At 37.9% G+C, this 57,671-nt stretch carries 45 protein-coding genes, 1 tRNA gene and 3 pseudogenes (2 of these 49 running past the window's edge); 18 read left to right on the top strand and 31 right to left on the bottom strand.

The genetic code is table 11. The annotated features are described in order from the left end of the window. Together ACYU0V_RS04435 and ACYU0V_RS04430 are read right to left on the bottom strand one after the other, a co-directional pair. A protein-coding gene (locus ACYU0V_RS04435) for an amino acid permease (protein WP_014207418.1) crosses the window boundary here: on the bottom strand, positions 1-500 show its beginning. Its footprint begins 907 nt before the window's first position; 500 of the gene's 1,407 nt are visible here — the first part of the coding sequence; its start codon is at positions 498-500; the stop codon falls past the left edge of the window. Between the two features lie 312 nt (positions 501-812). Beyond that, complete coding sequence (locus tag ACYU0V_RS04430) at positions 813-2,306, bottom strand: alanine/glycine:cation symporter family protein (RefSeq protein WP_049069154.1); 1,494 nt, start codon at positions 2,304-2,306, stop codon at positions 813-815. A 342-nt stretch (positions 2,307-2,648) separates the two neighbouring features. Between ACYU0V_RS04430 and radA the strand changes: the two genes are divergently transcribed. Both radA and ACYU0V_RS04420 read left to right on the top strand, forming a co-directional pair. Next, the gene (gene radA / locus ACYU0V_RS04425) at positions 2,649-4,037 is read left to right on the top strand and encodes a DNA repair protein RadA (RefSeq protein ID WP_005073053.1); all 1,389 of its coding nucleotides are present in this window, start codon (positions 2,649-2,651) and stop codon (positions 4,035-4,037) included. Positions 4,038-4,119: 82 nt separating this feature from the next. After that, complete coding sequence (locus ACYU0V_RS04420) at positions 4,120-5,091, top strand: Tim44 domain-containing protein (RefSeq protein ID WP_416659301.1); 972 nt, start codon at positions 4,120-4,122, stop codon at positions 5,089-5,091. Between the two features lie 58 nt (positions 5,092-5,149). Here the strand turns inward: ACYU0V_RS04420 and epmA are convergent, their stop codons facing one another. The 5 genes from epmA to ACYU0V_RS04395 form a co-directional block, all read right to left on the bottom strand. Continuing rightward, the gene (gene epmA / locus ACYU0V_RS04415; protein WP_461849203.1) at positions 5,150-6,124 is read right to left on the bottom strand and encodes an EF-P lysine aminoacylase EpmA; all 975 of its coding nucleotides are present in this window, start codon (positions 6,122-6,124) and stop codon (positions 5,150-5,152) included. Then, a complete protein-coding gene (locus ACYU0V_RS04410; RefSeq protein ID WP_461849201.1) occupies positions 6,121-7,188 on the bottom strand; it encodes a 4-phosphoerythronate dehydrogenase in 1,068 nt (355 codons plus the stop codon). The genes epmA and ACYU0V_RS04410 overlap by 4 nt, the downstream gene beginning before the upstream one ends. A 104-nt stretch (positions 7,189-7,292) precedes the next feature. After that, positions 7,293-7,685: a YkvA family protein gene (locus tag ACYU0V_RS04405; RefSeq protein ID WP_002118768.1), complete on the bottom strand. Its 393-nt coding sequence runs from the start codon at positions 7,683-7,685 to the stop codon at positions 7,293-7,295. 119 nt (positions 7,686-7,804) lie between these two features. Further along, complete coding sequence (gene fdhD / locus ACYU0V_RS04400) at positions 7,805-8,596, bottom strand: formate dehydrogenase accessory sulfurtransferase FdhD (protein WP_270906258.1); 792 nt, start codon at positions 8,594-8,596, stop codon at positions 7,805-7,807. Between the two features lie 78 nt (positions 8,597-8,674). Next, positions 8,675-11,083 (bottom strand): FdhF/YdeP family oxidoreductase, encoded by a 2,409-nt coding sequence (locus tag ACYU0V_RS04395; RefSeq protein ID WP_461849198.1) that lies wholly within the window; start codon positions 11,081-11,083, stop codon positions 8,675-8,677. A gap of 399 nt (positions 11,084-11,482) precedes the next feature. Between ACYU0V_RS04395 and ACYU0V_RS04390 the strand changes: the two are divergent. Continuing rightward, positions 11,483-12,640 (top strand): annotated as a pseudogene (locus tag ACYU0V_RS04390) (glycerate kinase). Here ACYU0V_RS04390 and ACYU0V_RS04385 read toward each other — a convergent pair. Then, on the bottom strand, positions 12,637-13,203 hold the full coding sequence (locus tag ACYU0V_RS04385; protein ID WP_130120342.1) for a TetR/AcrR family transcriptional regulator: 567 nt from the start codon (positions 13,201-13,203) through the stop codon (positions 12,637-12,639). The pseudogene ACYU0V_RS04390 and the gene ACYU0V_RS04385 sit on opposite strands and share 4 nt — an antisense overlap. Positions 13,204-13,325: 122 nt before the next feature. Here ACYU0V_RS04385 and ACYU0V_RS04380 point away from each other — a divergent pair, with 122 nt between their 5' ends. Next, complete coding sequence (locus ACYU0V_RS04380; protein ID WP_461849196.1) at positions 13,326-14,108, top strand: SDR family NAD(P)-dependent oxidoreductase; 783 nt, start codon at positions 13,326-13,328, stop codon at positions 14,106-14,108. Between the two features lie 37 nt (positions 14,109-14,145). Beyond that, the gene (locus tag ACYU0V_RS04375) at positions 14,146-14,751 is read left to right on the top strand and encodes a nitroreductase family protein (protein ID WP_461849194.1); all 606 of its coding nucleotides are present in this window, start codon (positions 14,146-14,148) and stop codon (positions 14,749-14,751) included. A 100-nt stretch (positions 14,752-14,851) separates the two neighbouring features. Here the strand turns inward: ACYU0V_RS04375 and ACYU0V_RS04370 are convergent, their stop codons facing one another. The 3 genes from ACYU0V_RS04370 to ACYU0V_RS04360 form a co-directional block, all read right to left on the bottom strand. Beyond that, positions 14,852-15,406 (bottom strand): TetR/AcrR family transcriptional regulator, encoded by a 555-nt coding sequence (locus tag ACYU0V_RS04370; protein ID WP_461849192.1) that lies wholly within the window; start codon positions 15,404-15,406, stop codon positions 14,852-14,854. 665 nt (positions 15,407-16,071) lie between these two features. Then, on the bottom strand, positions 16,072-16,497 hold the full coding sequence (locus ACYU0V_RS04365) for a hypothetical protein (RefSeq protein ID WP_060464887.1): 426 nt from the start codon (positions 16,495-16,497) through the stop codon (positions 16,072-16,074). A 48-nt stretch (positions 16,498-16,545) separates the two neighbouring features. Further along, on the bottom strand, positions 16,546-17,331 hold the full coding sequence (locus ACYU0V_RS04360) for a hypothetical protein (RefSeq protein ID WP_461849190.1): 786 nt from the start codon (positions 17,329-17,331) through the stop codon (positions 16,546-16,548). Positions 17,332-17,585: 254 nt separating this feature from the next. Between ACYU0V_RS04360 and ACYU0V_RS04355 the strand changes: the two genes are divergently transcribed. Together ACYU0V_RS04355 and ACYU0V_RS04350 are read left to right on the top strand one after the other, a co-directional pair. Further along, on the top strand, positions 17,586-18,104 hold the full coding sequence (locus ACYU0V_RS04355) for an SRPBCC domain-containing protein (RefSeq protein ID WP_461849188.1): 519 nt from the start codon (positions 17,586-17,588) through the stop codon (positions 18,102-18,104). Positions 18,105-18,125: 21 nt separating this feature from the next. Further along, the gene (locus ACYU0V_RS04350; protein WP_461849186.1) at positions 18,126-18,548 is read left to right on the top strand and encodes a MerR family transcriptional regulator; all 423 of its coding nucleotides are present in this window, start codon (positions 18,126-18,128) and stop codon (positions 18,546-18,548) included. Between the two features lie 93 nt (positions 18,549-18,641). Here the strand turns inward: ACYU0V_RS04350 and ACYU0V_RS04345 are convergent, their stop codons facing one another. Both ACYU0V_RS04345 and ACYU0V_RS04340 read right to left on the bottom strand, forming a co-directional pair. After that, on the bottom strand, positions 18,642-18,956 hold the full coding sequence (locus ACYU0V_RS04345) for a hypothetical protein (protein WP_347746628.1): 315 nt from the start codon (positions 18,954-18,956) through the stop codon (positions 18,642-18,644). A 3-nt stretch (positions 18,957-18,959) separates the two neighbouring features. Next, a complete protein-coding gene (locus ACYU0V_RS04340) occupies positions 18,960-19,373 on the bottom strand; it encodes a hypothetical protein (protein WP_347746629.1) in 414 nt (137 codons plus the stop codon). A 51-nt stretch (positions 19,374-19,424) separates the two neighbouring features. On the opposite strand from ACYU0V_RS04340, the gene ACYU0V_RS04335 reads away from it, so the two are divergent. The 3 genes from ACYU0V_RS04335 to ACYU0V_RS04325 are packed head-to-tail and all read left to right on the top strand — an operon-like array spanning position 19,425 to position 20,879. Beyond that, the gene (locus ACYU0V_RS04335) at positions 19,425-19,790 is read left to right on the top strand and encodes a hypothetical protein (protein ID WP_461849183.1); all 366 of its coding nucleotides are present in this window, start codon (positions 19,425-19,427) and stop codon (positions 19,788-19,790) included. Between the two features lie 26 nt (positions 19,791-19,816). Next, positions 19,817-20,092, top strand: a complete 276-nt coding sequence (locus ACYU0V_RS04330; RefSeq protein WP_461849182.1) for a hypothetical protein — start codon at positions 19,817-19,819, stop codon at positions 20,090-20,092. A 43-nt stretch (positions 20,093-20,135) separates the two neighbouring features. Then, positions 20,136-20,879: a TSUP family transporter gene (locus ACYU0V_RS04325; protein WP_461849903.1), complete on the top strand. Its 744-nt coding sequence runs from the start codon at positions 20,136-20,138 to the stop codon at positions 20,877-20,879. Positions 20,880-21,040: 161 nt separating this feature from the next. Here ACYU0V_RS04325 and ACYU0V_RS04320 read toward each other — a convergent pair whose 3' ends face one another. The 5 genes and pseudogenes from ACYU0V_RS04320 to ACYU0V_RS04300 form a co-directional block, all read right to left on the bottom strand. Further along, entirely contained in the window at positions 21,041-21,913 is an 873-nt protein-coding gene (locus ACYU0V_RS04320; RefSeq protein ID WP_347746635.1) for a MetQ/NlpA family ABC transporter substrate-binding protein, read from the bottom strand. 896 nt (positions 21,914-22,809) lie between these two features. Continuing rightward, positions 22,810-23,007 carry a hypothetical protein gene (locus ACYU0V_RS04315; protein WP_045125872.1) on the bottom strand — a complete coding sequence of 66 codons (198 nt, stop codon included), beginning with the start codon at positions 23,005-23,007 and terminating at the stop codon, positions 22,810-22,812. 5 nt (positions 23,008-23,012) lie between these two features. Then, positions 23,013-30,029, bottom strand: a complete 7,017-nt coding sequence (locus ACYU0V_RS04310) for a toxin C-terminal domain-containing protein (protein ID WP_461849179.1) — start codon at positions 30,027-30,029, stop codon at positions 23,013-23,015. A 599-nt stretch (positions 30,030-30,628) separates the two neighbouring features. Then, positions 30,629-32,940: pseudogene (locus ACYU0V_RS04305) on the bottom strand (non-ribosomal peptide synthetase); the annotation flags it as partial. Between the two features lie 277 nt (positions 32,941-33,217). Next, complete coding sequence (locus tag ACYU0V_RS04300) at positions 33,218-34,120, bottom strand: LysR family transcriptional regulator (RefSeq protein ID WP_347745595.1); 903 nt, start codon at positions 34,118-34,120, stop codon at positions 33,218-33,220. A gap of 107 nt (positions 34,121-34,227) precedes the next feature. Here ACYU0V_RS04300 and ACYU0V_RS04295 point away from each other — a divergent pair, with 107 nt between their 5' ends. Both ACYU0V_RS04295 and ACYU0V_RS04290 read left to right on the top strand, forming a co-directional pair. Further along, a complete protein-coding gene (locus tag ACYU0V_RS04295; RefSeq protein WP_461849176.1) occupies positions 34,228-34,551 on the top strand; it encodes a nuclear transport factor 2 family protein in 324 nt (107 codons plus the stop codon). Then, a complete protein-coding gene (locus ACYU0V_RS04290; RefSeq protein WP_461849174.1) occupies positions 34,551-35,333 on the top strand; it encodes an SDR family oxidoreductase in 783 nt (260 codons plus the stop codon). The genes ACYU0V_RS04295 and ACYU0V_RS04290 overlap by 1 nt, the downstream gene beginning before the upstream one ends. A gap of 105 nt (positions 35,334-35,438) precedes the next feature. On the opposite strand, the gene ACYU0V_RS04285 is transcribed toward ACYU0V_RS04290, so the two are convergent. Both ACYU0V_RS04285 and greB read right to left on the bottom strand, forming a co-directional pair. Beyond that, positions 35,439-35,528, bottom strand: a tRNA-Ser gene (locus tag ACYU0V_RS04285). Between the two features lie 89 nt (positions 35,529-35,617). Continuing rightward, on the bottom strand, positions 35,618-36,112 hold the full coding sequence (gene greB / locus ACYU0V_RS04280; RefSeq protein WP_002118865.1) for a transcription elongation factor GreB: 495 nt from the start codon (positions 36,110-36,112) through the stop codon (positions 35,618-35,620). Between the two features lie 372 nt (positions 36,113-36,484). On the opposite strand from greB, the gene ACYU0V_RS04275 reads away from it, so the two are divergent. Next, positions 36,485-37,597, top strand: coding sequence for an MltF family protein (locus ACYU0V_RS04275; RefSeq protein ID WP_032057444.1), 1,113 nt, complete (start codon positions 36,485-36,487; stop codon positions 37,595-37,597). A gap of 90 nt (positions 37,598-37,687) precedes the next feature. Here ACYU0V_RS04275 and ACYU0V_RS04270 read toward each other — a convergent pair whose 3' ends face one another. Then, on the bottom strand, positions 37,688-38,071 hold the full coding sequence (locus ACYU0V_RS04270; protein ID WP_002118641.1) for an SCP2 sterol-binding domain-containing protein: 384 nt from the start codon (positions 38,069-38,071) through the stop codon (positions 37,688-37,690). Between the two features lie 204 nt (positions 38,072-38,275). Further along, positions 38,276-39,181, bottom strand: coding sequence for a tRNA 2-thiocytidine(32) synthetase TtcA (gene ttcA, locus ACYU0V_RS04265; protein WP_002118895.1), 906 nt, complete (start codon positions 39,179-39,181; stop codon positions 38,276-38,278). A gap of 504 nt (positions 39,182-39,685) precedes the next feature. Here ttcA and ACYU0V_RS04260 point away from each other — a divergent pair. Together ACYU0V_RS04260 and htpX are read left to right on the top strand one after the other, a co-directional pair. After that, positions 39,686-40,361 (top strand): annotated as a pseudogene (locus tag ACYU0V_RS04260) (lytic transglycosylase domain-containing protein); the annotation flags it as partial. Between the two features lie 438 nt (positions 40,362-40,799). Then, complete coding sequence (htpX, locus tag ACYU0V_RS04255) at positions 40,800-41,705, top strand: protease HtpX (protein ID WP_017399628.1); 906 nt, start codon at positions 40,800-40,802, stop codon at positions 41,703-41,705. 48 nt (positions 41,706-41,753) lie between these two features. On the opposite strand, the gene ACYU0V_RS04250 is transcribed toward htpX, so the two are convergent. Next, positions 41,754-42,329: a DUF4112 domain-containing protein gene (locus tag ACYU0V_RS04250; protein ID WP_017480518.1), complete on the bottom strand. Its 576-nt coding sequence runs from the start codon at positions 42,327-42,329 to the stop codon at positions 41,754-41,756. A 72-nt stretch (positions 42,330-42,401) separates the two neighbouring features. Then, positions 42,402-45,497 carry a multidrug efflux RND transporter permease subunit gene (locus ACYU0V_RS04245; protein WP_461849170.1) on the bottom strand — a complete coding sequence of 1,032 codons (3,096 nt, stop codon included), beginning with the start codon at positions 45,495-45,497 and terminating at the stop codon, positions 42,402-42,404. A 263-nt stretch (positions 45,498-45,760) separates the two neighbouring features. Here ACYU0V_RS04245 and ACYU0V_RS04240 point away from each other — a divergent pair, with 263 nt between their 5' ends. Next, positions 45,761-46,903: a glycerophosphodiester phosphodiesterase gene (locus ACYU0V_RS04240; protein ID WP_322976257.1), complete on the top strand. Its 1,143-nt coding sequence runs from the start codon at positions 45,761-45,763 to the stop codon at positions 46,901-46,903. Between the two features lie 46 nt (positions 46,904-46,949). On the opposite strand, the gene ACYU0V_RS04235 is transcribed toward ACYU0V_RS04240, so the two are convergent. Beyond that, positions 46,950-47,912, bottom strand: coding sequence for an MBL fold metallo-hydrolase (locus ACYU0V_RS04235; RefSeq protein ID WP_322976256.1), 963 nt, complete (start codon positions 47,910-47,912; stop codon positions 46,950-46,952). 106 nt (positions 47,913-48,018) lie between these two features. Here ACYU0V_RS04235 and ACYU0V_RS04230 point away from each other — a divergent pair, with 106 nt between their 5' ends. Further along, the gene (locus ACYU0V_RS04230) at positions 48,019-48,393 is read left to right on the top strand and encodes a diacylglycerol kinase (protein ID WP_322976255.1); all 375 of its coding nucleotides are present in this window, start codon (positions 48,019-48,021) and stop codon (positions 48,391-48,393) included. Between the two features lie 172 nt (positions 48,394-48,565). Here ACYU0V_RS04230 and groL read toward each other — a convergent pair whose 3' ends face one another. The 4 genes from groL to ACYU0V_RS04210 form a co-directional block, all read right to left on the bottom strand. Next, a complete protein-coding gene (gene groL / locus ACYU0V_RS04225) occupies positions 48,566-50,200 on the bottom strand; it encodes a chaperonin GroEL (protein ID WP_002120607.1) in 1,635 nt (544 codons plus the stop codon). Positions 50,201-50,258: 58 nt separating this feature from the next. Then, positions 50,259-50,549 (bottom strand): co-chaperone GroES, encoded by a 291-nt coding sequence (locus ACYU0V_RS04220; protein ID WP_002120604.1) that lies wholly within the window; start codon positions 50,547-50,549, stop codon positions 50,259-50,261. A 185-nt stretch (positions 50,550-50,734) separates the two neighbouring features. Continuing rightward, positions 50,735-51,493: a metallophosphoesterase family protein gene (locus ACYU0V_RS04215; RefSeq protein ID WP_461849165.1), complete on the bottom strand. Its 759-nt coding sequence runs from the start codon at positions 51,491-51,493 to the stop codon at positions 50,735-50,737. Then, positions 51,474-52,412, bottom strand: a complete 939-nt coding sequence (locus ACYU0V_RS04210) for a diacylglycerol/lipid kinase family protein (protein WP_290014419.1) — start codon at positions 52,410-52,412, stop codon at positions 51,474-51,476. The genes ACYU0V_RS04215 and ACYU0V_RS04210 overlap by 20 nt, the downstream gene beginning before the upstream one ends. Positions 52,413-52,803: 391 nt before the next feature. Here ACYU0V_RS04210 and ACYU0V_RS04205 point away from each other — a divergent pair, with 391 nt between their 5' ends. Beyond that, positions 52,804-54,636 (top strand): phosphoenolpyruvate carboxykinase (GTP), encoded by a 1,833-nt coding sequence (locus tag ACYU0V_RS04205; protein ID WP_290014416.1) that lies wholly within the window; start codon positions 52,804-52,806, stop codon positions 54,634-54,636. A 41-nt stretch (positions 54,637-54,677) separates the two neighbouring features. On the opposite strand, the gene glpD is transcribed toward ACYU0V_RS04205, so the two are convergent. Both glpD and glpK read right to left on the bottom strand, forming a co-directional pair. Beyond that, positions 54,678-56,195: a glycerol-3-phosphate dehydrogenase gene (gene glpD, locus ACYU0V_RS04200; RefSeq protein WP_461849162.1), complete on the bottom strand. Its 1,518-nt coding sequence runs from the start codon at positions 56,193-56,195 to the stop codon at positions 54,678-54,680. Positions 56,196-56,349: 154 nt separating this feature from the next. After that, positions 56,350-57,671, bottom strand: partial view of a glycerol kinase GlpK gene (glpK, locus tag ACYU0V_RS04195; protein WP_461849160.1) — the 3' portion only. It continues 187 nt past the right edge of the window; only the last 1,322 of its 1,509 coding nucleotides appear in the window; the start codon falls outside the window, past its right edge — the gene reads right to left on this strand; it ends in the stop codon at positions 56,350-56,352.

Raw genomic sequence — 57,671 nt, 5'->3', positions numbered from 1 at the left:
AGCGCAAACCAGAACTCTAACTCACCAAACAAGCGAACTGTTAACAGGTTTAAACCCATAATAAATACAATCGCGGCAACACTGATCATTGCCCCTTCGACAGGCGAGAAAGGTAGACCATTATTGAAGAATTGTAAGTAGTAGATAATTGCAGAAAGGTCAGCGATACCAATCGTGATCCAACATAACCAGTATGTCCACCCTACAAAATAACCTGCCCATGGACCGATTAAGTCTGTTGTGAAGTCAATAAATGATTTATAGGCAAGGTTTGAAAGAAGTAATTCGCCAAGCGCACGCATGACAAAAAACACCATCACACCAATAATCAAATAAATGAATAAGATTGATGGACCAGCAAGGCTAATTGTTTTGCCTGATCCCATAAATAATCCGGTACCAATTGCACCACCAATCGCGATTAGTTGTAAATGCCGATTGGAGAGGCTTCGATGGAGCTCACCTTGTTCATGAGGCTCGCTCAGATTTTGATTCGACATTTTATAAATACACTCCAGTAATTTTTTAGTCCGTTAGCTAAATTCAAATCAAAAAGACGATATCGCACCATTTGCAGGTATCTTTTAAATGTATATTTTTTGACAACTTTTCAGCTAACCAATTTGTCTGTATTGCTGATGATTCCAAGCTACATACAATTAAATCCGATAATACGCACAAGCCTTTTGCAATACAACGGACTCTCAAGTCAACTTTTGCCGTACTTGTTTAACTTCCGCATATATAAAAAGACTACCTGTAAGGTAGTCTTTTCGATTAAGGATCAGGAAATAAATTTATATTTTGAAAATTTACTTTTGCTTATTCTTCAGTTTTTCTTCCCAGAATGTCGCATTTTTAATTCCTAATTTCACAGGGTCAAATGTGTACTCTTTTACTCCAGCTTTTTGCTGTGCTTCATAATCTTTCAGCGCTTTAATCGTTGGCTTCCATACAAAATATGTCACGATAATACCAACGATATTAATCCACGCCATTAAGCCCACACCGATATCACCAATTCCCCATATATAGCCAGTTGCACTTAATACTCCATAAGACACAGATAGAATAATAAAGCACTTCGTCACAAACAATAATGATGGAGATTTTGTAATATAACTTAGATAAGTAATGTTAGTTTCAGCAATATAGTAATACGCAACAATCGTTGTGAAGGCAAAGAAGAACACAGCTAAGGCAACAAAAATTTGGCCAAAATTACCAAACATTGTACTTACTGCCATTTGAGTAAATGCAGGAGAGCCAATTTCAACAGTAGCCCCAACATTCTGTACAATAAATTGGCCTGCTTCTAATGTACCTTGTACGTTATACATACCTGTAATTAAAATCATGAATGCTGTTGCAGAGCAGACGAATAATGTATCGACATAAATCGAGAATGCCTGCACAAAACCTTGTTGAGCCGGATGTTGAACTTCCGCTGCGGCAGCTGCGTGTGGCCCTGTTCCTTGCCCCGCCTCATTTGAATAAACACCACGTTTTACCCCCCAACCGATCGCTGCACCAAGACCCGCCATAGGAGAAAAAGCATCTTCAAAAATTAATTTGATTACTCCAGGTAATTCATGAATATTCGCAATAACAATCACAACAGCCATTAGAATATAACCAGCTGCCATAAAAGGAACAACGAATTCAGCAAAGCGTGCAATCCGTTTAATTCCACCAAAAATAATGATGGCGAGTAAACCCACAATCACTACAAGTGCTACAAGTTTAAATAAACCAATATCACCAAAAATAATTGCCCCTTCGCCTGTAATCTGGGTAAATGCCTTACCTACCGCATTTGCTTGAATGCCTGGTAAAAACAAACCACAGGCTACAATTGCTGAAATTGCAAATAAAACCCCTAACCAACGCTGACCTAAACCTCTATCAAAATAAAATGCTGGGCCACCGCGATATTGTCCTTGATACTCAACTTTATAGATTTGACCTAAAGTTGATTCTACATATGCCGTGCTCGCTCCTAAAAATGCAACCAACCACATCCAAAAGACAGCACCTGGTCCACCAAAACCAATTGCTGCCGCCACCCCTGCAATATTACCGACCCCAACTCGACCTGATAATGAAACGGCTAAAGCCTGAAAAGATGAAATCCCTTGTTCAGAAGAAGTACCTTTTATTAATAGTCTGGCCATTTCCTTCATTTGACGTACTTGAACAAACCTTGTCAAAATAGAAAAAAATAAACCCGCGCCTAAGCACAGGTAAATAAGTCCTTTACTCCAGATTATGCTATTTATCCAATCAACAATTTCTGCTGCACTCATAGATATCAACCTTTTGTATTTTTAAAATACAATACTCATATTATTTTGTTCGTTTTTCACTTCAGCAATATCTATGCCATATCAATAATAAACAGTTAGATACATACCTCAGTAAAAACACCTTCCTTGGGGATAGCTTAGATTTTTTATATCCACTGAAAACAAACTCTATCTGACTTGTAAAAATCCTATATCGTGTTATTTTTGGTGTCTTTCCCTTATTAGTTCCTTAGAAGCTCCCTTCAAACTCCTCATTATCTTTTATGAAAATTTTTGGAAATAAGAATGAAGAACTTCCTAAGAACTATATTTATATAATATCGAGCAAAATTTCAATTTTTTATGAGCAAAGTCAAAACTGTTTACCGTTGCGAGCAATGTGGTGCCGATCATCTTAAATGGGCTGGTCAGTGCTCAGAGTGTGGTGAATGGAATTCTCTGACTGAAGTTAAACTTGAGCCAACTACTGCTCACCGGGCACGCCCTAAAATTGGGGGCTATGCGGGTCAAGTTGCTAACATTACAACGCTAAATAAAGTTTCAGTTTCGCATGAAACCCGTTTACCTACAGGTATTAGCGAATTTGACCGAGTGCTTGGCGGCGGTTTGGTGACCGGTTCTGTGGTGCTGATTGGTGGTGACCCCGGTATTGGTAAATCAACCATTCTTTTGCAAACTGCGACCCATATGGCAAGCGCAAAAAGCTCTGCACTTTATATTACGGGTGAAGAATCTTTATCTCAGGTAGCGCTTCGTGCGCAACGTCTTGACCTGCCAACTGACCAATTAAAAGTCATGGCTGAAACCTGTGTAGAACGCATTTGTGAGGTTTTAGAACAAGAAAAACCTGTAGTCGCTATTCTAGATTCGATTCAAACACTTTATACAGAAACCCTCCAGTCAGCTCCGGGTGGTGTTTCACAAATTCGTGAATCTGCTGCTTTATTAACCCGTTATGCAAAAAATAGTGGCACAGCGCTATTCATTGTTGGCCATGTGACCAAAGAAGGTGCACTGGCAGGTCCGCGTGTTTTAGAGCATATGGTGGACTGCGTACTTTACTTTGAAGGTCAATCAGACTCTCGCTATCGCATGATTCGTGCTGTTAAAAACCGTTTTGGCGCCGTCAATGAGCTTGGCGTATTTGGCATGACTGATAAAGGCTTACGTGAAGTTGCTAACCCTTCTGCCATTTTCTTAAGTCGTTATGATGAAGCGATTCCCGGTTCAATTGTCATGATTAGCCGTGAAGGAACTCGCCCTCTTTTGGTCGAAGTGCAAGCTTTAGTTGATGATGCTCAAGGACAACCACGCCGTGTTGCACTTGGTCTGGAACAAAACCGTTTGAACATGCTGCTTGCTGTAATGCATCGTCATGGCGGCGTGCAAACCACTGGACAAGATGTATACGTCAACATTGTAGGTGGCTTAAAAATTACCGAAACAGGTTCTGATTTGGCTGTCTTATTAGCCTGTGCTTCAAGTTTACGTACTAAAGCATTACCTCAACAACTTGCAGTTTTTGGTGAAGTTGGTCTCTCAGGTGAAATTCGTCCTGTTCCTAATGGTCAAGAGCGCTTAAAAGAAGCAGCAAAACATGGCTTTAAATATGTCATTTTACCAAGAGGAAACGCCCCTCAAAAGGCAATTCCGGGCGTACAAGTCATTGCTGTTGCTCGATTGCATGAAGCCTTGACCGAAGCCATGCAACTCAGCGATGAATTGACATAAAAAAACATACTTTTAAGGTTGAAATTTAAGGTAAATACCTGCATAAATACTATTGTAAATTAACTTTAAACAGGAATTTCCTATGGAAGTACACCAGCGTGGCTTGATTACCGGTATTTTAATGGCTGCTTTAGCAATTTCGCCTCTTGCTGAAGCTAAACGTGCAGGTGGTGGTAAAAGCCACGGTATGGCACGATCTACCACTTCAAGCCAGTCTTATCAACAACCTCGTCAAGTGACTCCAGTTCAACAAACTACTACAGCGCCTCAGAAATCTGGTCCAGGCGTTGGTTCAATGGTTGCAGCTGGTGTGGCTGGTGCTGCCGTAGGTGCTGTTGCAGCAAATGCTTTAGCTGATGACAAACCCACATCTACTGAACAACAAGCAACACAGGCGCAAGCACAAGAAGAGAAAAAAGGTGGTATTCCAAGTTGGATTTGGGTATTACTTGCAGCAGCTCTAGCTTTCTTTGTATTCCGTAAATTGGGATCAAAAAAAAAATTAGCAGCTAATAATCCCTACGCACCAAATAATGGCGGTCAAAACCCATTTAGCCGTTCTGCTGCACCACAAGCAACTCCACGCAATGCTGGCGATAATACAAATATCTTTGGTCAATCTGTGGGTGGCGGTGCAGCAACGCAAGCGCCTTTTGGCGGTGTTACAACGAGCAATGGCAATCAACTTCCAGATGGTAGTGAACCTGCTGCGTTCTTACGTATTGCACGTCAACGTTTTAATCACATCCAATCGATGAATACTGCAAGTAACATTGAAGAAATTCGCCGTTACTTAACACCAGAACTTTATAGTTCTATGTATAACGACATCATGGCAAACCAAGATCAAGACGTTGCTGAATTTAGTAACTTGAATGCGATGGTTGTAGATAGTGCGACTGAAAATGGTCAATACGTAGTAAGCGTACGTTTCACTGGTACAGTAAGTGAAGACCTAAACAGCTTGCCACAACCGTTTACCGAAATCTGGCACTTTGTTAAACCTGCTGGCTCTCAGCAAGACTGGGTTGTTGCAGGTATTCAACAAGCTTAAGCTAAATAAATCCTAAATAAAAAAGCCACAATATTGTGGCTTTTTTATTTGTCAGCGTTTAAGCAATTTCTGCTGGAAAGGTCACTACTTTTTCAATTTTGACCTGATCCATTGCAACCATGAGTAAACGGTCTACACCTAAAGCGATACCTGAGCATTCCGGCATATGAGGCAACGCTGCTAATAGATGTTCATCTAAAGGCATAACATGAAGCCCCTGCTTAGCCCGCTCTGCATTATCTGCTTCAAAGCGTGAACGTAACACATCTGCATCGAGCAATTCATCGTAGGCATTAGCGAGCTCTAAGCCTTCAATATAAACCTCGAAACGCGCCGCGACCTCTTCCCCATCTTCATCTACTTTCACTTTTGCCAAAGAGGCCATTTCTGGTGGAAAGTCAGTTAAAAAAACTGGAGCATCAAAACCTAAACTTGGTTCAACAAAATGAGAAAATAACAAATCCATATAAGCTAGGCGATCATCGCCCAAGTCGAGATTTAACCCCACACGATTTGCCGTATCTTTGAGTTGTTTCAAAGTTGCCTGCAAAGGGTTAATATCTAAACGGTCTTGAAAGGCATGTTTATAACTTAGAATAAACGGACGAACTTCGCCAAAACGATGCTGCAAACAGGTTTGTAATAAGTCTGCTGTTTCATGCATCAACGCTTTTAAGTCCAGACCCGGACGATACCATTCAAGCATGGTAAATTCACTATTGTGTTTACGCCCGTGCTCATCATCTCGAAAAACTTTACAAATTTGATAAATCGGCCCACTACCACTCGCCAATAAACGCTTCATGGCAAACTCTGGTGAAGTCTGTAAATATTGCGTTTTCAATTTGCCATTAATATGACGCAAAGCCTGAACCGAAGCTAAATGTACATCGGTGACACCTGCTTGTGAAACGATTGGTGTTTCGACTTCCATAACATCACGTTCCGCAAAAAACTGACGGATTTGGCTATAGAGCTTGGCACGTGCTTTTAAGGCCTCAATTGAACAAGTAGGTTGATAACTTAAACTCATGCCTGTGGTCCCCCATGTGCTGCCCATTCACGACGCAGCGGATAATTTTTACGTAATAAATCAAATGCTTTTTGCTCTACTTTTCCGTCTTTAATACAGGCACGAATATTGGCATCATCTTGAGCAATATCATAAATTTGAGATAGTTTTTGCTTTAATACAGCTTTTAAATCATGTCCCGAAAAATAGTCTTCGCATGCAGGTAGCTGAGTTTCAAAACACTTATTAATGTCGTATCCAAATTTTTGGCAAAACGCTTCATAAATCATTTGTGTACCGCGAGCTTTTCCTTCAAGGCTATAACCAGCAATATGCGGTGTTGCTAAAGCCAACATGTCTATAAGTTCTTCTGATATGACTGGTTCATGCTCAAATACATCAAGCACCACTTTACGCTGGGTACGTTGAATGTCTTCCATTAAAGCGGCTTCTTTCACGACTGGACCACGTGCACTATTAATTAAAATTGTGTCAGGTTGAAGCGCTGCGAAAGCTTTTTCATCAAACAAATGATATGTAGGATGTTCACCGTTTTTGGTCAGCGGCACATGAATTGAAATTGCGTTGGCTTGTTGCAACAAAGTTTCTAAGCTTACATTTTCAATTGTGTCTAGTTTCACATATGGGTCAAAGCCAATTACATTCCAACCAAGTAACTGAGCCATATAGACCAAACGCTTACCGACGTTGCCAAGGCCAACAATACCTAGGGTAAATTTTTCTTGTTGTTCTAAAAGGTTTGCATCTAAATGAAGTAAAGCAGTAATGACATATTCAGCAACCGCTTGGGCATTACAACCAGCCGCATTTGCCCATGTAATTCCTTGTTTTTCTAACGCCGCAATATCTAAATGATCGGTCCCGATTGTGGCACTGCCCACATATTTTAATGCTGTGTTTTCAATTAAACCTGCGTTAACCGCAGTAACCGAACGGACTAACAATGCTTGAGCATCTTTTACATCTGCATGGGTTAAAGTACGCCCTGCTTTGTGTTGAATATCGCCAAACTCTGAAAAAAAGTAATCGGTAAACGCCAAATTTTCATCTGCGACGATTTTCATTGTCTGCAACCCATAGCTTATAAAAACGTTATTATCCTTTGAGTTGTGGCAAAGTACAATGTTAAGGCTATTAAATTAGTACAGGGTTTCAAGACTCAGTTTAGTTACAACCCACCACCAAAATAAAAGTAAGCCATGACCGCGAGTGTGAGCCAAATTAAAATAATGAGTACGGCAACCAAATAGTTTTTTGGTCGTTTTTCATGTTCATCCAGCCATTCTTCAGCTTGTTGTTCTGCATCGAAAATGACTTGTTGAGGCGTAAAACGAACTGCTAACCAAATGAGCATTGGTAAAATGATGGCATCATCAATAAAGCCCAAAATAGGAATAAAATCTGGAATTAAGTCGATGGGGCTAAAAGCATAAGCCACAGCCACCACAGCAATAATTTTGGGTAACCACGGCATTTGAGGATGCCTTGAGGCAAACCAAAGCATAATAATTTGCTTCTTTAGACCTTTTGCCCATTCTTTTATTGATTGTAACCAAGACATTTGGACAGACTCTGAACCTTTAGAGTTTTATAATAATCCATAAAACCTATCCTTAGCTTAAAAGCCAAAGAAATGTCAGATGAGCTTTATTTTAGGTTCATCATCTTGAACAATATATTTTAAATTTCCGTATATAAAACAAATCTGTCTCCCCTACAAAAACTCGCCAAAGTCAGGCCAGATTGTTTGGCTAACTGAATGGCCATACTGGTCGGTGCTGAAATTGAAGCCAGTAGACTTATATTCAGCTGAGCACATTTTCGTATCAGTTCATAACTTGCCCGACTGGTCATCACCACAAAACCTAAACTGGTGTCGTAGTTTTCTTGCGCTAAATAACCGAGTAATTTGTCTAGGGCATTATGGCGGCCAACATCTTCAAATAAAGCGACGATGTGCCCATCAACCACCCATGCTGCCGCATGTGCGCCACCCGTTAAAGCGGTAATTTCTTGTTGGGCTTTTAAATGGGAAATAGCACTCGGAATTTGCTCAAGCCATATTTTTGATGCATGCGTTGTAATTTTAGGAACGTCTAACTGAAACTGCTCTAAACTCTCAATTCCACACAAACCACACCCTGTACGACCGACCATCATACGGCGATGTTCCTTTAAGGCAGCAAATGCTCTCGATGAAATAGTCATTTCTACCGTAATGCCCAGTTCATTTTGATGTACATCAAGTGCATATAGTTCTTTTAAGCTTGTTAAAATTCCTTCCGAGAGACTAAATCCTTTAGCAAATAAATCAACATCGGTCGGTGTCGCCATCATCACCGCATGCGAAATGCCGTTATACACCAAGGCAATTGGGTACTCTTGCACAATATGATCTAAAACATTTTCAGAGTCGGTTTTGTTAAACCGCTGTACTGGTAATGTTTCAACCCCATAAGAATGTGGTGTCAAAATTATTTCCTTTATTTCAAAATGGCGCTTGTTTAGAGCGCCATTTGTTTGGATGACATTTTTTAATATTGCCTTTGATTAAAGGTTGCTTACTTTCTTATCGGCATCTTCAGGGCCTACTGCGGTTGCCAAGTTAAAATGCTCTGGCGCATTTCCGGGATGCAAAATCACAGGAACGCTTTTTGAAGCAGGAATCTTGGCATATTTATCATGACTACTTAATGCCACCAAAGGATTAGTTTCCGGATAGTAAGCGGCTAAACTGCCTCGCGGAATGTTGTACGGCACAATACGGAAACTATGCACGATACGTTTCACACCGTCCGAGAAAACACTTTCAATATCGACCCATTGGTTTGCTTCGAAACCAGCTTCATCAATATCAGCTTGGTTCATAAATAACACACGGCGCTGACCGAACACCCCACGATAGCGGTCATCTAGACCATATAGAGTAGTGTTGTATTGATCATGAGAACGCGTGGTCATTAAGGTATAAACTTTACTGTCGGTATATGCCGCAGCGTACTGATTTTCCTTATCGGCATACACCTCACTCAGCGGTGTAATCATAAACTGCGCTTTACCACTTTTTGTATTCCAGATGTGCTGATTGGCTGGATGCTCTAGATGAAAACCGCCCGGTTTATAGACGCGTAAATTAAAGTCATGGAACTCATCAAAGACATCGGCAATTGAGTCACGAATACGGTCATAGCTTTCGATATACCATTTCCATTTAATCTGACTATCTGGAAGCACTGCTTCGGCCATTCGGGCGACGATATCTGGTTCAGACAAAATATTGTCAGAAATTGGAGCGTTACGCCCTGCTGACAAATGAATATTACTCATTGAATCTTCGACTGAAATTGCCTGCGGCCCATGAAGCTGCTCATCAATTTCGGTACGCCCTAAACACGGCAAAATAAGTGCGTCTTTACCACACACCAAATGGCTACGGTTTAACTTGGTTGCAACATGAACAGTTAAATTACACTTTCTAAGTGCTTCTTGGGTATACGGCGTATCTGGCGTTGCAACTGCAAAGTTCCCACCTAAACCAATAAAGACTTTGACCTCGCCTTCAGCCATGGCTTTAATGGTTTCAACGACACCATGTCCATTTTTTCTCGGTGATTTAATACCAAACACGCGGTCAATGTTGTCGAGTAATTTAGGGCTAGGCAGTTCATTAATGCCCATGGTTCGGTCGCCTTGCACATTACTATGCCCGCGAACTGGACAAAGCCCTGCACCCGGACGACCAATTTGACCACGAGCCAATAATAAATTGGCTAACATGTGTACGTTAGCTGTGCCGTGACGGTGTTGCGTGATACCCATACCCCAACAGAAAATTGAACGCTCGGATTCTAAAAAGAGTTTGGCGAGTTTTTCTAAATGTTCAGGCGATAGGCCTGAGTGTTTATAAAGATCTGCCCATTCAGTTCTTTCAACCTCAGCAATCATTTCATCAAAACCAACGGTATTCACCGCAATAAATTTTCGGTCAAAAATACTTGGTTTACCTGAGGCAAGTGCTTTTTTATCCCACTCATTTAAGTGTTTTAACATACCCAACATCAGTGCATAGTCCCCCCCAATTTTAGGTTGGAAGTAATAGCGACTAATTGGTGTACTGCCGTTAGTCATCATTTCAAGCGGTGCTTGCGGGTCTTGGAAACGCTCAAGACCTCTTTCTTTAATTGGGTTAATCGCAATAATGTTACCGCCGCGTTTAGATACTTCACGTAAAGTACCTAACATACGTGGATGGTTGGTGCCGGGGTTATGACCAAAACTAAAAATTGCATCGGCTACGTCAAAGTCTTCTAGAGTGACTGTACCCTTTCCTAAACCAATCGAGTCAAGTAAGCCAACACTTGTGGTTTCATGACACATGTTCGAGCAGTCTGGAAAGTTATTTGTACCAAAGCTTCGCACAAACAATTGATATAAAAATGCTGCTTCGTTACTGGCACGGCCAGAGGTATAAAATGCCGCTTGGTCTGGGTTGTCTAGCGCGTGTAAATGTTGAGCAATGAGTTTAAATGCATCGTCCCATGAAATAGGCACATATTTATCGGTTGCAGCATCATAGCGAACTGGGTCTGTTAAGCGGCCTAAGTCTTCGAGGAAAAAGTCACTTTGTTCTGATAACCAACTGACGGTATGCCCTGCGAAATATTCAGGAGTCACTGTTTTACTGGTTGCTTCAAAGGCAACTGCTTTTGCACCATTTTCACAGAAGTTAAAGGCATGAGCATCTTTCTTTTCTGGCCATGCACAGCCAGGACAGTCAAACCCTGTAGGCTGGTTAATGTTGAGTAAGGTAATTGAACCTTTACCTAAAATATCTTGTCGCTTTAAGTTTCGAGCAACACTAAGGAGTGCACCCCACCCGCCAGCAGGATGAGTGTATGGCTCAATTCGCGCAAAACCGTTATTTTCCTGTATGTGCTTTTGTTCTTCTGAATTATCCACTTTGTCATCCTCTTAATTCTTCTTAGGCATTCAACAAATCTAATAGAACCACAATTTAATTATGCTTATATTAAGAATCGCTGCTGTCTAGCTTATGGGTAGAGTCCGCTTGGTATGTTATTCACCATATTTTAAAAAGCTGGCTCAACTGTTCTTATAATATGTGCCATATTTTTTACAATTACAATAATTCAAGCCAACCACGCTATTTATAGAAAAATATATAAAACAATGAGTTAAAAAGATAGAAACTCCGCCTTTTACAGATCAAAACATTATTAGTTTTCATTCTTAACAGAAGAGAAACTTTTTAAAATTGATGCTTACATGTCTTTATGTATGGTTTTTTTGGATTAAGCAGTATAAAACAATTAAAAATCTATCTACATTAGAGCACTTATGAAGGTTGTGATCGCTCCTGACTCATTTAAAGACAGCTTATCTGCTTTAAACGTAGCTCAGGCCATTGCCAAAGGATGGCAAGAAGTTTTTCCTCATGCAGAAACGATTTTATGCCCGATGGCAGATGGTGGGGAAGGAACTATTGAAGCAGTGTTAGAGGTCTGTGAAGGTGAATGGCGTGAAAAAACTGTAGTCGGGCCATTAGGTCAGCCTGTTCAAGCCAAATGGGGATGGTTAGAAAAACAAAAAATCGCCATCATTGAAATGGCTCAAGCGAGCGGCATACAGCTAGTCCCGCCGTCAGAGCGTGATGCTTGCCATAGCACAACGTTTGGAACAGGTCAGCTCATTCTGGATGCTTTAGACGCAGGTGCAAAAGACATTATTTTAACTGTGGGCGGTAGTGCGACCAACGATGGCGGCACAGGATTACTAAGTGCTTTAGGTGCTGTTTTGCTCGATGTCAACCAAAAGATTTTACCTGCAGGTGGCATCGCTCTAGGCAACCTATCAAAAATTGATTTAACACATTTCGACTCACGTATTCAGCACACGCGGTTTTTACTAGCTGCCGATGTGAGCAATCCACTTTGCGGTCCAAACGGCGCATCTCATATTTTTGGCCCACAAAAAGGGGCTTCTCCTGCTCAAGTACGACTACTTGATGCAGCCCTTGCCCATTTTGCCGATGTTTCTCTTAAGCTTTTAGGTTTCGACAAACGAGAGGAAGCAGGTTCTGGTGCTGCTGGCGGTTTGGGCTTTGCAGCCAAAAGTTATTTAAATGCCGACTTTAAAGCTGGAGTTAAGGTTGTGGCTGAACTGAATCAGCTTGAGTATAAAATTTCTAACGCAGATTGGGTGATTACAGGTGAAGGTAAATTTGACTAGCAAACCTTAAGCGGTAAAACCGTTTTTGGGGTAAGCCAAATTGCAAAAGCTCATGGCATCCCTGTCATTGTGATTGCAGGAACTTTAGGCCAAGGCTATCAAGCACTTTATGAGCACGGCGTTACGGCTGCTTTTTCACTAACAAATGGTCCCATCACATTAGAACAAGCCTGCGAACATGCAGCCAAACTTATTTATGAGAGAACAGTGGATATTGCGAGGTTAATTCAGTTTAGCCAAACCAGCTTAAATGATAAAAAAGCCTAATCGGCTAACTTTAAAAGACTCTCTCTACAGCTTTCCAAGATTTCATCGCTAAGGTTTGATTGGTCTGGGCATGCGCGAGACAAGGCAATTGCCCCCACAGATTGAGCAAGAATATTGATGGCTTGCTTTCTCAACTCTTCTGTTTCTAAAGAAACTTGTTTTGCTCGTTCATTCATAATGAACTGAATAAGTTGCTCAATGCCCTCTTCAAATTCGACTTTTACTTCGTCTGGTTGTCTTGCAGCATCACAAGATAACGCTGTTAAGGTACATCCCAAATCTCGATTGTCTCGATGAGTGCGGGACACATAAAGCTGAATAAATTGAATTAAGTTTAAACCTTCTATTCTTTTTAAAACCTGCTCAAGCCCATGTTTAACAGTAATTGAGACAAGGTCTGTTTTCGAGCTGAAATGTTTATAAAACCCACCATGGGTAAAGCCTGCGCTAGACATTAATTCAGCAATGCCGACACCGTCGTAGCCTTTGCTACGAAACAGTTGAGTCGCCTTCTCGACAATTTTTTCTCGGTTTTCTTTTACCTGAGTTTTACTGACTTTCATGTTGGCCTACCCACTTTTACTCACCCTATTCGTCACAATTATACATTGATTATGGTTGACATCAAAACTTGCATATTTTAGATTATAGTCATCATCTAAAAATTAAAGCGTGGAGACATCGCATGTCAGCTCAATCGAAAGTACTTATTACAGGAGCTTCGTCAGGAATTGGTTCTGTCTATGCAGACCGATTTGCTCAACGTGGCCATAACTTAATCTTGGTTGCACGAGACACCAACCGCTTAGATAAAATCTCAAAAGATCTTCAAGAAAAATACGGCGTACAAGTCGAGTTCATTCAAGCCGATCTATCAAACGATCAAGACATCAGTAAAATTGAAGATGTACTCAAAAACGAAGCTGATATTGAAATTCTGGTAAATAACGCTGGGATTGCATTAAACGGAAACTTTTTAACTCAAGATATTAAAGATATTGAAAAACTTCTGACTTTAAATATGACTGCGGTTGTTCGTTTGTCTCATGCAATTTCGCAATCACTTATACATAAAGGTAAAGGTGCCATTATTAATTTAGGCTCTGTGCTTGGATTAGCTCCTGAATTAGGTTCTACCATCTATGGCGCAAGTAAATCTTTCATCCAATTTTTTAGCCAAGGCTTATATTTAGAATTAAAAGATCATGGCGTGCACGTTCAAGCCGTATTGCCTTCTGCTACTAAAACCGAAATTTGGGAACGTTCAGGCATCGACTTAAGCCAAGTTCCACCATTAATGGATGTCAATGATTTGGTTGATGCGGCTCTGATTGGTTTTGATCGTAAAGAAACGATTACAATTCCTGTGCTGAAAGACGAAAATCAATGGAATAATTTTGAAAAATCACGTATCACATTACTACCAAACTTTTCTTCGGCTGATGTAGCCCAACGTTATAAAAACTAACGAGTACCGCTACCCAACTCTTAAGTAGGAAAATCTTATGAATGTTATTGATGCCATCCGTAACCGCCGCGCAGTTAAACGCTTCGACCCTGCTTTTCAACTTTCTGAAGATAACAAAAAGCAGTTATTACAAGAAGTTTTAGCCAATGCGCCAAGCGCTTTTAACTTACAACATTGGCGTCCAGTCATCATTGAAGATACTGAGTTAAGACAAAAAATTCGCACCATTGCTTGGGATCAACCACAAGTTACAGAGTCATCATTACTGATTGTGTTGTGTGCAAAAGTAAATACATGGGAAGTTGATGCTAAGCGTGTATGGGATGGAGCCTCTCCGGAAGTTCAGAATATTATGGCTGGCGCAATTGACCAATATTACCGTGACCGTCCACAAACCCAGCGTGACGAAGTGATGCGTAGTGCGGGTATTTTTGCTCAAACTTTAATGTTACTTGCTCAAGAGCATGGTTTAGACAGTTGTCCTATGGATGGTTTTGACTTTGATGCGATGGCAAAGCTCATTAACTTACCTGAAGATCACGTAGTGTGTTTAATGATTGCAGTTGGTAAGTCAGCATCTCAGCCTTACCCACGTGTAGGCAAACTTCCTTACGACGATGTAATTATTCAAAATACATTCTAAGTTTTTAGTCAGATTTTAGGCTTTCATACTATTTGTTCTTTTTTTATAAATAGATGGAAGCCTTTAATTTGGCATGCATTTTAAAAGCGGACTTTGAATCCTATTTAAACTGCTTCAAAAAACATTCTAATATCATCTCTCTATTCCCTACTTGACCCGTGCTTAAAAGCTGAATAATGGTTCCCTCAATCATATATAAAAATAATTTGGCGTCCTGAAAGGAAACATCTTTTTTTAGTTTTATTAACTGACTATAGATTTCATTAAGCAACCATGTTCTATATCTCATTGCGGTGATATAGGCTTTTGGATAGGACAGTTTGATTTCAAAAATTGCTTTAAATAATAGATAGTAAAGCCCCTCCAAATCGGTGTGTAAGACATAAAGTTTCTTAAGTTTATCCACCACACTTGTTTGAGTGGTGTACTCAACCATTGAAACTACTTTTTCTTTTAAACGTTCTTTTTGCACGATCAAACAGATTTCAATAAATCGCTCTTTAGAGTGAAAGTAATGATAAAAAGTCGCTTTTGGAATTTGAGACTCTTTCACGATTCTGTCGACTCCAACCGTATGAAATCCGTGGTGGTGAAACAGATCGATCGATTTATTTACGACTTGTATGGCACGTGGGGAGATCACTAAATTTGGCATAGTTTTACCATTATAAAAATTATTGTTGTATGTAAACGAGACACTTATTTGGGAGAAAAAAGGCATAGCAAAGCCGTTAAGACTGTGTTTTGCACATCTCAAGTTTTATTGTTGATTAAGTTTTTGGTCGCGACGAATTAAAGCCTGAAAGCGCTAATCGCTATCAAGCTGCTTATAAATTTAAGTCGTGTCGATATAGACTTTGGCAAAGGCTGCCAAGAAATTAAGAATGTGCAAAGCCAACTCCTTTTTATTGGGAGTTCTGCCAGACATGAATAGGAATTATGGTGGCAGAACGAGAAAGGGTTAGCAGACTAGTATTATCTCAAACTAGCACACCCGAAGGTGTCCCTCTCCCGTCCTACCGCAACGGGAAAGGAACGAGTAGTTCACCACACAAGACTATTCCTCAGAAGGAAAAACTCTGATGCGGGAGATAATACACGGTCTGCTAAAACCGGCTGGCAATGTGGCCAGCAGGCAAAGAATAGTGCCCTGTCCTTTTACAGTCAAGCACACAAAATGACATTTTTTTTAATTTAGATCATTAAAAAGTAAGGATAAATAATGAGTGAGTTATTGTTTAAGTGGGGTTTATAAAGGGAAAATAAAACAGCCTTAAGAGGCTGTTTTATTTGAGCTAGAAAGACTTCGTATAAGCTCCATTAGGTTAATTTTAAATAGTTTTCATAACTCGTTGTCTCTAAAACGTGTAATTTACTTATTTCTAGTTTTTTCATAATATCTGGGATCAAAGATCTATTAGCTAAAAAGAGCTGATCAGTCCTATCAAATCCACCTTGTAGCCTTATTCTTCCATTTTGAACATACATATCCATTAATCGATGTTCTCTTAGACTTTGTATAACAGTGGTTTTATATTCATCAAAATCTATTTTTTTATTATCTTTAAAAGAATACTCATCAAAAAGTTGATAGTAAAAGTTTAAGAATTTTTCTTCGCCATTTAAATATTCATCCAAGCTATTATTTTTCAATGAGATGTCGTAGCAAATGATATTCGATTGATCAGCTTCTACTTCTGAAAGCCAATGATCAAAAATAGAAATAGAAATGACCGTGTCCCACATAAATTTACTCAAATTACTAGAATTTTATAATGATACATTAAGAGCTTTTCAGTAAGGTTGAAACCAAGGTTTCTTTGGCGCAGCCCCAGTATATGCGGGACTAACTTTAATTGGCCCCTGACCTTTTCCACATTCTTGAACACCCCACTCACTCGGACGAAAACGTGCATTAGCTCCATCGGGTTCAGGTTTACCAAATTCTTTTGCAATATCATAATGAATGGATGGAATTTCAAACAGTACGATGTCCCCACGAGAACAAGCGATTGTAGGATGCTTTGTATCGTGAACCCATTTACCATAACCATTTTCCTCATTAGGATCAAAGCGCATGACTGGACCCACATGCTGATCCCACGCCAATTCCATTCGAGGAGGTTCCATCGCAGTTACCCACATTCCTGCGACTTGTACAGGATGAGGGAAACGTACAGCCTGTAATCCTCGTAAATTCAAGGGTAATTGTGGCTCACCGTTGTCAAAAGCATCGTAACGACTGATTAAGCTCCCTTTGGGAATCAGCAGTTCTCCATATTGGGCATCTTGAGATAAAACGAAATGGCTGCGACTTTCTTTATAATGTTGCTCAAGTGCGAACTCATACTTTACCGATGCAATCATATAAAATAGATAAACAGCCCACAGATCACATATCAATGCCAACAGCGTAATGAATAATGTCTTTCGAGAAAAAAACCTAACAGGCTTTTCAGCCGTCTTTAGCCAAAAGAGTATTACTTTCACCAACAAGCCTAGTGTTAATACAATTCCAATCAATGGAATAATAAATAACAGAAAAATTGCGAAAAAAGAGAATGGCTGTACTGGTATCATAATTTTTAAATCTTTAACTTCATATATTTCAAAGGTGGGCTGCTAAGAAAATTATATATCCGTATAAAAAAATAGGTGTTGCTATTTAATACTTATATTACAAATACAAAAATTACTATCCTCTTTCTAGCTTTTACAAAAGAGATTCTCATTAGATACAACCTAATTTAACGTGCAGGTAAAAATTTACTTGAGCTTAGAGTAAGCTCCAACCTTAGAATCATTATAGTATTTAGTAACAAAGGTACTATTTAATGAAATTAATTTTCACTTTGGTTGTATTTTCTGTGTTCATTCTTTTATTTCATCACAAAAGAATTGAAACAAAGATTATTATAAATCAACCAATAGATCATGTTTGGCAAACGTTCACATGCACTTCATCGTATCCGAAATGGAATATGTTATTTGGTATTGATAGATTCCCCACCCATGTAGGTCAACAAATTAGTGTAGATTTATACAATAAAAATAGAAAAGTGCAATTTACAATGCAGCCAGTAATAAAAAAACTGGATAAATATCACTTAGAATGGGAAGGAAAACTCTATATAAATGGATTATTTAATGGTCGACATCAATTTATTTTCAATAAAATTGATACCAATACAACTCAATTAATTCAAGCAGAAGATTTTAATGGACTACTTGTACCTATATTAAATTACTTTGTTATTCAACCTACAAAGTTAAATTTTGATAAAATGAATAGATCCTTCAAAAAACATATTGAAGGTCAGAACTTAAATAATAATACCTGTAAAATATCTTAGTTAAAAAGTAAGGGGCACTGAATGAATATTAGTCAAATTTCAAAAAAATACGGACTATCATTAGATACTTTACGTTTTTATGAAAAATGTGGAGTATTAGTTCCCGAACGATTAACAAATGGCTATAGAAGCTATCAAGAAATACATGAACAAAAAATTAAATTAATTATATGTTTGAAAAATACTGGATTTACGCTAGAAGAGATCAAACAACTCATTGAACTTGGAACAAAACCTCCTTCTGAAGAATGTAATATTATCTCCAACCAATTGATTGATAAAAAAATAGAAATGATTAATCAGCAAATTAAGTTGTTAGTATATGGAAAAGATACTCTCCAAGATGTTAAAAAATATATTAAAGATAATTCTTTTGTTAAAAATCAGGGCATTATTCAAGATATGATTGAAAACTTGTATAAGCTTTTAAGAAAGCAAACTTAAAAATACTCTTAAATTTTTTCATTTTATATGTAGACTTATCTCTATCGATAGTCAATCTATCTCGTATAAGATGTATTGTTTATTTGAGTAAGACTATAGCGTTTTGTACTTTTTAAAAACCATGTAAAAAGTAAATAAAACACTTATCCAAAACAAATAATCAATAAAAAAGTTGAGGAAAACAAACTGATCCATGCCAATTAAAATAAATACAGGATCGATGCTTATACTTCCAGCCGGAGAAGTTTCACCATCTATTAAGAACTGAAAAGGGAATCCCCCAGCTATGACTTCGATTTTTTCAAGCTTATCTACGACTATACGGTCAACTAAGATATATTTTTGATAGAGTAAAGATATATAAGTCAAAATAATTGCTAAGCAATTAAAATATAATATTTTTTTCATGAATTATTCTTTAGTTTTTAAGTTAATTAAAAAAAGCCAATAACATACACCAGGAAATAGAGCCATAAGAATAGTCCAAACATTAGTGTACATCTTCCACCAATCTTTAAAAACTTCTCCTGTATGCCACCATCCCCAAAGAATGAAAAAAGGCATTGCAATAATTAGAGAACTCACACAAATAGTTAGCAAATTAAGAACACTATAACGATTTAAAAAGACTGAAAACATAAAGCTAAAAGGCACAGTCAAAATACAATAGATTAGGTAAACAAGACAATGCCCTATAAAAACTACGAAAATCGAATATAGGCTGTATTCATGATTTATTATTACAAACATCAATGCCGTGAAAAAAAGTAATGGTAAAGGTGAAAGTAACAAAGCTTTTATTATTTTTTCTTTTGAGTATTTCATTAACTTAACATACTTATTTATTCAATAAGTATGTTACCACTAGAGAGGGTCTTGGAAATAGCTATAAAAAACATTAGTGTTGTTAAAAACTCAAAAAGCGGTGGAACTACAAAAATTGAAAATGAGAATCCTGATAAAAGTTCACATTCAGGTATAGAATTAACTGCACATACCGAAGCTCCCTATCACACTGTTACTAAAGTCGTTGATAACCATTCACCAGCTCCTTCCTCTTTAATTTTAACAGCAAAATGGAATCCCTTAAACGAACCTACTAGTTTAATCCCTATATCAAGAATATTACGTCAATTAACTCTTGAAGAGACAATGGCTTTAACAACAGAAAGTTTTAAATTTACAAGAAGTAAAACATTTAATGAGGGTCAGGATCTGGAGGAGAAAATGTTTCTATTTTAGAAGTAGATAAATATGATTATATAGCCATGAAATATAATTTATATAGATTCACTCCAAATGAGAATGCCTCTTTAAAAATTAAAAATGCTTTTTATAAGTTTGAGTCTATTATTCGACAAGCTAGTATTGTTGATCCCATTCATTTAAACTCTCATACAGTTTTAATTATTAATAATAGTTTATGCTTACATTGTCGAGATATTATTAAAGATAACCGAAGAACATTAGTTCGTTTATTTGGTTATAGAAAAAATCTTGATTATATTGTAGTACAAAAAAATCCGCTTATTGTTAAAGGCTAATAAATTGAATTTTGAAATCCTACTTATCTTAGGCTTAGTGGCTATGGTAGCTGGATTTATTGATGCTATTGCAGGTGGTGGTGGCTTAATCACTCTACCTGCATTGCTCTTATCAGGCGTCCCTCCTGTATCTGCAATAGCAACCAATAAATTGCAAGCTGCCTCGGCAACTCTTTCGGCAACTATTAGTTTCGCAAGAAAAGGACTAATCGAATGGCGTAAAGCAATGCCTATTGCTTGTATGTCTTTTTTAGGAGGTACACTAGGGGCACTTTCAGTTACGCTCATGCCTAAAAAGGTACTCTTAACTATCGTTCCAATACTTTTGATTTTAGTAGCCTTATATTTTATTTTTTCACCCAAACTAAGTGATGTAGATAAAAAACCACTTATTCCTTACTTCCTATTTGCACTTCTAGTTGCACCATTATTGGGGTTCTATGATGGGTTTTTTGGTCCTGGAGTTGGTTCATTCTTCATCGTTGCATTTGTAATATTATTAGGTTTTAAGCTGGTAAGTGCCTTATCATATACCAAGTTAGCAAATGTAGCTTGCAACCTAGGTTCTTTATCTATTTTCATCATCAAAGGGTATGTCATTTTTCCAATAGCTCTAGTGATGGCTGGTGGAGCTTTTATAGGTGCTTCGATTGGTGCAAAATTTGCGGTAAGGTTTGGATCAAGAGTGATCAAGCCCTTATTAATACTGATAAGCTTATGTATGGCTCTAAAATTATTATGGGACCCTAAAAATCCAATTTTTATATATTTTAGCCATTTCTTTTAATTAATTTATTATTTTATTTACACTTCAATAGTGTGATTTCCAGTGGCTCTTAAATCTATTAAGAGTCTACTAATCTGAAACAAAATATATGTTATATAAAAAGCTAAGCCACGATTACCGTGGCTTAGCTTTTAAACATAATTTTAAATTAAAAAAATTACTTATTTGACATCTTCAAATTCAGAAACAGGTTTGTTCACTTCAACTTTTGTTCCACCGAATTTTTCGCTTACAAACTTTTGAACTTTAGGTAAGTGGTAAAGTTCACCAAGTTTGGTATAGATCGGATCATTCTTCTTCGCTTCAGCCACACCTAACAAATTCACATAAAGCTTTGTAGACTGGTCAATAGGTTCACGGAAGATAGAATCTTTCATTACATTTAAGCCCCCCTCAAGTGCCAATGTATTACCCAATACAATTGCATCTACATCGTCTTTAACACGGACTGCTGTAGTCATTTGAATTGGTTTTAATTGCAAATTTTTAGGGTTCTCAGCAATATCATTAGTCGTCCCTTTTACAGGATCAAAGTTCGGCTTAAGTTTAATCAGATTTGCAGATTGCAATAAAGTTAATGCACGTGCTTCATTAGCAGTATCGTTTGGAATCGCGATGGTCGCACCTTGTGGGAACTCTTCAACAGATTTAACTTTATTTGCATAAATACCCATTGGCTCTAGGTAGGTTGTCGCGACAGCAGCAACTTTGGCCTTATTTGAAGCATTATAAGCTGCCAAATAGTTAAAGGACTGGAACGCATTTACATCTTGTTCACCATTTGCGACTGATGTATTAAGCACAACATAGTCAGTCAGATTGGTCACTTCGAGTTTAATACCAGCTTCTTTAGTTTCAGGAAGCGTCGCAACATATTTCCACACGTCAGTATCCGAACCTGTTGAAACCAGTTTAATTGTTCGAACTACCTCAGTTTTGTTCTCAGCTGTATTTTCAGTTTGCGCAGGTTGTTTACTACATGCAGACAGTGTGAGAACAGATGCGCCGAACAGGACACTAAATAATTTTTTCATAAATACATCCTAAAATAGGAAATGCTTACTCTACAAAAGAAAGACATTCCCAACCATTGGGTCAAAATGCAATATTTGGCTGGAAATAATTTCCAGATATATAAGGGTTTAGAAACCTGAATTCAGCCTTATTTTTTCCTTGATCTTGCTTGCTGAACAATAGAATCACGTTTTGAATCAGTCTCTAAATATTGGATCATCATATATCAATAAGTGAATATTCTACAAATAACTTGTTCGATTTTGATATATAGACGTGCTCTTGGTAAGGCACTGATAATAAAAAACATATTATATAAATAAAATAGTTTTGATTAAAATATGTACTTATTTGATTTATATGAAATTTTCAGGATTTGTTAGCAATATTTAAGCTAACTATGACGCTAATTTAATGTTCACACAAGGCTGTAAGAAATCCTATTATAAATAATCAATGTGAAAAGAAGTGATTAAACAGCTATGAGAGGAGATTTACCTTTCATGGGCTAATAAACCGTAAAAATATTTAGAGAATTGAGCAGATGCATATAACAAAAAATTTCAAGCTATTGCTCAACAAGCATTTGTTATATGTAAGTATGAGGTTCTATAAGGTTTATATATAGAAAAATATAGCTAGGATGCAATAGATTATTATACAAAATCATATCTGATAAGAATTATAAAATAAAGCGTAAACTTTTTTATTAAAGTTTTTAATACATTATACAGCTTAATAATTATTATTTTCATATAATTAATCAACAAAATGTATTGTTTAATATAAATAAGATACCTCCTATTTTCATAGGGGGTATCTTATTTATTAAAGCTAATATCAAAAAATTCAACCATAACTTCCTAAACTCATAGAAAGTTTAGTTTAAGAGCATGAAAATTTTATATTACTCTCGCTAATCTTCACAATTCATTAATACACATTTTCCATCTATTTTTGCTACTAAGCTTATTGGTTTTGATGAGTCCCCTCCGTCTAAAGACAACTCTACAAACAAATCTTTATTTTCAAAAGATTGAAGTTCTAATATTAATTGTTGGATTGTTTTCCCATTTGAAATCCAGTTTGTCTTGCTTAAATCATTTTTACCCATAAGAGTTAGTCTCCAATCCTGTTTAAATTTATATCATAAGTACCTAAACGTGTCTCACGAGAGGCCAACTTTTCTACAGATTTTGCCATTTTCCATGCTCCCCCATTATGTCCATCAATATCTGGAGTAATATAATATTTACCTTTTTTATAAACTGCTTGACCGTGAGAAAATTCATTTGTTTTCTGAAATCCTAATTTTTTGGCTGCCTTTGTAGCTGCTTGCGTAGTTTCAAATATACAATTTGCATTATGTACCCATACATTCGCACCACCTGCAAAATAAGTATGATAGCCCTCAACCTCAAGGTTATAAGTCGTTTCTACTCGATCTGTTTCTGTAATAGAAACAACTTTATGAATCTGATTATTCGCATCTAGAAGTTGGTCACCTTCTTTCAGATCAATACTATCTACCCACTTCTTATCAACCACCCAGAATGGATGATCATCAGAAACTTCAATAATATTTTCTTGACCAAGACTATTAATTGTCTTCAATAAGTAAATACGTCTGTTCGGTATTACAAATACCCGCTTCACTGGTTTATAAGCAATCTCACCAGTTTCTTCATGACGGGCAAGAACCAAATCACCTTCTTTAATCTCTACAATTCGCTTATAACCATCTTTTGTTAGAACGGGTGTATCATTATCAAAACAACCACAGGGATTGCTCTTTAGCATTCGTCCTAAGCCTTTTAGTCCCATTGCCGGAGCTTTAACAACTGGGAATACATCCTTAATTCCATTTCTAAAACTTAGATCTAATGCATAACCAACTCCTTCTAAATCATCTCCCAATTCATAGGCTAGCCACGCCCGTCGAGCTGCTTTATCATTATCAGAACCATAAGCACCCGTACTTAATTTTGCCGAGATGTCCTGAGGCATATCAAAATAGGTAAGGTAATCAGAAAGTTCAATTTTTTTGAAGAAATGAGCCTCTAATGCCATTACATCTATATAGCGAGACTCTCCAAATGGCCCCGGTAACTCAACAGTATTTAAAGATAATTGACCATCATTATAGATATAGTTTAATGAATAATTACTTTTTCCGGTTAGCCCAACATAGGGTTGAACAACATTCGTGTTGGTATAATACGACCCCGTAGTATTCGGACCATATGTTACGCCAACTGTAGCTCCACAATTTCCCTGACTACCAGAACAATTATTTAGCCATTTATCATTCACTGTTACTAGAGCATCTTTAAGAAAGCCTGTAAAACTCTTCCATTTTTTCGAAAGCCAGCTATAACCACTCGGGTCTAGCAACGTTCCCGGATTATTATGTACATAGCTATAACGGTTATAACCCTGTAAATTATCCGCTCCATCAATGGTCGGGTCCGCACTGGTAAATCGTCCGACCTGCGGGTCATATACTCGCCCATTCATATGCACCAGACCAATACTGTCCAGCATCTCATGCGAGGTGAAACCATGGCTGTCTTTGGTTCCCTTCAGCACAGTAGTTGCCACTGTTCCATCCGCATTGCGGCGCTTGCCCCACGGGTCATAGCTCAAACGTTCAACTACCGCTCCTGTAGCATCTGTAATCACCTCAATTGAGGTCAAATGATCACTGTGGAAATAACGGTAAGGTCCTGTTTTACTCACCGCAGCCTTGGCACTGTTCGGGGCAACACCTGCCTGAGCAGTTAAGCCCAGATCTGCGGTCGGTGGCGTTCCCTTATCCTTGCTGACATAGCTGCCCAGTACATCACCACCTGCATATAAATAGTGGGTGTATTCAGCTGTGCCATCCGGTAAATAGCTCTTCTCGAATGTCCCGCCCGTATCAATCCTCGGGTTGATATATAACGTTGTTGTGGTTTTCCCGTTCTCTACACTGGTACGTCTTACTCGCTCATGATTGGCATCATACATAAAGCTTTCTGTCGTCGTCCCCTGCTTGATCTGCAAAGGCATATTAAAGCTTGTCCAACTATAACTGCGGTTATTACCACTTAACAGGTTTCCATTCGCATCGTAACTGAAAGCCGTGTTCAGACCACCGGTCGTTGAACTGATCGTACACACCTTGTGTACACCACAACTCGTCCCGCCTGTTGCATAGTTATATGTTCCCGTATCGCTCTTGGCCGTCAGGTTGCCTATCGCATCATAACTCGCAGTAACTTTGCCACCGTTCTGGTTAACAACACTGGTCAGGCGGTTAATGTTATCATAGCTAAATGTTTCATTCACCGAGATACCCGCCAGGTTCTGGTTCCGGTTGGTCAGGTTGCCTAGTGCATCAAAGCTGTAGGTGTTTTGCTGAACCTTCGCATCACCGGTACTAATTGACTCAATGAACCCTGTGTCTGCCTTATAGGCTCTTTTCGTCACCAGACCATTACCCAGAGTCTCCTCAGTAACATTACCTCTTGCATCCCGTGCATCTGCTGACCAATAGAGCTGCGTGCCCGCAAGGTTTCTGACTTCTTTTAAATAACCGTTGGTGTCGTAAATATTTCGGTAGCCAAATCCTGTTGGGTAAGCAAATGCCAGCATACGTCCGGCATTGTCATAGTTCCACTTGGTGATAAAGTCCGGATCTGTCGTCCCTTGGGCAATTGGGTCAATCTTTTTACTGGTCGTGGTTTGGATTTGTCGACCATAACTGTCATAGCTATAGCTTTCGCTAAAGCCATTTGTACTACTGACCTGAGCCAGTTGTCCCTTACCCTTGGTTGCACTATCCCATGTCCATGTCGAGGTCAGGTCCGGCTCGGTTCGTTTAATCAAGCGGCCTAAACTGTCATACTGGAAAGTCGTCTGCTGTCCTTTACCATCCTGCTGCCATACCGGTTGTCCCAATACGTTATAACGATACTTCCAGGTTCCCAGTTCCGGATCAACCTGTTGCAGTTTATTCCCGTTTTTATCGAGTGTTAGGCTAATGCTGTTCCCGGATGCATCTGTCGTCTGGGTAATTCGCCCTAATGCATCTCGGCTGTATTTAAGGGATTTATTATCATGATCAACAATTTCAACCACTTCATTGGCGATATTGCTTTTCTCTGTACGCTTTAGGTTCTTGGCATTGGTCATTGTGGTTTGCAAGCCACTGCGCGTATAGCTGGTGACCCGGTTACCCGGCTCTGTCAATTTACTCACACGTCCAAGCGCATCATATTCATAGGTTGTCCATTGCAGGTTTGCATAGGCGACATTGCTCAAGCTTGGGCTACTGCTTCGATACAGACGGCCAGATGCGGTATATTCATTACGCACTACAATATTATTGACATTGTCATAGGCTTTGGTCAGCGTCCGCTTAACGTTGCCATTAGCATCTTTATAGGTAATGACTGGTGCATTTAATGTTGAAGTCGAGGTGATCTTATAGTTTTCACCCTTTTCACATTCACTGCTATTACTTCCCACCTCAACAAAGGTCTTACATAACTGATAGCTTATATCCGTCTGCACACCACTGGCTGATTTAGTTTGAATCACACGGCCAAGGGCATCAATTTTCTGGGTACTTACAACCCCGTTGATATCTGTGGAAGTCAGAAGTTGTCCTGTAACCGCATCATAGGTTGCGGTCGACTGCTGCGATAATGCATTGGTCTCTTTGGTCTTGAATACACCAGCCGGATAACCTGTTCCTGCCTCATAGGCTGAGCTGACCGTACGCGTTGCTCCCGTATCCGTTCCATTACCCGTACCACTTACACTGACTTTGGTGACATTGCCATAGGCATCATAGCTATAATCGGTCTGTAGCTTTAACGCTGCGTCATCCGGTTCATCAATCTTTTTAATGACTTGTCGTTTGGTATCATATTCATAACTGGTTTTTGTTTGAATCGGGGTTTGACCCGTACGTGAAGCTGTCATCACCCGATCTTTGATCAGGCCCGGAATCCAGTTGGTCTTGTCAGCTGTTCCATACGTGGGTTTAACTGTCGTGGTAAATACACTTGTACCATCTGCACTGCTTGTGGTTACCGTTGAATCGGTTAAATTACCAAATACATTTTCGTAGTTATTGGCTGTCACTGTCTTGGAAACCAGTGTACCCAGTTCATAATTCTCAACTGTAGATTTCTTAATTCGTGGGAATTTAACCTTGGTGGTTGGGTATGCACTGTCACTTACAAAGTCTGCATCAGCAACTGTCATTTTGGAAACCAGAGTATCAAATCCTCCAGATGCCCCATTAAGCGCTGCTTTAGTTACAATAGCTTTCTGCATTCCGATATATGGATAGTTTTGATTATAAGTTGTTTCTACTTTTAAATTTTGTTGCCCCTGTTTAATCTGGGTTATACTCTCAAAACCTAAATTTCTGCCATTTTTGACATCAATTTTGGGAGAAGAATAAAGAAATTCGTTTATTTCAGAAATATTTCCTTCTCCCCAGCCGTAATTTAAAGTATTTACTACAAGCATTGGCTTAGTAAAGCTACGGATAGGGAATGTATTTTTATTGAGTAATTCTGTAGTAGTAAAAATATTTGAATAACTAATACCTGTTTTATTACTATCCCCATGACTAACTAATGTTAATAAATCTTTTGGCTCTGCTCGTGCACTCTGAGGCTCAATATTTGCCTTAAAAGAATAAAGATAACCTGTAGCTGACTTTGTAGCATATACATTAAACGCAAGTGTCGGATTACCATCAGAATTATAATCTAAATTAGGTTCAGCAAAAAAATTTAATTTAAAGCTACCAGAATCTTTAGAATCTAGATTTAGTTTAAGTGGCACACCCAATGATGTGTAAAGCTTGATTTTATTGGGATCACTAGCATAACTCCATTGATCCAACAAATAATTATAACTTTTAAATTTATTATCTGGTTCCTGAATAAATCCAACAAAATATATTTTTTCACCTTGATCAGCATAACGATAATAATCTAACAAACCATCTTGATTATAATCTCCAAAAAAAGCGGACGATTCAGCCCACTTCCCTACCCACAAACTAGTCCAATCTAGAGTATTTATAAAAAAAGGTTCAGTTTTAATTAAATTTTTAACATCAAAAGTTCCATCTCCCTTACTTAAAATAGGAACCAGCTCATCCCAAAATTTAGTTGACTCGCTATTTACTGCATTAACACCATCACGGACTACATTAACTCTAACAAGATCATCATAACCATCCTGGTTATAATCAACCACTACAACCTCATTATGAACCCATTTAGTACCAATATTATTTTCTTTTGTGTATATAACAGTAGAGTTACAGCTTTGCGAGTCATTATTTAAATAAGTATTTTTACCAATTATCGAGAAAGAACAAATACGCTCTTCGCCTGAGCCGTTACTATTATTATGAACAATTAAACCTGTTAAAACTTCGTTAGAATTGAAATGCCCGATAACTAAACGTGCTGGATAGTTTGGCGACCGAATATTATTAATATATCTAAGACTATCCCAACTAACACTACTTCTAAACAGCTCAGACTTATTACCAGCAATATCTACCTTTAAAACATAAAAACTTAATTTATTATTTATAATATCATTGTAAGTAAATAAAAAATCATCTATTCCATCACTATCCCCATCTATTACCAAATGTTGACTTAATGGCATATCAACTTGGTAAATATTTGCAATTTCTTTATAAAATTTAAATTGTCGATTACCTTCACTATCAAAAAAAGAAATAAACTCCAATAATGATATATTATTATCTTTATCTCTCCCATATACAATTAGATCATCAATTTCATCATTATCAACATCTTTTACTATTGGTTGCCATTCAACAAACTTATTAAAACTATCATGAGTTAAATTTAGTTCTCTTTTAGAGGAACTTAATCCATTAATAATTTGATAAATTTTTACTAAAATATTTGTATTACTGTTTTTCATTAATACAAATAAATTTTGTTCTCTTGAATTTTTCTTTGAGTTTAATCTAATAAATTTCCTAACATCACCATCGGACAAACTCATTGCACTTGATAGAACTGGTTCAGAGATATTACTTTTATCGTATGAACTCCAGGTAAATTCACTAGGCTTAACACATGACTTTTCATTTGTCTGAATTGAACAAAAATTTACATCCTTTAATCTAACTCTAGATATTTGTTTATTTTCTTTTACACCCACCTCCTCATAGTTTAGATTATATTCATTTTTAACTTCTCCATTTACACTTAAAGAAATTTTTGATAATTTTTTATCTAAAATAATTGTACTACCATCAAAATAGCTAACTTTTTTTTCATATTCAGTACGGTCAACATAATCAAAAGTTACTAAATTATAAGGCTTTAACCCATTTGAGTTACCTGTATATTTAATATATTTTGGATATAAAATATCTGTCTTTTTTAAATCAAGATATTCAACTGTCCAATAATTACCCTGAATATCAGACTGTTTAGTTAAACCCCATATATAAGGTAAACTTCCCCCAGAAATCTTGTCAACATATTGACCCGAAGAATTTTTTTCATTGATTGTTATTATTTTTTCATATTCTCTAATTACACCATTTTTTTGTGTTACTACAAATTTTTCAACACTTCCGCTTTGGTTAGTTTTTAGGGTTACTCTAGAAAAATCATCATTTTCCAATCGAAATTCGGGTTGAGCTACAGTTTGCCCATTTGTTAAAATTAGTCTCTTACCATCTAAACAAAAATCTGAAAACTCAAATGCTTTTGCATTCGCTCCTAACAAGCTCATTTCATAATTTACAATTTCTGTAGTTGTTTTTTTTCGCGCTACCTCATTATCTAATCCCTGACAACGACTAATCACAGAAAGTCCAGTTATTGACCACCCCACTCCCAAACTACCCTCTTGTTTATGCCCACTATAATCAAGAGAAAGGTTTGGGATAAAGTTGTGAAGAGAGTTTGGCAATGAAATAGGAATTGAATAATTTAAACCTCCAGATGAGTCGACATCCGCTTGACCACTCATACTTCCAGCAATCTCGACTTCCGCAGCTATCGCTTGGTTAATCAAAAAAATAGATACAAAAAGCAACTTAATTTTCATTTTTAATACATCATTCACATTATTTTTGCAAAAAATATAATAAAAACAAAATAAAAACAACAACTTTGTTTATCTTATCAAAATTTAAATAAATCAAGAAAAATTCTAATTTTCTTCTAAATTTAAATTCATAGTAACGAAAAAGACATGCAAAAATTTTAATCCTATAACTTTTTGAAGTATCTTTTAAAAAACAAATTAAAATTAATTTCTAACAAGTCTGATCCATAATATTATCAATTGATTTATCTAATATTTTTAATACAAGATATTTCATGTCTTCTTGAGAATATTTAAGGAAAATTTAAAAATATATAATTGAAAATAATTTTATTGCAATTAAAAAAGTTACTACATCCAGCGATATTATTAAATTAATATTTCCATAAATTTTTAATTTTTTGTAAGTTAAACGTCAAAATAAATTATCAAAAAATATTTTAATGTTCTGTATTTTCTAATTTTCATCTGATAGAATATTAGAGGTATAGCATAAAAAAGCCCCTATTTCTACAGAGGCTTTTTTCAATTCAACACTTAATTATTTTATAAACCCAAGGCACAGCTAGTGAACCAGTCCAAGCAGATTTAGCAGGAATATTTTCACCTTTCCTAACTAATGTTAATGGCCCTAACACTACATGATGGCGAACATTGGCGTTATATAAAATAATACTACGTAAATTTACAATTATATCATTTCCAATATTCACTTGAGAGCCAATAATCACGCCATCTTCAACAGTTAATAAAGATGGCATACGAATATGAACTGAATTAATGTTGACATCATGTCAATTTTTTGTGCCCAATGCTTTTAAATAGAGGTTAAGTAAAGTTAAAGACAATAGATAATCTGGTGAAATATTCCTAATACGGTCTGCTAACCATCAATGTAAATACATCATTCCCCAAAGTTGATAACGTCCTGCACCAATGCCCAGTATTAATAATCGTTTCACCGTAATTGAAAGTACAAAACTACTAATAATAACGCTGATATAAACCAATAGAGACAACGCGTTCGCATATGGAATGCTGTCTCGGGTTCCACCTGTAAAATAGTGATAGGTAAAGAATGGTGCCAACCATTGCAAAATATTAACCAAAATTAAAACTGGAATGGTCACAAACTACGCAATACCACATAACCATTTATAAGTTTGATTACGCGGGTTGTCTTGTCCAATCTGGCTATCAAATAATGTTGGTTCTGGCTGTTCCAACATTAAAGCAGCAATTGCCCCCACTCTTCTCGCTTGATATAAGCTTTGAATTGTAAGATGGCTATATTCTTGATGTTCACACAGGTTTGAAATTAAAACGGCTGCTAACAGCGAATGCCCACCTAAATCATCAAACAAATCCGAATCTAGTTTAATCGGCATGTTCGGAAACAGGCGGTTCAAAATTTCAAATAAAATCTCTTCGGCTGGATTTTGCGGCTGATCAGATTCACTGCGGTCAATCACACTAGTAAGCAGTCTTACTTTTAACGCCTTACGATCAATTTTCCAGATAATAAATGCGGTACTTCTTCAATAATCTCAAAACGATTCAGCACCATATAAGGTGGTAACCGTTGAGCTAGAGTATGTCGAAGTTGCTTAATTTCTATCGGTTGTTTGGCATCAAGATCGCAAAGTGCTACTTCAATTTCACCGAGTTCAACACGAAAACCACGGATTTTCATCTGATCATCAGCACGCCCTAAATAGTGGACTGGATTCATCAATTTTGTCAAATCACCAGTACGGTAAAGCAACTCTTCATCTACAGTCATTGCCCAAGGGTTTTCAATAAACTTATCAGCCGTTAAATTAGTTCTGCCTAAATAGCCTGGTGTCACAATCGGACCGAAAATATACAGCTCACCTGTTTCATCTTGAGGCAGTAATTCTCCTTCAGCGTTAATGATTAACATGCCATAGTTTAGTAAAGGTTTACCAATCGTGATTAGTTTGCCACGTTCTAACGACTCAAGAGTCGTAGTGACCGTAGTCTCAGTTGGACCATAAGTGTTAAATATTTGATGGTGATGTAACTCCCAAAGGTCAACCAGTAAATCAGTACACATTTCCCCACCTAAGTTAATAATTCTTAAGTTAGGTACATCTTCAGGAAATAAAGCCGGTAATATTGGAACTGCGTGTAAAACAGTAATTTGTTGCTTCTTTAATGTTTGGTGTAACCGCTCAAGATCACTCACTAAAGTTTTAGGAGCAATCCATAAAGTTGCCCTTACCAAATAAGACAGCCAAATTTCTTCAAACCACATATCAAAAGCGACTGAAAAGCCTTGATAAACTTTGTCCTGCCCTTGAATACCTAAAATGATATTTGTCACTTCTTGCGTAGTGACAAATATTTTTCTGGATAATCACAATACCCTTCGGCCTTCCAGTCGAGCCTGAAGTATAAATAATATAAGCAGGTTGATCTGGTATGGTTTTCGGTAAGCTTACTTCCTTAATAAATGGCTGTTGCAGCTCAGTGTTTGCCCATTTGGTTTGCGGCACTTCCGCTAAATATTCATACTATTCATCTGTAGTAATCATGCCTAATGCTTCAGCATCTGCAAGACAAACCGCTATACAGCCAGTAGGCGTATCCCTATCAAAAGGAAACCATGCTGCGCCACTCAAACAAATTGCCAATTGTGCTTTTAAAAGTTCAATACCCCTCAGCAGCCATAACACAACAATATTCCCTGCTTTCCCCCATTTAAAGTCAATTGTTGCACCATTACTAAAGCTGACTGATATAATTCTCCATAACTCCGCGTTTTACTTGCTTCAATTAAAGCTGTTTTATCTGAGAAATTTTGAGTAGTTTGAATAAAAATATCGGCGAGTACTTCATCTTGCAAAAATTCGGCGTGAAATTTACCACGAATAATATTTTTCGAACTGGTTACAAATTGGTTCATTTTTTATAACTCACTTTAATTTTTGATTTAGCTAAAATAAAGTTATATTTGAGTTTTTCTGACCTATTAAAGAAATCAATTGCTATGTAATAAATTAAAGAGCTGAAGTTAAATGAAGATTAAAGTTTTTATTTTAAGAATGGAAAGTGAACTATTAAATGAGAAGAACTATCGATTTTATTACTTATAAATCAAAATAAGATAACAATAAGGAAAAATATAGGCATATATTTTTATAAAAATTAAATAGCGTTATTCAAAATTCATATACAACAAATTACTCATTATTCAGGGCTACTTCACGAACTAGGGCAAGGAAGGCTTTCAAACCTGCAGATTGATTACGTCTTCCTGAATAATATAAACAAAGTCCAGACATACAAGGCATCCAATCCTCTAACACGGAAACAAGTTGACCTGACTCAATTTCATCGCGAACATCCTGTTCCATAAAGTATCCTAGGCCAATGCTCTCTAATACTGCAGCTCTTGATAAGCTTGCTTCATCAAGGGTTATCGGTCCTTGCACATCAATTTGAATAATTTCTCCATTTTTTTCAAATTTCCAGCGGAATAGTGCACCATCAGGTAGACGTACTCGAATACATTTATGTCTAAAAAGATCTGTTGGTATTTGTGGCTTCCCATAACACTTAAAATATTCAGGTGAACCAACAACCACATATTTCTGAAGTTTACCAAGGGACACCGCAATCATATCACTTGGAACAAGATGTGCGACCCGAATGCCTAAATCAAAACCATCAGCAATAATGTCAACAAGTTTACCCTCAGTGACCAAATCAATATTCATTTCTGGGTAACGTCGAAGAAATTCAATAATCACAGGAGAAATAATTTCTCTCGCTGCAAATGCAGCCGCATTGATTCTTAATGTACCTGACGGCGATTCTCTCTGTGAACGTACAATATCCAACGCGCTATGAATATTCTGAAGTGCAGGCCCCACTTGTTCCACAAAAAGTCTGCCAGCCTCTGTCAATGAGACATTACGTGTTGTCCGATTAAACAGGCGGACACCCAGATTGCCCTCTAACTTTCCGATTGCATGACTTAATGCGGTTGTTGACATACCGAGTTCGATCGCAGCTCCACGAAAAGTTCCGCGCTTGGCGATTGCCATTACTGCTTTTAGATCATTTAAATTTGCTCGTTCCATTATCCTGATTTATTCAACTAAACATCCCATTTTATACGGATTGTTAGGACAATCGTCAAATTATAAAATTTAAGACATCGATTAGGATCATTCAAAAAGAGAGACTCATGAAAGATATACCAGAAGTGGTTAGCGCATACTTTGATGCTGATCAAGCGAACGACGTAGACGCTTTGAACCATATTTTTTCTGAATCTGCCATTGTTGAAGACGATGGCAGTCTATACAGAGGAATTGTGGAAATTCGTACATGGTTGCTGGCAATGAAAGAAAAATACCAGTACTCACTTGAAATTATTGATGTTTCTAATACGGGTCATATCAGCACGGTTTTAACACAAGGGAGTGGCAACTTTCCAAATAGCCCTGTGAAACTTAAGTTTCAGTTCACACTCGAAAATGGCAAAGTTGTTAAATTGAGGATTTATTAATGGAAGATTTTATTACTTTAAAAGGAAAACGTGCCTTAATCACTGCCGGTACAAAAGGTACTGGCGCTGCCACAGTTCAATTATTCCATGAACTCGGCGCAACAGTACTAACCACTGCTAGAACTCAACCAGATTATTTACCGAATAATGTACATTTTGTTTCTGCTGATCTCACAACTCGAGAAGGTTGTGAGGCTGTTGTCCAAGCAGTACAAGAGTTATTAGGTGGTGTAGATATCATTGTACACATGCTTGGTGGATCATCTGCACCAGCGGGAGGATTTGCAGCATTGACCGATGAAGAATGGTACAAAGAGCTTCACCTAAATCTGATGCCTGCAATACGTATTGATCGTGAATTAATTCCCGATATGATTCAGCAAAGCCAAGGTGTAGTAATCCACGTTACGTCTATACAACGCTCACTTCCTTTACCTGAAGCCACGACAGCTTATGCTGCTACAAAAGCAGCACTAGCGACTTATAGTAAAAGCCTGTCAAAAGAAATATCCCCCAAAGGTATTCGGGTTGTTCAAGTCTCGCCAGGATGGATTGAAACAGAGGCGTCTATTGCTCTTGCAGAGCGACTGGCTTTACAAGCTGGCACAGATTATGAAGGTGGTAAACAGATAGTTATGGATTCAATCGGAGGAATTCCTATGGGACGACCAGCTAAACCAGATGAAATAGCAAATCTTATCGCATTTTTGGCATCATCCCGTGCATCTGCAATTACAGGTACTGAATATGTGATTGATGGTGGAACAATTCCTACTGTTTAATAGTTATGTTGAATCACGCCATATTATATTTTTTCTTCACTTGAACAGTTTAAAATTACAGGTAAAAAAAAGCCCTTGTCATTAACAAGGGCCTTTTAAGAATTTTGGCGGAAGCGGTGAGATTCGAACTCACGGAGGACTCACACCCTCGTCGGTTTTCAAGACCGGTGCATTAAACCGCTCTGCCACGCTTCCAACGAGCGCTATAATATAAATAAAAATTGAAGTTGGCAAATCTTTTATTTAATTTTTAATTCAACCGCTCAAAATAAACACAAATCCGTTTAAATTTCTGAGTTTTCTGTCTTTTCATAGCGAATTGTATTGATATACCACAGCTTTTTCCCAGATGGCGTGTGTACTTCAATCTCATCATCAACTTCTTTGCCGAGCAATGCACGAGCCATAGGCGACTCAATCGAGATATGTTGAGGGTGATGATCATAAATTTCATCAATTCCTACAATACGTAAAGTTTTTTGCTCACCTTCTTCGTTTTCAATCTCAACCCAAGCGCCAAAGTAAACTTTGCCGTCTTGCTCAGGAGAGTAATCAACAATTTTTAATTCTTCTAAGCGTTTTCCTAAATAACGTACACGTCGATCAATTTTTCGAAGGAGCTGCTTATTATATTGATAATCCGCATTTTCACTGCGGTCACCTAAGCTTGCAGCCCAGTTTACTTTTTTGGTGATTTCCGGTCGTTCTTCATGCCAAAGTTGTTTTAATTCAGCAACTAATTTGTCATGCCCTGACCGAGTGATTAAGTTAGATTTCATGATAAAAAACCACTGTTCAACAACATATCGCTTACAAGATGTAGCATTTTATACCCTATTTTCTCACATCAGAAGTGTATAAATTTTCTTCCTTAAGAAATTCATGTGTTTATGATGATATATCGAAGTTTTAATTGTACAAAATTTGACATTACTTTTTTTCAATATTATGATGCGCGCAGTTTAAATGTTGAGCATTTTTTAACCCACTCGAAAACTATGTAGATTTTCTACAAAGTTTGTTTTTTTCATTTCATGTCATTTTGAATGACGTCATGACTGCCCACCCCTTATTGAATTTATCAACTTTTAGAAGTTATGGCAGCTTTTTGTCTGACTTTTAGGGCATAAATTATCTGTAGCGGAGACAACATGCACAGTAATTCAAGTTCTGGGTCGAGGCTTTGCCTTAACTCTTTATTTTCTTCTCTCCCGTTAAAAGCTCTTGCACTCAGTACTATACTTCTCCCATTTCATAGTCTTAATGCAGGAAAAACCCTACAGTACAATACTGTAGTTAACACAAACACTTTAACTGTTGTTGCGGTAGAAAGCCCGACAACCGTTTTCAAAGAAGATCAGTTTTTACACGGTTTTGGTTACGATTTAGCACGTAACTATGCACAGAACCTAAATGTAAAGCTGGACTTTAAAATCGTGGCAGACAATGCCACTGCACTTAGATGGGTTCAGCAAGGTAAAGCAAACTTTGCGATGACTACAGCAGGTTTAAGCACAATCGAAAACAAAGGTTTAATGTCGTTTTCTGCAAGTTGTGGTGACACAGCAAATTTGCAAAAAAATGGCTTAAATCCTGAGTTAAGTTGGGTATTTAAACAGGCTGATGACCCACTCACACAGACCGCCAGCGGCTTTGTATGCCAAAGTAAGCAAAATGGTGTGACCCAACAACTTGCCTCTTTTTATAACCGCAATGTGGTGAAACCAGAAGCATGGTCAACCATTCAACGTGACTTAAGCACACGTTTACCGATTTACAAAGCGAGCTTTAAGCAAAGCGCAGCGAAGTATGATCTAGATTGGCATTTACTTGCTGCAATTGGTTATCAAGAATCATATTTAAAGCCAGAATCTGTTTCTCCCACAGGTGTTCGCGGCTTAATGATGCTAACCAATAGCACTGCTCGAGCAATGGGTGTAAGCAATCGTAGCGATCCTGCTCAGAGTATTCAGGGCGGCGCGAAGTATTACGATCTGATGCTAACCGAATTTGATAATATTCCGTTCCCTGATCGGAACTGGTATGCGCTTGTGGCCTATAACATGGGACCAGGTGCGGTAAGTCAGATTCAGAAGCGCTTGCAATCTCAAGGGAAAGATCCGAACAAATGGGTCAACCTCTATGACTATTTGCAAAGTAATAAAACGCGAAATGGTCGATATAAGCAAGCAGTTCAATATGTCACTCGTATCCGTGCTTATCTTGAGCATATCAAAACGGCGCAAACACGAATCAATATCTAATTTTTATTTTTAAAAGTTGATAAATTCATTGTTTGTACAAATAAAAAGCTTACCTCTTTGGGTAAGCTTTTTATATGAATTCTTTTAAGTTTAAGCAGTATGCTCTAATACTTTCTTAAACAAATCTTTTTGTTCTTGGCTTGGCTTAGCTGTTTGTAAAGCCATTAATTGAGACATGTCGCCTTGAACTTTAATTTTACCAGTCATGAATGCCTGCATAGCAGCAGCCATATCAAACTCTAAGAATACTTTACGTAAAGTCTCAGCATCCATATTTAAAGTTGTTTTGGCATTTGAAGACAAACCTTTTTGGATTTTACCCCCATCTAAAGCTAATTCGGTATTTCCAGAAGCATCTGTCACTACTAAATTAATTGCCAAGTTCGCAAGAGCGGGCGGCAAATTAAGATCACCTGCTTCAGCAGTTAATTTTTCGACAGTCGCAAACCAATCTTCAGTTAAAAATGCAGGCATGATTCTTCCTCAAATTTATTTGTTCAATTTCTCTGGTTGTCTATCCAGACAACATCATGTGAAGCAATTCTGCTTGTGGGTTGTTATAGCATGTAATTTAAATTTTAGGCTATGACTTTTTGTACGGAACATTCATTTTTTAGTATTTTGATACATTAAAGGCACTTGTTTATAAAGTGCCTTTAACATTCTTTATGCTAGCGTTTATTCAGCAGCGAAGCTTAAGTTCACGACATCTAAACGGTTCTTAAGCTCTTCCGGATCTTTAATATCCAACTCGCGCTGAGAATCTAGAGCCTCGAAATCAAACAATTCGCGGTCTGCTAACTGAGACGGAGATACGTTTTGTAATGCCCCGAAAATGCTGTGTAAGCGCTTCGGATATTGTTTATCCCATTCACGTAGCATTTCATTAAGCATGGCACGCTGTAGGTTTTCCTGCGAACCACAAAGGTTACATGGAATGATTGGGAACTGACGAATCTCGGCATATTTAATAATGTCTTTTTCTTCAACATATGCCAAAGGACGAATCAAAATGTTCTTTTTATCTGACGATAAAAGCTTTGGAGGCATCGCCTTTAAGCTACCGCCATGGAACAAATTCAAGAAGAACGTTGCAATGATGTCATCACGGTGGTGACCTAAAGCAACTTTAGTGGCACCAATTTCTTGTGCAAAGCCATATAAAGAACCACGGCGTAAACGTGAACATACTGCACAGTAGGTTTTACCTTCCGGCGTTAAGCGTTTAGTAATGGTATAGGTGTCTTTTTCTAAAATGTAATATGGAATGTTGTTCTCTTCCATATAACGAGGCAAAACATCTTCAGGAAAGCCTGGTTGTTTTTGGTCGAGGTTAACCGCAACCACCTCAAAATTAATCGGTGCGATACGCTTAAACTGCAACAAAATATCGAGCAAGGTATAACTGTCTTTACCACCAGACACACACACCATGACCTTATCGCCATCTTCAATCATATTGAAGTCACGAATAGCATGCCCAACTTGACGGCGAAGCTTCTTGAGCAAACGGTAATAGGCCGAGCTTGTTGGAAGTTCAGGCTTAAAATTAAATCCCTGATTGGACTCAACTGGCGCGTACATAGACGAGATATACCCATAAATAAAAATACCGCGCAATTTTATATGATTCAGAAGAGAATCGCATCAAAAGAATAGTTTCAATTCTTGAAGTCGTCACATTGCTCGTGCATGATGCAAAACATATGCTCTATTTTGACTGAAGCGTTCAAAATTTGTGCAAAATGCTTACTTTTTGGACTTTTCCACAGTTTTCCACAAAACCTGTGGATAAAATTGTGGATTTCTTCGTACTTGACAAACTGTTTTGGCCTTCTGTTAAGGGTTTTCTTTAAATTGATCATTTTTTAACCAATGTTTTTTGTTATTAATAATCAATAAGTTAACCATGTCAATAGAATCATTTTAAAAAAATTTTTTAATTTTTTTTGATGAGCATTCGAACAAATCAGCTTGATTTTTTGAAAGAGTCGAAATAAAAAAAATTACACAAATCTTCTTTAAGTAATATTTTTTGATAAACTCTTTTGCAAGTTTTGAGTACCTAAAAATTGTGAATAACATAAAATGAAAAATTCGGTTCAATTTCTTGTTTCTTGTTTGCTGGGGATGACCACTTTTACGGTCGGCACAACTTCGAGTTCAGCGGGTCAAATGTATATTTACCAAGATAAAAACGGTAGTACATTGCTCACCAACCGAAAAAGCTATGACCACTCTCTTAAAAAAGTAAAAGTGACCTATTACCCTGATAGTAATATTCATAGTTATACAAACTGGGGAGCATCAGAAGCTTCTGTTCTGCCAAGCTACAATAAAAATAAGAACGCTTTCGACCACATTATTAGACAAGCTGCACAACAACATGGTGTTTCAGAAGGTCTAATTAAAGCCGTTATGCACACCGAGTCAGGATTTAACGTAAGAGCTCGTTCGCCAGTAGGTGCTCAAGGGTTAATGCAGCTCATGCCTGCGACTGCCCGTCGTTTTAATGTCTCTAACGCTTATGATCCGCAACAAAATATTTTTGCAGGCGCTAAATATTTAAGCTGGTTACTCAAGCGTTTTAATGGAAACACGCAAATGGCGCTTGCGGCTTACAATGCCGGTGAAGGTAATGTCGACAAATATGGCGGTATTCCCCCTTTCCGTGAAACACAAGATTATGTGCGCCGTGTAACAAGTCGATACCAAAACCTATATGCATCGGGTTCAGGTTTTTCATCTTTTACTAATGCTTCAGTACAAACCGTTTCACATCCTTCTAATTTGGCAGAAAACACAACAGCTCAAATCACGACTCAATCACCTAAATATTCATCTTCTCGTCAAATCGTGACTTTATCTGACGGTACCTATACCGATGCACCAACGGGCACTTATGTCACCAATAATGCCACCGCAATTGCCCATATACGAATTGAATAAACAGTAAAGAAGAACTGTGGCTCGCAGTTCTATTTAGTTTAGATGTTTTAAATTGTAATGATCTATTACCTGATCTTTACCATTTTGACGAATTTAGCCAATTATTCTTTAAATTTAGGTACATTCTGCTACGTGAAAGAATGTATCAATTCCTTATTTTTTTCTTGAATTTTTCCCCCAAGCCCCGCATATTAGCTTCATGATTTCGAATTTGTAAATCAGATAACATTTTATTTATAAGAGGATTTTCTCAATGATGCGGATTGGTTTGTTTTTGCTTACCAACCTCGCGGTACTGGTTGTAGCTGGCATTATTTTGTCACTCTTCGGTGTCGGTAGTTACCATGGCGCGGGTGGCTTGAATCTAGGCAACCTTTTAGTGATCTGTTTTGTGTTTGGTATGGTGGGATCTTTAATCTCGTTATTCATGTCAAAATGGATGGCTAAGAAAACGACCGGTACAGAACTGATCGACCCGAATGCTCCTCGTAACCAAGCTGAAAGCTGGTTATTGCAAACAGTCGCTGAACTTTCTCAACGTGCTGGTATCAACATGCCAGAGGTTGGTATTTTTCCATCATATCAATCCAATGCCTTTGCAACAGGCTGGAACAAAAATGATGCCTTAGTTGCCGTTTCCACCGGCTTACTTGAGCGTATGAACAAAGATGAGCTACGTGCTGTGCTTGCGCACGAGATTGGTCACGTTGCGAATGGTGACATGGTCACCCTAGCGCTCATCCAAGGTGTTGTGAACGCCTTTGTTATGTTCTTTGCTCGTGTCGTTGGTGACTTTATTGACCGTAATGTTTTTGGTCGTCAAGACGATGAAGCCCCAGGTATGGGTTACTTCATTATTACCATGGTATTGGATATCGTCTTTGGTATTCTCGCATCTGCCATTGTGATGTGGTTCTCTCGTTATCGTGAATACCGTGCTGATGAAGCAGGTGCACGTTTAGCAGGTAAACAAGCAATGATTTCTGCATTATTACGTCTACAAGCTGAGACTGAAATGCCAGATCAAATGCCAAAAGAAATGAAAGCCTTCGCAATTGCGGAAGGTAAAGAACAAGGTTTCAGCTTAGCTGCTTTGTTCCAAACCCACCCAACAATTGAACAACGTGTGGCAGCTTTACATCAATTAGATTGCCCATAAAACGTTTAATGTAAAAATAAAGCCTCCAAATGGAGGCTTTATTTTTTATTACATGGTTTGATAGAGACTCCAAAGATAGCTTGCCCCCCACCAAACAGCTAATCCAATTAAAAGCAGTACAAGCGCACCTACTAAATCGGGAATATGCAACCATAACCAACTGACAATAGGATTTCGCCAGAAAGCTGAATGCTGCTGCTTCTTTTCGAGTTTTTCATGTAAGTACGGATGAACGACATGAATATCACTCTGAATCGCATATTCTTCCCGTATATGCGTATGAACTACATCTAGTGCTTTTCGACTTGGTCTTATAAAAATATCAAAAATAGTCCCAGCCACTGGAACAAATCCGACTACAGCATCTACAACTGCTAGTTTGATGACTGGAGTCAACTTATGTTGAGGCACACCAATTTGTTTGGCTTTATAGATGGCATAACAGGTCAATGCGAAACCAGCGACATCACCTGCAATTGGAATCGTACTCAGCGCAGCATCGGCACCAATACCTTGCTTTGTAAAAGGAATGCGAACTGCACTGTCCATCATGGTTGCAAACTTGGCCAGATCTCGTTCTAGTGCGATGACCTGTTGCTCTGTTAATTTTTTTTCTTGAGGCATTTAAATCAAATATATGAAGAGTAGTTAATCTTAATATACTTGATTTGATGCCCTTTTTTAAATTGTTTACTTTTAACTAGTAGTTTTCGATCTAAACAGCGAACGCAGTAATACGTACATAACTGGAATAAAGAACAGAACCAGTACTGTACCGAACATAACGCCCCCTAAAATACTAATACCGATTTCTTGACGGCTTACAGCCCCTGCGCCTTGTGCAAAGACCAAAGGAATCACACCTGCACCAAAAGCCAAAGAAGTCATTAAAATCGGTCTTAAACGTAAGCTCGCGCCTTCTAAAGCTGCTTCAATTGCACTCTTACCTTTTTCTTGCGCCAAGGCAGCAAACTCAACAATTAAAATTGCGTTTTTACAAGACAATCCAATTGTAGTTAACAGTGCAATTTGGAAATACACATCATTTGGGAGACCAAAAATATAAGAGAAAATGACACTTCCTCCGACACCTAGCGGAATAGAGGTCATCACAGCTGCAGGAATGCTTAAGCTTTCATAGAGTGCAGCTAAACATAAGAAGATAAAGCCTGCCGAGATTAAATATAACCAGACGGCCTGATTTGTCGACTTTTGCTCTTCAAAAGATAAACCTGTCCATGCCAAGCCAACGTCTTTTTGCTGATTTACGAGTTGTTCAACATCTTTCATTGCCTGACCTGAACTACTACCACTTGCAACATCTGCTTGAAGCTGTAAGGCACTATAACCCATATAACGTTTTACAATTTCAGGAGCGCCGCCCCAACTGAAGTTAGCAAATGAGCTAAAAGGTACCATTTCATTTTGGTTATTACGTACAGACCAATTATATAAATCTTCCGGTTTTGATCTGAACTGGGCATCACCTTGAATCATGACACGCTTGATACGACCACGGTCAATAAAGTCATTTACATACGTTCCACCCCACGCACTCGACAAAGTGTTGTTAATCGCGGGTAGCTCTAATCCATTTGCTAATGCTTGTTTCTGGTTAATTTTGATATTGAGGTTTGCTTTACTGTTAGTAGATTGCTTATCAAAGTTTTCAAAACTTGAATAGCTTTTACTCTGTGTTTGCAACTGACGGAAGGTGTTATCTAGAAAATCTTGCCCTTGACCATTTAAATCTTGAATCCATAAATCCAGACCATCTGTTTGGCCCAAACCATTAACTGAAGCAGGTAATGTCACATTAATTTGTGCATTACTAAATTGACTAAAATATTTCATCGCACGCTTTTGTATAGCGTCAGCCGAATTTTCCTTTCCAGTACGCACATCCCAAGGTTTTAAGGCAATAAATCCTTGAGCCAAGTTCTGGCCTGTACCAGAATAATTTCGACCATAGCGGATCAAAACCAAATCCACATTCTTATCTTCTTGAGTTAAGAAATATTGACGGACTTGTTCTCCAATTTTCTGACTTTGCGATATTGGAGCACTATCAACAAGCTTAATTTGAACACTTAAAATGCCTTGGTCTTCTTTAGGAATAAATCCACTTTTTAAACCACTATAGAACAGTGCAAAAACTGCAATCAAAGCCACAAAAATCACGATAACCGATTTACTGTACCGAATGCTTGTCTGGACGATTTTTATATATTGATTTTTAAGTTGATCAATTTTTTTATTAAACCAAACTGCCCAGCGCATAGGCTCTGGATTGGGTTTTAAAATTAAGGCACATAAAGCGGGTGTTAAGACTAATGCTACCACGAGTGATAACGCCATAGCAGCAACTAAAGTAATGGAAAACTGACGGTAAATCACGCCAATTGAACCACCTAAAAATGACATTGGAATAAAAACAGCAGTTAAAACCAATGTAATTCCGACTAAGGCACCACTAATTTCTCCCATCGACTCAATGGCTGCTTCTTTTGGCGTTAAATGCTGTTCATGCATGAGCCGCTCAACATTCTCAACGACCACAATCGCATCATCTACTAGCAAACCAATGGCGAGCACCAATGCAAACAGCGTTAACGTGTTAATACTAAAACCGAGTACATATAAAACAGCAAAAGTTCCTAAAATAACAACAGGAACGGTAATACTTGGAATGAGTGTAGCGCGCCAGCTTTGCAAGAACAGGAACATCACCAAAATAACTAAAATAATGGCTTCAATAAGGGTCTTTACAACTTCTTTAATCGACTCTTGAACAAACGGCGTATTATCTCGTGGATAAACAATTTTATAGCCAGCAGGTAGCTTAGTTGTAAGCTGATCTAGAGTTTGATGGATGAGTTTAGAGGTCTGAATCGCATTTGCACCAGAAGATAGTGAAATGCCTAAACCAGCAGCCGGATAACCATTAATGGTGTTAAAAGACTGATAATTTTCTGCACCTAACTCGACTCTAGCAATATCTTTTAAGTAGACATAGCTCGCTGTTTGATTTGCTTTCACTACAATATTTTTAAAATCTTCCACTGTTTTTAGTCGAGATCCTGCGGTGACTTTCGTATTTAAATATTGTCCATCAATAACAGGTAAATCACCGATTGCACCTGCGGCAACTTGTGTATTTTGAGCAGTAATTGCATTCGCTACATCACTTGGCATTAAATTATATTGTTTTAATTTCTCTGGATTTAGCCAAATTCGCATCGCATATTGCGAACCGAAAACATCAGACTCACCCACCCCTTCAATACGGTTCAGGTCATCTACCACATGCGTAGTTAAATAGTCCGATAGCTCAATATTGCCCGATTTACCAGTTGAGTCATATAAGCCTACCACCATAAAAGTATCGCCGAGTGACTTACTCACGGTCACCCCTTGGCGTTGTACTTCATCGGGTAAACGTCTTATGACACCACTAATACTATTTTGTACTTGGACCTGTGCTGTATCTGGATTTGTGCCATTATCAAAACTAATGGTAATTCGGCTACGTCCTGATGAATCACTGGTAGAGCTGAAATAAAGTAAATTATCAATACCTTGTATTTGTTGTTCTAAAATCTGAGTAACACTTTGCTCAACCGTTTGTGCATCCGCACCGCTATAACTTGCCGAGACTGTAATTTTAGGAGGGGCAATATCAGGATAGCGCTCTACGGGTAAATTCAGCACCGAGAAAATACCAAATGCCATAACAATAATTGCGAGTACACTGGCAAAAATGGGACGCTGAATAAAAAATTTAGATAGCATGGCTGCTCAGAATTAGGTCGTCAATTAACAGATGGCAATACCAAATTTGCCCTCTTGATCATCAACGAGCGATATAAAAAAGACAAGTAGAATTAACACAATAAATGCAATTAGAACAAAAACAAAGCAAGAACTGGCATTTCCTACAAACCCATAAACAAGGTTTTAATAAGTGTCACTGAAAATTCATGAATTCTTCATGATCACGTCAAGTTCAATCATCAGACTAAATACGTTTCGACTAAAACAATATGAGTAGAATTATGTCTAAAAGAGCACTTTTATGCTTAAGTTTAATTAGCTTGGTTGGTTGTAATGATGACGATAAAACTGAAAACTCGCCAACCACACCAGAATATCAACTTCCTAAAATTTTAGTGGTAGGACACCGCGGCGCGAGCGCTTTACGTCCTGAACATACGTTAGCTTCATATCAAAAAGCGATTGATGATGGCGCAGATTTCATTGAACCTGATCTAGTCTCTACAAAAGATGGCGTATTGGTTACTCGCCATGAAAATGAGATTGGTGGAACAACCAATGTAAGCACTTTAAGCCAGTTTGCAGATCGTAAAACAACAAAAAATATTGATGGTAAAGACTTAACAGGCTGGTTTACAGAAGATTTCACTTTAAGTGAATTACAGCAGCTTAAAGCGCGTGAACGCATTCCAGAGTTCCGACCAGCAAACACAGCCTATAATGACCTTTACCCTGTCCCGACTCTAGAGCAAGTGATTGAACTGGCTGAAGCAAATTATAAGAAAACGGGAAAAATTATTGGTTTATATATTGAAACCAAACATCCGACTTACTTTAAAAACCAGAAACTGGCAATGGAAGATACCCTTCTTAAAACCTTAGCTAAATACGAATATACACGTGATATTGCACCAGTCTATTTACAGTCTTTTGAAGTGAGTAATTTAAAATATTTAAAAGATCAGCTCGACCTTCATAAAACGATTAAACATGCACAAATCATTCAATTATATGATGCTAAAACCTCTCAACCAGCTGACTTCATTGAATCTGGCGAAACTAAAACTTATGCCGATTTAGCAACAGCACAAGGTTTAAAAGACGTGGCTAAATATGCAAACGGTGTAGGGCCAAGCAAAGGCTATATTCTTAACTTTAATGACAGTGGCTCGGTTCAAACGACTTCGTTTATTTCTGATGCGCATACGGCTGGCTTAAAAGTACACCCTTATACTTTCCGTCCAGAAAACAACTTTTTACCAAAGCCTTTAAAATGCAGTCAAGATAAACCAGCGGAGCGCTGTCCATCTGGTGCTTTAAAAGAGTTTGAAGCCTATTTTAAAGCTGGTGTTGATGGAGTCTTTACAGATGATCCAGCACTTGGCCGTGAAGCCGTTATTAATTATGAAAAAGCCACAAAATAATTAAAGTTTTTAATAAAAAAAACAGGGCAATAAATGCCCTGTTTTTTTATTTCTCTACAACATTATCAAAATAAAGTGGGATCCACTGATATTGCTCAGCATTTACTTTATAAACATGGCCAATGCCTGGGAATGGTAAATGTGGTGCGGCAACCCATTGTTGCTTATTTGAAATTTCAGCAAACATTTTTAGACGAGTATTAATCGCCTGTTCAGAATTCACATCAAAATCTACCCCAGTTTTTGGAGCATCAAATTGCAATGAATGTGAGTGGACAATGTCTCCAACAAAAATGATTTGCTGATCATTACTTTTTAAGCGGAAGCTATGATGACCTGGTGTATGACCACGAGTATCGATTACCTCAAAACCTTGAATGACGTCGCCATCTTTAAATGTCTTGAATGCTTTTTTTGCTTGGTATGGAGCAAGAGCAGTTTTTACGTTTTTAACAGTGCCCAAATAATTTTCTTTTTTGTCTGCAGGTATTGTTTTTTCAGAAGCTGGATTTAACCAGTAATCAGCTTCACGCTCATGTGCATATACAGTTGCATTAGGAAATACAGCTTTTCCATTTTGAGCAATACCACACACATGGTCTGGGTGTAGATGAGTAAGTAAAACAGTTTTTACATCAGCAAGCTTATAACCTGCTAATTCAATATTTTTTGCAATCGAGCCAAGTTGCGGGCCAAAACAACTTGCTGCCCCACTGTCTACAAGCGTTAAACTTTTTCCATCATCAACTAAAAATGCATTTACCGAGGTTTGAATCCCTTTCTCATTAACAGCAGCATATTTGGTTAAGATTTTAGTTTTCTGGGCCTGATTTAAATTTTTGAATAAATCAGGATTTAAATAAATCGTACCATCAAGTAAAGAGGTTACGCGGTAGTTTCCAAATTGATGGTGATAATATCCTGGTACTTGCGGGGTTACTGTTGGCTCAGCATAACTTGCATGGATGCTTCCAATTGCAAGGCCCAACGCTACACATAATTTTTTCATCTTTTCTTCTCTATTGAGTTATAAAGTCGAAATCTTTAAAAAAGATTTAATAATTTTTTAAGACCCAAATTATATAATGCATGAAAAGTGTCAGAAATATAAGTATATGAATAGCTATTCTCCCTATAAGGGTAAAAGCGGTCTTAAGCGCATATTAAATGCAACGGGCTACTCTATTTCAGGATTTAAAGCAGCTTATAAAAATGAGGCAGCTTTTCGCCAAATTGTTTTGATTAATATTATTTTGATTCCGGTTAGTTTTTTTCTTGATGTGAGCCGTAGTGAGCATGTGTTACTGATTATTGTATGTCTTTTTGCAATGATCGTTGAGCTATTCAACTCGGCTATCGAGGCAGTGGTTGATCGAGTTTCTCTTGAAAAACATCAGCTTTCTAAAAATGCAAAAGATATGGGAAGTGCTGCCCAATTTGTTGCACTCTCTATCATTACTATTACTTGGTTAATTATTTTATTAGGCTAAAAAAAACCATGCCTACAAGTAAATAAGCATGGTTGTAACAAAAGAGGAACTTCTAGCTGCTGTTCCTGTTTTTAATATAAATAATGGAACTTAATTATTTCTTAAAATTACGTGAAAAATAAAAAATCCCTGCATAAGCAGGGATTTTTTTGGTTAAAGCGTTGATGCGTTATTACATCATACCGCCCATACCACCCATACCGCCCATATCTGGAACAGCTGGTTTATCTTCAGGAATGTCAGTAATCATACATTCTGTAGTTAACATTAAGCCAGCAACAGAAGCTGCATGCTCAAGTGCAGAACGAGTTACTTTAGCTGGGTCAAGAATACCCATTTCTAACATATCGCCATATTCACCAGTTGCAGCGTTGTAACCAAAGTTACCTTCACCACCTTTAACAGCATTGATCACTACAGATGGCTCATCACCAGCGTTTGCAACGATTTGGCGAAGTGGAGCTTCGATCGCACGGCGTAAAATGTTGATACCTGCTGTTTGATCTTCATTAGCGCCTTTTAAGCCATCTAATGCATTAACAGCACGTACTAGAGCAACACCACCACCAGCAACAACACCTTCTTCAACTGCTGCACGAGTTGCATGAAGCGCGTCGTCTACACGGTCTTTCTTCTCTTTCATTTCAACTTCAGTCGCTGCACCGATTTTAATTACAGCAACACCGCCTGCTAATTTAGCAACGCGTTCTTGTAATTTTTCACGGTCATATTCTGAAGTAGATTCTTCAATTTGAGCACGGATTTGTTGAACACGCTCAGCAATACCAGCAGCATCACCAGCACCATCAACAATAACAGTGTTTTCTTTAGACACAGTGATCTTGTGCGCAGTACCCAAATCTTGAAGAGTTGCTTGCTCTAAAGACATACCAACTTCTTCAGAAATAACAGTTGCACCAGTCAAGATTGCGATGTCTTGAAGCATTGCTTTACGGCGGTCACCGAAACCAGGAGCTTTAACCGCACATACTTTGATAATACCGCGCATGTTGTTTACAACAAGTGTAGCAAGCGCTTCACCTTCAACATCTTCAGCGATGATAAGAAGTGGTTTACCAGTTTTTGCAACTGCTTCTAAAACAGAAATCAATTCACGGATGTTGCTGATTTTCTTGTCAACAAGAAGAATGAACGGATTTTCAAGTTCAGCAGTTAAAGTATCTTGCTTGTTTGCGAAGTATGGAGAGATATAACCACGGTCAAACTGCATACCTTCTACAACGTCTAACGCGTCTTCAAAGCCAGAACCTTCTTCTACAGTAATTACGCCTTCTTTACCTACTTTTTCCATCGCTTGAGCGATAAGTTTACCAACAGTAGTATCAGAGTTAGCAGAGATAGAACCTACTTGCTCGATCGCTTTGAAATCGTCAGCTGGTTTTGCATTTGAACGGATATTTTCAACTACAGTTTTTACTGCGATATCGATACCACGTTTTAAATCCATTGGGTTCATACCTGCAGTTACAGATTTGATCCCTTCATTTAAAATTGCTTGAGCAAGTACAGTTGCAGTTGTCGTACCGTCACCAGCGATGTCGTTAGTTTTGCTAGAAACTTCACGAACAAGTTGAGCACCCATGTTTTCAAACTTATCTTTTAATGAAATTTCTTTAGCAACAGTTACACCGTCTTTAGTGATGTGCGGAGCACCGAAAGAACGGTCAATCACTACGTTACGACCTTTAGGGCCTAAAGTCACTTTAACCGCATCTGCAAGTACGTTTACGCCTGCAATCATTTTTGAACGAGCTGAATCACCAAATTTTACGTCTTTAGCTGACATATTAAACTCCGAATCTTTTTAAATACTGAATCTGATAATGAATTGAGTTATGGATTGATTAGCCTTCCAACACAGCTAAAATGTCTGACTCTTTCATGATTAAGAGTTCTTCACCACTTACTTTCACTGTTGTACCTGCATAAGTACCAAACAATACTTTGTCACCAACTTTAACATCCAAAGCACGTACGCCATTCTCAGTGATTTGACCATTACCTACTGCAATTACTTCACCTTGAGATGGTTTTTCAGCAGCAGAACCTGGAAGTAAAATACCGCCAGCAGTTTTGGTTTCTTCTTCTACGCGACGAATTACAACGCGATCATGTAATGGACGAATGTTGCTCATAATTAACTCCATCAGACTAAGTCTTTTTGATTAATCGTTATTGCTTTAATCCAGAGCAATAACAAAATATTTAGATGTCACTTTTGTGGGGATGAAAAAAAAGGCTTCAAGGGGAAATAAGAAAAATTTTTCTATCTTTTGAATATTTTTTAAACAATCAAATATTTAAACTCATCTAAACCAAATCAATCAGAAGTGAATTTAGCCAACTGTGGATTAAACCAATAATGATTAATTTTTCCTTCATTTGAAATGACATTAAAACTATTTGGAACATGATAATGCAAACGGCTAGAAGTTGCTGTTCCTGCATGAATATCATAAATAGGATGATCTATCTTTAACTGATAAATTTGCGTTAAATCATATACAGCAGTTTTATGTAAATGCCCGTGTAACATTCCAAATAGTCCCGTTGTACTCCATTTTTCGAGTGCCATTTTTCCTAATACAGGACAATCTTTAATACCATGCTCATCATCAGGTGGAGTATAAAAAGGTTGATGGAAAACAACTAATTTGATTTTATCCACTGGCCCTTGCTGTAATCGCTCATATGTAGTTTGAATTTGCTCAATCGAAATATGTCCACGAGTATGATAACGACGGCGAATACTATTCACCCCAACAATATAAAAATGTTCAGTTTCTAAAGTTGGTTCAAGCTGGCCAAAAAAATATTGGTAGCGAGTAAATGGTGAAAAAAAACGGTTCCAGACATGGTACAACGGAATATCGTGATTACCAGGCACAACAAGATAAGGAATATTAAGGCTATCTAAAAACTGACGGCATTTATAAAACTGTTGATATCGGGCACGTTGAGTAATATCACCACTCACCACAATGACTTCAGGTCTATGTTGAGTGCAAAAAAGTCGGATTGCATCTAAACATGCCTCAATTTCTGTTCCAAAATGCAGATCAGACAGATGTAACAACATTTGGCACCATAATATTTAAAGCATTCTTTTCTACAGAGAAATTTAAAGGTGCTTTCATCTCTAATATTTCACCATCTAAAGCTACTGTAAGTTTTGATCTTTTTGCACAATCTACCACCACATGATCTGCACAAAAACTATAAACATCTTGTGTCTCTTCTACTTTGCCTTGAATCCACTGCCACAACATGTTTAATAAACTAAGCCTATCACTTTTTGTAATGACCACTCCAGCGACCCGACCTTGTGCAGCACATTCGGCAATTCTTAGTTTCATATCACACAACTGCAACTGGTTATTACCAAAGAAAATTAGAGGGGTTTTGACTGGATATTTCTTCCCATCAACTGTGACGGAAAGTTTCATGGATTTATTTTCTCTTAATAAAACATCCAGAGCTGAGGTATAGGCATGTAAAGGTAAGCGTCCTAAATATTTATTATAAAGCTCACGTTTCTTTATAAATAATGGATAAAGTCCTAGACTCGCATTATTTAAATAAACATGGTCATTAATTGTCGCAATATGTACAGAGCGTGGTGTACCTGTAGCGATGACTTCAGCAGCTTCTAACAAATCTAAGGGAATATCTAAAACTTTAGCGACATAATTAAAAGTTCCCAAAGGTAAAATTCCCATAGGGATATGAGTATGTCTAAGTTTTGATGCTACCGCATTTAATGTTCCATCCCCACCCGCTGCAACAACAACACCTAAGTTTACATTTTGGCTATGCCGATGAATCACTTGACTCATTAAATTATCAAAGGAAACATCTTCTGCTAATTCAAAAACTTGTATTTCAAAACCAAATTCGGTGAACACAGTCATTAACTGTTCATACATATCTTCATGTTTTGATGCATGAAAACCCGACTTTTGGTTATAAATGATAGAGAGAGGTTTTAAAGTCCGCATTTTTATTATCTTAGAGGGATTCATCCTGAATATTGTATATAAAAACGCCTAATAAAAGTCCCTTTATGTAAATTTTGAATGAAGATCATTTGTTTAATCAATAATAATTCTCAAGAAAAAAACAAGAATCAAGATATTGATTTTTAAGGAAATAAATAATATAAATAACACACATACAACATAAAAATATTGAGAATAAGATATTGCAAAAAACTACAAGTTAATGATTTAAATGAGAAAAATATAAAAAAGTAAAATATCTATTTCTTAGTCTTTAGTCTTATTTTTTTTATGATTTTGTGCTTTAATACAGCCACTTTTTTATTTGATCTTTCATTGTACCTCTCAATGAATGACTTGTACGTTGTACATATTTTGAATAGGCCTCACCATGACCACAGTGAACGCACCAGAATTCGTTCGTCATCCTAAGCTTATCGCATGGGTTGAAGAAATTGCAAACTTAACCAAACCAGCAAAAATCGAATGGTGTGACGGAAGCGAAGAAGAGTATCAACGTCTAATCGACTTGATGATCGCTAACGGCACCATGCAGAAATTAAACCAAGAAAAACATCCTGGTTCTTATCTTGCAAATTCTGACCCATCTGACGTTGCACGTGTTGAAGACCGTACTTACATCTGCTCTCAAAATAAAGAAGATGCTGGTGCGACAAACAACTGGGAAAACCCAGCTGTTATGCGTGAAAAATTAAATGGTTTATTTGAAGGCTCAATGGAAGGCCGTACCATGTACGTTGTTCCTTTCTCAATGGGTCCTTTAGGTAGCCATATTGCTCATATCGGTATTGAATTAACTGACTCTCCTTACGTTGCTGTTAGCATGCGTAAAATGGCACGTATGGGTAAAGCAGTTTATGACGTATTAGGTATAGACGGCGAGTTTGTTCCTTGTGTACATACAGTAGGTGCTCCACTTGCTGAAGGTCAACAAGATGTTGCTTGGCCATGTAACCCTGAAAAATATATCGTTCATTACCCAGAAACTCGTGAAATCTGGTCTTTCGGTTCTGGTTACGGCGGTAACGCATTACTTGGCAAAAAATGTTTAGCTCTTCGTATCGCTTCTGTCATGGGACGCGAACAAGGTTGGTTAGCTGAACACATGCTTATTCTTGGTGTAACTAACCCTCAAGGTGAAAAACACTACATCGCTGCAGCATTCCCGTCTGCATGTGGTAAAACAAACTTTGCAATGTTAATTCCACCAGCAGGTTATGAAGGTTGGAAAATCGAAACTGTAGGTGACGATATTGCTTGGATCAAACCAGGTGAAGATGGTCGTTTATATGCGATTAACCCTGAAGCTGGTTTCTTCGGTGTAGCTCCTGGTACAAATACCAAGACTAACCCGAACTGTATGGCAACTCTTCACAAAGATGTTATCTATACAAACGTAGCAGTAACTGAAGATGGTCAAGTATGGTGGGAAGGTCTTTCTAAAGAAGTTCCAACAAACTTAACTAACTGGAAAGGTCAACCTCACGTAAATGGTGAAAAAGCAGCGCATCCAAATGCTCGCTTCACTGTTGCAGCTGGTCAATGCCCTTCTATCGATGCTGACTGGGAAAATCCAGCAGGCGTTCCAATTTCTGCATTTATCTTCGGCGGTCGCCGCGCAGATACAGTTCCTTTAGTTTCTGAAGCTTTCGACTGGGTTGACGGTGTATATAAAGCAGCAACTATGGGTTCTGAAACTACTGCTGCTGCTGTTGGTCAACAAGGTATCGTTCGTCGTGACCCATTCGCGATGCTTCCATTTGCTGGCTATAACATGGCTGACTACTTTGATCACTGGTTAAGCCTTGGTCAACAAGTAAGCACAAAAGCTGAAGCAGCTGGTAATAAATTACCAAAAATCTTCAATGTAAACTGGTTCCGTCGTGATGCTGAAGGCAACTTCGTATGGCCTGGTTTCGGTCAAAACATGCGTGTTCTTGAGTGGATCATTGATCGTTGTGAAGGTCGTGCAAACGCTGTTGAAACACCAATTGGTCTTGTTCCAACATATGACGACTTGAACTGGGAAGGTACTGAATTCTCTAAAGAAGAATTTGACCTAATCACAGCTCAAGATAAAGATCAGTGGATTACTGAAATTGAAAGCCACACTGATTTATTTAATAAACTCGGTGATCGCTTACCGAAAGCATTAAAAGAACGTCAAGCAGCTTTACTTGAAGCTGTAAAAACTGGCTTCTAATTGCTATATATAAAAAAGGTCGCTATATGCGACCTTTTTTATTATGCGGCATCATCTTTTTGTCGACGCTCAGATAAATAAACTTCTAATACTTTTATTTGTTTTTCATCAAATGCCAGACCTAGTTTTGTTCTACGCCACAATATATCCTCAGCAGTAGTTGCCCATTCATATTCACATAAGTATTTGACTTCGCATTCAAATAAATCATGTCCAAAATTCTGGCCTAATTGCTCTATTGTATTTCTCTCTCGAACCATATTCCAGACTCTTGTGCCGTATGCATGCGCCCAACGGTTGGTAAGTGACTCAGAAACTCCACTTACACGTGAATGAATCTGATGCGTTAAATCATCTAATGTTGTCCAGTTTTCAGCGCCAGGTAATGGCTCATCTGCAGTCCACTCTTCTGCCATATCATTAAAAAATGCAGACAGATGATCTAAAGCAGCTTCGGCTAATTTTCGGTAAGTTGTGATCTTGCCACCAAACACAGATAACAAAGGTGCTTTTTTATGTTCAGCCTGTAATGCCAAGGTATAGTCACGTGTAATCGCTGAAGGATTATCAGATTCATCATCACATAAAGCACGTACACCCGAGTACTGGCTTACAATATCAGCTCGAGTTAACTGCTTTTTAAAATGTGAATTGGTCACTGTTAAGAGGTAATCAATTTCTACCTCTGTGATCTCTACGTTTTGTGGATCACCTGTATATTCCTGATCTGTCGTACCAATCAGCGTATATTTTTCCAAATATGGAATTGCAAACACGATGCGTCGATCTTCGTTTTGCATAATGAAGGCTTTATGGCAGTCATATAATTTTGGCACAACAATATGACTTCCTTGGATCAATCGGATTTGATAAGGCGATTCTAAATTTAGGTTTTCACTAATAATTTCTTCAACCCAAGGACCAGATGCATTCACCAAAGCTCTTGCACGTACCTGATAAAACTCTGCTCCGCTTTGTAACTCCAGATGCCACAACTCTTGTTCCCGATAAGCTTTAATACAACGCGTACGCGTTACGACTTTGGCACCTTTCTCTTTGGCCTGTAATGCATTTAACACTACAAGACGTGCATCATCTACAGTACAGTCAGAATATTCAAAGCCACGTGTGATGGCTGGTTTTAAAGGACTATCTTCTTTGAAGTAAATAAGATTTGATCCTAATAGTTTTTCTCGTTTTCCCAAATGATCATAAAAAAACAAGCCCGCCCGAATTAACCACGCAGGACGTAAATGTGGTCGATGAGGCATAATAAAGCGCATTGGTTTAATAATATGTGGAGCTTTAGCCAACAACACTTCACGCTCTGCTAGAGCTTCTCTAACCAATCTAAATTCTTTATGCTCTAAATAGCGTAGACCACCATGAATTAATTTACTGCTAGCAGATGAGGTGTGACTAGCTAAATCATCTTTTTCACATAAAAATACCGATAGTCCACGGCCTGCAGCATCATTAGCAATACCAACACCATTAATACCGCCACCGATCACGGCAATGTCATATATTTTTGAATAATCATTAGGCTGTATTTTCATTTCTCATTTTCTTTTTATTGTTGATCTTATAAAAATTAAAACATCAAATTGATGAAACAACAATCAAAAAAGTAGAATAATCAATTTTAAATAACTAAGTGTTTAACCATTAATTGATTACCCTACTAGTGAATTCAACCAGTTAAAGAACGAACTAATCCTCAGCCCAACTTTGACTACGTTTAACTGCCTTGAGCCAACCCTTATAAATCATCTCAGATTGCTCAGAAGACATTTTTGGCTCAAATACCTTTTCTATGGCAGATTTATTTCTTAACTCATGTAGATCTTGCCAGAAACCCGTCGCCAGCCCAGCAAGGAAAGCTGCACCCAAAGCAGTAGTTTCTTTCATTATTGGACGTTCTACTGGTGTCGCTAAAATATCAGCCTGAAATTGCATCAAGAAATTATTTTCTGTTACTCCACCATCGACTCTAAGTGTACGAAGCTCTTCTTCTGCATCTTGCTGCATTGCATCTAAAACATCTCGGGTTTGAAAAGCAATAGACTCTAAAGTTGCACGAATAATATGTTCAATACTAGCCCCACGAGTAAGTCCAAAAATAGCTCCACGCGCTGTTGGGTCCCAATATGGTGCGCCTAACCCTGTAAAAGCAGGTACAACATATACACCGTTACTGTCTTTCACACGTGTTGCATAAAGCTCAGAGTCTTTAGCATTCTTAATGACTTTTAATTCATCGCGTAACCACTGTACGCAAGAACCACCATTAAACACGGCACCCTCTAAGGCATAGTTCACCTCACCACTCGCACCACATGCAATAGTAGTTAGTAATCCATGTTCTGACCGGACAATCTTCTTACCTGTGTTCATTAATAGAAAACAGCCTGTGCCGTAGGTATTTTTTGCCTGACCAGACTCAACACACATTTGACCAAACAGTGCGGCTTGTTGATCACCAGCGATCCCTGCAATGGGGATACCAACTTCTTGCCCACTAATGGTATGTGTATATCCATAAACCTCAGATGAGCTACGCACTTCGGGTAGCATTACTCGAGGAATATCTAAAACTTGTAAAAGTTTTTCATCCCATTCAAGCTTTTCGATATCAAACAGCATGGTTCGTGAAGCATTGGTAAAATCAGTGACATGGACTGCGCCATTGGTTAGTTTCCAGATTAACCAAGTGTCCACCGTACCGAACAATAATTCACCTCGCTCAGCACGTTCACGACTTCCTTCAACATGGTCTAAAATCCATTTAATTTTTGTGGCCGAAAAATACGGATCAATCACCAAACCCGTTGTTTTACATATGTATTCTTGCAATCCTGCTTTATGTAGTTGATTGCATATCTCAGTCGTTTGTCGACTTTGCCAAACAATCGCATTGTAAATCGGCTTGCCCGTTTTTTTATCCCAAACAACTGTGGTTTCCCGCTGATTGGTAATCCCAATTGCTGCAACTTGTTCACTCTTAATGCCTGCTTGAGCTAATGCTTCTACCC

This window comes from Acinetobacter sp. X9, from assembly GCF_054889255.1.
The sequence above is the reverse complement of the archived record's forward strand: the minus strand, read 5'-3'. Positions and strand labels throughout refer to the sequence as shown.

What these genes read in the sequence shown, in the direction of transcription:
- ACYU0V_RS04300 (WP_347745595.1), bottom strand. Translation starts at nt 34,120, where the DNA reads ATGGAACGAGCAAATTTAAATGATCTAAAAGCAGTAATGGCAATCGCC.
- ACYU0V_RS04245 (WP_461849170.1), bottom strand. Translation starts at nt 45,497, where the DNA reads ATGCTATCTAAATTTTTTATTCAGCGTCCCATTTTTGCCAGTGTACTC.
- greB (WP_002118865.1), bottom strand. Translation starts at nt 36,112, where the DNA reads ATGAAATCTAACTTAATCACTCGGTCAGGGCATGACAAATTAGTTGCT.
- ACYU0V_RS04240 (WP_322976257.1), top strand. Translation starts at nt 45,761, where the DNA reads ATGTCTAAAAGAGCACTTTTATGCTTAAGTTTAATTAGCTTGGTTGGT.
- htpX (WP_017399628.1), top strand. Translation starts at nt 40,800, where the DNA reads ATGATGCGGATTGGTTTGTTTTTGCTTACCAACCTCGCGGTACTGGTT.
- ACYU0V_RS04230 (WP_322976255.1), top strand. Translation starts at nt 48,019, where the DNA reads ATGAATAGCTATTCTCCCTATAAGGGTAAAAGCGGTCTTAAGCGCATA.
- ACYU0V_RS04250 (WP_017480518.1), bottom strand. Translation starts at nt 42,329, where the DNA reads ATGCCTCAAGAAAAAAAATTAACAGAGCAACAGGTCATCGCACTAGAA.
- ACYU0V_RS04405 (WP_002118768.1), bottom strand. Translation starts at nt 7,685, where the DNA reads ATGTCTTGGTTACAATCAATAAAAGAATGGGCAAAAGGTCTAAAGAAG.
- ACYU0V_RS04350 (WP_461849186.1), top strand. Translation starts at nt 18,126, where the DNA reads ATGAATATTAGTCAAATTTCAAAAAAATACGGACTATCATTAGATACT.
- radA (WP_005073053.1), top strand. Translation starts at nt 2,649, where the DNA reads ATGAGCAAAGTCAAAACTGTTTACCGTTGCGAGCAATGTGGTGCCGAT.
- ACYU0V_RS04410 (WP_461849201.1), bottom strand. Translation starts at nt 7,188, where the DNA reads ATGAAAATCGTCGCAGATGAAAATTTGGCGTTTACCGATTACTTTTTT.
- glpD (WP_461849162.1), bottom strand. Translation starts at nt 56,195, where the DNA reads ATGAAAATACAGCCTAATGATTATTCAAAAATATATGACATTGCCGTG.
- ttcA (WP_002118895.1), bottom strand. Translation starts at nt 39,181, where the DNA reads ATGTACGCGCCAGTTGAGTCCAATCAGGGATTTAATTTTAAGCCTGAA.
- ACYU0V_RS04315 (WP_045125872.1), bottom strand. Translation starts at nt 23,007, where the DNA reads ATGGGTAAAAATGATTTAAGCAAGACAAACTGGATTTCAAATGGGAAA.
- ACYU0V_RS04365 (WP_060464887.1), bottom strand. Translation starts at nt 16,497, where the DNA reads ATGTGGGACACGGTCATTTCTATTTCTATTTTTGATCATTGGCTTTCA.
- ACYU0V_RS04370 (WP_461849192.1), bottom strand. Translation starts at nt 15,406, where the DNA reads ATGCCAAATTTAGTGATCTCCCCACGTGCCATACAAGTCGTAAATAAA.
- ACYU0V_RS04215 (WP_461849165.1), bottom strand. Translation starts at nt 51,493, where the DNA reads ATGTTGTTACATCTGTCTGATCTGCATTTTGGAACAGAAATTGAGGCA.
- ACYU0V_RS04205 (WP_290014416.1), top strand. Translation starts at nt 52,804, where the DNA reads ATGACCACAGTGAACGCACCAGAATTCGTTCGTCATCCTAAGCTTATC.
- ACYU0V_RS04385 (WP_130120342.1), bottom strand. Translation starts at nt 13,203, where the DNA reads ATGAAAGTCAGTAAAACTCAGGTAAAAGAAAACCGAGAAAAAATTGTC.
- ACYU0V_RS04320 (WP_347746635.1), bottom strand. Translation starts at nt 21,913, where the DNA reads ATGAAAAAATTATTTAGTGTCCTGTTCGGCGCATCTGTTCTCACACTG.
- ACYU0V_RS04220 (WP_002120604.1), bottom strand. Translation starts at nt 50,549, where the DNA reads ATGAGCAACATTCGTCCATTACATGATCGCGTTGTAATTCGTCGCGTA.
- ACYU0V_RS04380 (WP_461849196.1), top strand. Translation starts at nt 13,326, where the DNA reads ATGTCAGCTCAATCGAAAGTACTTATTACAGGAGCTTCGTCAGGAATT.
- epmA (WP_461849203.1), bottom strand. Translation starts at nt 6,124, where the DNA reads ATGAGTTTAAGTTATCAACCTACTTGTTCAATTGAGGCCTTAAAAGCA.
- ACYU0V_RS04355 (WP_461849188.1), top strand. Translation starts at nt 17,586, where the DNA reads ATGAAATTAATTTTCACTTTGGTTGTATTTTCTGTGTTCATTCTTTTA.
- ACYU0V_RS04275 (WP_032057444.1), top strand. Translation starts at nt 36,485, where the DNA reads ATGCACAGTAATTCAAGTTCTGGGTCGAGGCTTTGCCTTAACTCTTTA.
- ACYU0V_RS04375 (WP_461849194.1), top strand. Translation starts at nt 14,146, where the DNA reads ATGAATGTTATTGATGCCATCCGTAACCGCCGCGCAGTTAAACGCTTC.
- ACYU0V_RS04345 (WP_347746628.1), bottom strand. Translation starts at nt 18,956, where the DNA reads ATGAAAAAAATATTATATTTTAATTGCTTAGCAATTATTTTGACTTAT.
- ACYU0V_RS04290 (WP_461849174.1), top strand. Translation starts at nt 34,551, where the DNA reads ATGGAAGATTTTATTACTTTAAAAGGAAAACGTGCCTTAATCACTGCC.
- groL (WP_002120607.1), bottom strand. Translation starts at nt 50,200, where the DNA reads ATGTCAGCTAAAGACGTAAAATTTGGTGATTCAGCTCGTTCAAAAATG.
- ACYU0V_RS04330 (WP_461849182.1), top strand. Translation starts at nt 19,817, where the DNA reads ATGAAATATAATTTATATAGATTCACTCCAAATGAGAATGCCTCTTTA.
- ACYU0V_RS04295 (WP_461849176.1), top strand. Translation starts at nt 34,228, where the DNA reads ATGAAAGATATACCAGAAGTGGTTAGCGCATACTTTGATGCTGATCAA.
- ACYU0V_RS04325 (WP_461849903.1), top strand. Translation starts at nt 20,136, where the DNA reads ATGGTAGCTGGATTTATTGATGCTATTGCAGGTGGTGGTGGCTTAATC.
- ACYU0V_RS04210 (WP_290014419.1), bottom strand. Translation starts at nt 52,412, where the DNA reads ATGCGGACTTTAAAACCTCTCTCTATCATTTATAACCAAAAGTCGGGT.
- ACYU0V_RS04430 (WP_049069154.1), bottom strand. Translation starts at nt 2,306, where the DNA reads ATGAGTGCAGCAGAAATTGTTGATTGGATAAATAGCATAATCTGGAGT.
- ACYU0V_RS04360 (WP_461849190.1), bottom strand. Translation starts at nt 17,331, where the DNA reads ATGATACCAGTACAGCCATTCTCTTTTTTCGCAATTTTTCTGTTATTT.
- ACYU0V_RS04235 (WP_322976256.1), bottom strand. Translation starts at nt 47,912, where the DNA reads ATGAAAAAATTATGTGTAGCGTTGGGCCTTGCAATTGGAAGCATCCAT.
- ACYU0V_RS04340 (WP_347746629.1), bottom strand. Translation starts at nt 19,373, where the DNA reads ATGAAATACTCAAAAGAAAAAATAATAAAAGCTTTGTTACTTTCACCT.
- ACYU0V_RS04270 (WP_002118641.1), bottom strand. Translation starts at nt 38,071, where the DNA reads ATGCCTGCATTTTTAACTGAAGATTGGTTTGCGACTGTCGAAAAATTA.
- ACYU0V_RS04420 (WP_416659301.1), top strand. Translation starts at nt 4,120, where the DNA reads ATGGAAGTACACCAGCGTGGCTTGATTACCGGTATTTTAATGGCTGCT.